This is a genomic window from Microbacterium sp. 20-116, assembly GCF_041079415.1.
Classification (GTDB): Bacteria; Actinomycetota; Actinomycetes; order Actinomycetales; family Microbacteriaceae; genus Microbacterium.
Genome location: NZ_JBFYGP010000001.1, coordinates 114,978 through 172,648, shown reverse-complemented (window position 1 = coordinate 172,648; position 57,671 = coordinate 114,978). Strand labels below are relative to the sequence as shown.

Below are 57,671 nucleotides of genomic sequence, written 5' to 3'. Positions count from 1 at the left end.
AAGACGGTCGCCGTCGTGGGCTCCGGCCCCGCCGGCCTCGCCGCCGCCCAGCAGCTCACGCGCGCCGGCCACACCGTTGCGGTGTTCGAGCGTGACGACCGCATCGGCGGTCTGCTGCGCTACGGGATCCCCGACTTCAAGATGGAGAAGCGCCACCTCGAGCTGCGCCTTCGCCAGATGCAGGCCGAGGGCACGCGCTTCCGCGCCGGCGTCGAGATCGGCAAGGACGTGTCGTGGAGCGACCTGCGGGCCCGCTACGACGCCGTCGTGGTGGCGACCGGCTCCACCGTGCCGCGCGACCTGGCGATCCCGGGCCGCGACCTCGACGGGGTGCACTACGCCATGGAATACCTCGTCGAGGGCAACAAGGCCGTCGCGGGCGATCAGGTGCCGCACCAGATCACGGCGGAGGGCAAGCACGTCGTCGTCATCGGCGGCGGCGACACCGGAGCCGACTGCATCGGCACGGCGCACCGTCAGGGCGCGTTGAGCGTGACCAACCTCGCGATCGGCAAGCAGCCCCCGTCCGAGCGCCCGGCCGAGCAGCCCTGGCCGATGATGCCGAACCTCTTCGAGATGGCATCCGCTCACGAAGAGGGCGGAGAGCGTTCCTTCCTCGCCTCGACCGTGGAGTTCCTCGGCAACGCCGCGGGAGAGGTGCGCGCCCTGCGCGTGGCCGAGACCGAGTACGTCGACGGACGACGCGTGCCCAAGAGCGGCACCGAACGCGAGATCCCGGCCGACCTGGTGCTCATCGCGATGGGCTTCACCGGCCCGGAGCGCGAGCACCTCGAGAGCCAGCTCGGCACGCAGTTCACGAACCGCGGCAACGTGGAACGCGACGCGACCTACGCCACCACCACCCCGGGAGTGTTCGTCGCCGGCGACGCCGGTCGCGGACAGTCCCTGATCGTGTGGGCCATCGCCGAAGGCCGCGCGGTCGCCGCCGAGGTCGACACGTTCCTCATGGGCGAGACGGTGCTACCCGCACCGGTGCGCCCGACCGATGTCGCCATCGGCCTCCTGCCCGCCTAAGCTGGCAAGGGCCGATCGGCCACTTCCCGAAAATTTCACGGAGCTTGAAACCGGATGAGACGCGCCAAGATCGTCGCAACACTCGGGCCCGCCACGTCGTCGTATGAGATGGTTCGCGCCATCATCGACGCCGGCGTCGATGTCGCCCGCCTGAACCTGAGCCACGGAGACTACTCCGTGCACGACGCCAACTTCGCCAACGTGCGCAAGGCGGCGGAAGACGCCGGACGCCCGGTCGCCGCCCTGGTCGACCTGCAGGGCCCGAAGATCCGTCTCGGCAAGTTCGAGAACGGCCCTCACGACCTGCTTCCCGGCGACATCTTCAAGATCACCATCGAGGACATCCTCGGCACCAAGGAGATCGTCGGCACCACGTTCAAGGGCCTGCCCCAGGACGTCCGCCCCGGCGACTTCCTGCTCATCGACGACGGCAAGGTCCGCGTCGAGGTCGTCGAGACCGACGGCACCGTCGTCACCACCAAGGTCATCGTCGGCGGCCCGGTCTCCAACAACAAGGGCATCAACCTGCCCGGCGTGGCCGTGAACGTCCCCGCCCTGAGCGAGAAGGACGAGGCGGACCTCCGCTGGGGCCTGAACGCCGGCGCCGACCTCATCGCCCTCTCGTTCGTCCGCGATGCGAAAGACATCGAGCGCGTGCACGAGATCATGGCCGAAGAGGGACGCTACGTGCCCGTCATCGCCAAGATCGAGAAGCCGCAGGCGGTCGACAACCTCGAAGAGATCATCGACGCGTTCGACGGCATCATGGTCGCCCGCGGCGACCTCGGCGTCGAGCTGCCGCTCGAGGCCGTGCCGATCGTGCAGAAGCGCGCGGTCGAGCTGGCCCGCCGCATGGCGAAGCCCGTCATCGTCGCGACGCAGATGCTCGAGTCGATGATCACCAGCCCGGTTCCCACGCGCGCCGAGACCAGCGACGTCGCCAACGCCGTCCTCGACGGCGCGGACGCGGTCATGCTCTCGGGTGAGACCAGCGTGGGCGATTACCCGGTCGTGGTCGTCGAGACCATGGCCCGCATCGTCGCCTCGACCGAGGAGCACGGCCTGGAGCGCATCGCGCCCCTGACCAACAAGCCCCGCACGCAGGGTGGCGCCATCACCCTCGCCGCCGTCGAGGTCGCCGACTTCGTCGAGGCGAAGTTCCTCTGCGTCTTCACCGAGTCGGGAGACTCGGCGCGTCGCATGTCGCGTCTGCGATCGACCATCCCGATGATCGCGTTCACGCCCGAGCCCGGCATCCGCCGTCGTCTCGCGCTGACGTGGGGTGTGCGTTCAACCCTGGTCGAGCACGTGTCGCACACCGACAAGATGTTCCTGCAGGTCGACGACTATCTCCTGAGCCACAAGCTGGCCGAGGTGGGAGACAAGGTCGTCGTGATCTCGGGTTCCCCTCCCGGAATCGCTGGCTCGACGAACGACCTGCGCGTGCACCGCGTCGGCGACGCCGTCCACGGCGCGGCCCCGGTCTACAAAGAGGTTTGACCCTCGAAGGCGCGCGCCGGGTCCGCCCGGCGCGCGTCTTCGCGTTCCCACCCCGGCGTCCACGCCGGTAAGTTGGGTACGCAACACCTGCCGGTGTGGCGGAATGGCAGACGCGGGGCACTCAAAATGCTCTGTCGAAAGACGTGTGGGTTCGAGTCCCACCACCGGTACCCGAGACAGCACCCGAGCGATCGGGCTGTGATCCGGGGCTTCACGCCCCACCAGACTTAGGATGGTTCCGTGACTGATCAAGAAGCCGTTCCGGCCAACGCTCCGGCCGCCCCCCGACGCGTCGTGGTCGCGGAAGACGAGTCGCTCATCCGCCTCGACATCGTCGAGATCCTCCGCGACAACGGCTTCGACGTCGTGGGCGAGGCCGGCGACGGCGAGACCGCCGTCCAGCTCGCCACCGAGCTTCGTCCCGATCTCGTGATCATGGACGTCAAGATGCCGCAGCTCGACGGGATCAGCGCCGCCGAGAAGCTCAGCAAGAACCACATCGCCCCCGTCGTGCTCCTCACCGCTTTCAGCCAGAAGGAGCTCGTCGAGCGCGCCAGCGAGGCCGGCGCCCTGGCGTACGTCGTGAAGCCGTTCACGCCGAACGACCTGCTCCCCGCGATCGAGATCGCCCTCGCTCGCTACGAGCAGATCATCACGCTCGAGGCCGAGGTCGCCGATATGGTCGAGCGCTTCGAGACCCGCAAGCTCGTGGACCGCGCGAAGGGCCTGCTCAACGAGAAGATGGGGCTGAGCGAGCCCGAGGCTTTCCGCTGGATCCAGAAGGCGTCGATGGACCGCCGCCTCACCATGCAGGACGTCGCCAAGGCGATCATCGAGCAGTTGGCCCCCAAGAAGGCCTAGTCAGAATTCCTCGACGAATGGATGCCGCTTCGGTGGCATCCATTTTTCGTTTCGGCGTGTACCGGGTGGGGTCAGGATCGTCGGGTCCACCGAGACATCGCGTCGGAGGAGAACCCTTCGACGAGCCCGGGGGCCTCGCGGCGTCAGGGACGCGGGGCGTCCTTGATCATGTTGGTGATGCGGATCGTCGAGCAGCGGCGGCCCTGCTCGTCGGAGACGGCGATCTCGTGCACGGTGAGCGAGCGGCCGAGGTGGACCGGTGTGCACACGCCCGTCACGATCCCCGATGTCGCCGAACGGGTGTGCGTGGCATTGATGTCGATGCCGACGGCGAGCTTGCCCGACCCGGCGTACAGGTTCGCGGCCATGGAGCCGAGCGACTCGCCCAGCACGACGTAGGCGCCGCCGTGCAGCAGGCCGACCGGCTGCGTGTTGCCCTCGACCGGCATGGTGGCGACGCTTCGCTCGACCGAGAACTCGACCCACTCGATGCCCATCTTCTCGGCCAGGGCGCCCATTCCGCGCTCCTTCGCCCAGTCGAGGCCGGAAGTCGTGTCGGGGGTCGTGGAGGTCATCATCGCCTTCGATCGGGCCGGGGCCGGGGGAGTGTCCGTGGTTCTCGTTACGCTGGAGGGGTGACGGATGCCGAAAAGCCTACTCTCCTCGTCGTCGACGGCCATTCGCTGGCGTATCGGGCGTTCTACGCCCTGCCGGTCGACAACTTCTCGACGAAGGACGGCCAGCACACCAACGGCATCTACGGCTTCCTGTCGATGTTCGTCAACCTCGTCAAGGCCGAGAAGCCCACGCACCTCGCCGTGGCGTTCGACACCTCGCGCCAGTCGTTCCGCACCCGCGAGTACGCCGAGTACAAGGCGAATCGCAGCGAGTCGCCCGCCGAGTTCAAGGGCCAGATCCCTCTCCTGCAGGACTGCCTGCGTGCGATGGGCGTGCCGGTGCTCGCGAAAGAAGACTTCGAGGCCGACGACATCCTCGCGACCCTCGCCACACAGGGTGAGGAACAGGGCTTCGAGGTGCTCGTGTGCTCGGGCGACCGCGACACGATCCAGTTGGTCACCGACGACGTGACGCTGCTCTACCCGAACGTGCAGGGAGTCTCGCAGCTCAAGCGGTACGACACTGCCGCCGTGATCGAGAAGTACGGCCTGCCGCCCGCGCAGTACCCCGAGATCGCGGCGCTGGTCGGCGAGACCAGCGACAACCTGCCGGGCGTGCCCAAGGTCGGCGAGAAGACCGCGGTCAAGTGGCTGACGCAGTGGGGCTCCCTCGACGCGCTTCTCGACAACGCCGACAAGATCACCGGTGTGGTGGGCGGCAATCTGCGAGAGCACATCGACGGCGTGCGCCGCAACCGCACCCTCAACCGTCTGCTGCGCGACGTCGAGCTGCCCGTCGGCCCGCAAGACCTCAAGATGCACCCGCTCGACGCCCAGGCGGTGCGCGACATCTTCGCGCGCCTCGAGTTCCGCACCCTGCTGCCGCGCGTGTTCGACGCGCTCGGTGGCGACGCCGGCGAGGGAGAGGAACAGCGCCCCACCGCGACCGCTCCGACCGCCGCGCGTCTCGACGCCGAGGCCCTGGCAGCCTGGGCCGCCGCGGCCGAGGGCCCGGTCGGCGTCACTGTCACGCTCGAGGGCTCGCAGCCCACCGCGATCGGTCTCGCCTCGGCCGACGCCGCGGTCGAGACCGAGTGGACGGATGCCGTGGGCGACGCGCTCGCGTCGTGGCTGGCATCCGATGCCCCCAAGGTGTTCGCCGATGCGAAGCCGCAGATCAAGGCGCTGGCCCGCCGTGGCCTGACCGTCGGCGCTCTCGCGTTCGACGTCGTGCTCGCGGGGTGGCTCGTGCGGCCGAGCTTCCCCGACAAGACCCTCGGCGACCTCGTGGAGCGCGTGCTCGACGAGAAGCTCCCCGTGGCGGATCCCACCCAGCTCGTCCCCGAGACCGAGGGGGCGACCCCCGGGCAGCTGTCGTGGTTCGCCCGCCGGGTGGCCGAGGCCCAGCGGGCCGAGCTCCCCGGCCGCGTCGCCGAGGTGCTGGACGACATCGAGCTGCCCACGCTCACGGCCCTGGCCGACATGGAGCTCGCCGGCGTCGCCGTCTCGCACGAGAAGCTGTCGAGCTTCTCGAGCGAGCTGGCCGCCCGCGCCGACGCCCTGGCGCGCGACGCCTACGCAGCGATCGGTCATGAGGTCAACCTCGGCTCGCCGAAGCAGCTGCAAGAGGTGCTGTTCGACGAACTGCAGCTGCCGAAGACCCGCAAGACGAAGAGCGGGTACACGACGGATGCCGCGGCCCTCGCCGACCTGCAAGAGAGCGCCGACCACCCCTTCCTCGACCTGCTGCTGCGCCACCGTGAGGCGACCAAGCTGAAGCAGATCATCGACGCCCTCGACGCCGCGACCGGTGCGGACGGCCGCATCCACACCACCTACGTGCAGACCGGCAGCCAGACCGGGCGTCTGTCGAGCACCGATCCGAACCTGCAGAACATCCCGATCCGCACCGAAGAGAGCCGGCGCATCCGCGCCGCGTTCGAAGTCGGCGAGGGCTACGAGACGCTGCTCACGGCCGACTACTCGCAGATCGAGATGCGCATCATGGCGCACCTCTCCGGCGACCCGGGGCTCATCGAGGCGTTCAACTCCGGTGAGGACCTCCACCGCTTCGTCGGCGCGCGCGTCTTCGGCGTCGAACCCGAGGACGTCACCCCGGCGATGCGCACCAAGGTCAAGGCGATGTCGTACGGCCTCGTCTACGGGCTCTCGGCGTTCGGTCTGTCGAAGCAGCTGCGCATCGAGCAGTCCGAAGCCAAGAAGCTCATGCTCGAGTACTTCGCCCGCTTCGGCGCGGTGCGCGATTACCTGCGGGGCTCGGTCGAGCAGGCGCGGCAGGACGGCTACACCGAGACCATCTTCGGTCGGCGTCGCCCGTTCCCTGACCTCACGAGCATGAACCGCGTCCTTCGCGAGAACGCCGAGCGCGCGGCTCTCAACGCCCCCATCCAGGGGAGTGCCGCCGACATCATGAAGGTCGCCCTGTTCCGCATCCGCGACGAGCTCGCGGCCGCGGGCCTGCGTTCGCGCGTGCTGCTGCAGATCCATGACGAGCTCGTCGTCGAGGTGGCGGCGGGGGAGTGGGATGCCGTCGAGCAGATCGTCCGCGCACGCATGGCCGACGCGGCCGATCTCTCCGTGCCGCTCGACGTGCAGATCGGCCGCGGCGGCGATTGGGACGAAGCGGGGCACTAGCGGCTCCGGCCGCCCGCGCCCGCGAACCTAGGGCCCGGCGACCCGGCTGACCGGAGGAGATCCCGAGAACGGGAGCACCCACGGTGGCCACAGGCTCCTCCGTTCCCAGATCTTCGCCCGTCAGCTCACTCCGCGCCGCTGCGCACGGGGGGGGAGGGGGGGACGTGCGGACCGGTCCCAGCTTCCCTAGGCTCGGAGGATGACTGACGCACAACGCACCCCCACGCCGATCGACACGATCGCCGACGCGTGGGTCGACACCCTGGCCGAGCGTGAACCGACTCTCGCGACCTACATCGGGCGTTTCGAGCACAACGGACGCTTCGGCGACTACAGCCCCCAGGGTGCCGAGGCCCTCATCGCCGACGCCCGCGCGACCAAAGCGGCCCTCGACGGCGCCGACGCAGTCGATGCGATCGACACCGTCACCAAGATGGACCTGGGCCGCGAGCTCGCGCTGATGATCGAGCAGCACGAGGCGAAGACGCACCTGCGCGACCTGAACGTCATCGCGTCTCCCGCGCAGGACATCCGCTCGACCTTCGACCTCATGCCGACGGCGACCGTCGACGATTGGTCGACCATCTCGGCGCGGCTCAAGGCCCTACCGGGGGCGATCGACGGCTACATCTCGACCCTTCGTCAGGGCATCAGCGAGGGCATCGTTCCCGCTCGCCGCCAGGTGACCGAGGTGGTCACGCAGATCGCCCGCTACACCTCCGACACGGGGTTCTTCGCCGAGTTCGTGGGCGAGGCTGCTCCCGACGAGGGCCAGCTGCCGGCATCCCTCGCTCGAGACCTCTCGACCCACGCCAACGCCGCACGCGTCGCGTACGACTCGCTGGCGTCGTTCCTGTCGTCGGAACTCGCTCCCGTGGCGGGCGAGACCGACGCGGTCGGGCGCGAGATGTACGCGCTGCACTCCCGGCACTTCCTGGGCGCCGAGATCGACCTCGACGAGACCTACGAGTGGGGCGTCGAGGAACTCGCGCGCATGGTCGCCGAGCAGGAGGCCATCGCGAACGAGATCCTGCCCGGCGCCAGCGTCGAAGAGGCGGTGGCCTTCCTCGAGAAGGACGAGTCGCGCAAGCTCCGCGGCACGAAGGCCCTGCAGGAATGGATGCAGCGAACGAGCGACAAGGCCGTCGAGGAGCTCGGTCGCACGCACTTCGACATCGCCGATCCCATCCGCAACCTCGAGTGCATGATCGCTCCCACGAACGAGGGCGGGATCTACTACACCGGCCCGACCGACGACTTCTCGCGACCGGGACGCATGTGGTGGTCGGTTCCCGAGGGCGTCGACACGTTCGACACCTGGCGCGAGCTGACCACGGTCTACCACGAGGGCGTTCCCGGGCACCACCTCCAGATCGCGCAGGCCGTGTACAACCGCGCACAGCTCAACTCGTGGCGGCGCCTTCTCGCGGGCACGAGCGGCCACGCCGAGGGCTGGGCGCTCTACGCCGAGCGCCTCATGGAGCAGCTGGGATACCTCGACGATCCCGCCGATCGCCTCGGCATGCTCGACGGGCAGCGCATGCGCGCCGCCCGCGTGGTGCTCGACATCGGCGTGCACCTGCAGAAGCCGCGCCTGGACGGCACCGGCGTGTGGGACCACGACTACGCTCTGGCGTTCATGCTGAAGAACGTGAACATGAGCGAGGAGTTCGTGCGCTTCGAGGTGAACCGCTACCTCGGCTGGCCCGGACAGGCGCCGTCGTACAAGGTCGGTCAGCGCATCTGGGAGCAGGTGCGCGACGAAGAGGAGCAACGCCGCGGTTCCGACTTCTCGATGAAGCAGTTCCACACGCGCGCGCTGGACATCGGCGGGGTCGGTCTCGACACGCTGCGCGCAGCGCTGGCATCCGCCTGATCTCCCCGAGGGGCGTCGCCGAGTCGGCGCCCCTCGGCGATGCGGGGGAATACCCCGTCGTCGCGTAAAGTTCATTCATCCGAATGCAAGGAGACCCCATGGACGCCCGTTCCCTCGAGCTCGGCCTCGACACCTTCGGAGACATCTCGCGCGCCCCCGACGGGTCGCTGCTGTCCGATGCGCAGACCATCCGAAACGTCGTGGATCAGGCCGTTGTGGCCGACGAGGTCGGTCTGTCGTTCTTCGGAGTGGGCGAGCACCACCGCAAGGACTTCGCGGTCACCAGCCCCGAGATCGTCCTGGCCGCGGCCGCCGCGCGGACGAAGAACATCCACCTCGGCACCGCGGTGACCGTGCTCTCGAGCGACGACCCCGTGCGCGTGTACGAGCGCTTCGCCACCCTGGATGCGATCTCAAACGGACGCGCCGAGGTCATCCTTGGGCGGGGCTCCTTCATCGAGTCGTTCCCCCTCTTCGGCTACGACCTCGCCGATTACGAGCAGCTGTTCGAAGAGAAGCTGGAGCTGTTCTCGCACCTGCTGACCGAGAAGCCCGTCACCTGGTCGGGTCGCACGCGCGCCGCGCTCCAGGATGCCGATGTGTACCCCAAGACCGAGACGGGTCTGACCGCGTGGGTCGGCGTCGGCGGCTCGCCGGAGTCGGTCGTGCGCACGGCCCGCTACGGCTACGGTCTCGTGCTCGCCATCATCGGCGGCTCGGCTGCCCGATTCCGCCCCTACGCCGACCTGTATCGCCGTTCGCTGGCAGAGCTCGGCAAACCCCAGATGCCGATCTCGGTGCACTCGCCCGGCCACGTCGCCGAGACCGACGAGCAGGCGTGGGACGAGGCTTTCGAGGGCGTCGCCGAGCTCAACAACACCATCGGCCGTGAGCGCGGCTGGCCCGAGTACAACCGCATGCGCTTCCAGCACGACGTGGGCCCCGAGGGGTCGATGTACGTCGGTTCGCCCGAGACCGTCGCCCGCAAGATCGCCGCGACCGTGCGGGCACTGGGCAACTCACGCTTCCAGATGAAGATCGCGAGCGGGTCCATCTCGCACGACCGGCTCCTGTCGAGCATCGAGTTGTACGGCACCAAGGTGCGTCCTCTCGTCGAAGAGATGCTCGCCGACACCCCCGCGTCGGCCGACGCCCCCGGCATCCGGTGACCACGACCACCGACACCATTCGGGTGTCCGAACGTCTCGACGCGCTGCCGTTCACCCGTCGTCACGGGCGGATCCTGGGCGGGTCGGGTCTGGGGTGGGCCCTGGATGCCATGGACGTGGGCCTCATCTCGTTCGTCATCGCGGCCCTCAGCGTGCAGTGGCAGCTGGCGCCGACGCAGGCGTCGTGGATCGCGTCGGCGGGCTTCGCCGGTATGGCGATCGGGGCGAGCGTCGGAGGGTTGCTGGCCGACCGGTTCGGGCGCCGGTACGTCTTCGCGCTGACCCTGCTGGTCTACGGTGTGGCGACCGGTGCCAGTGCGCTGGTGGGCGGTCTGGCAGCGCTCCTCGTGCTCCGCTTCGTCGTCGGTCTCGGGCTCGGGGCCGAGCTGCCGGTGGCCTCGACGTACGTCAGCGAGTTCGCGCCCGCGCGTATGCGGGGCCGGCTCATCGTCTTCCTCGAGGCGTTCTGGGCCGTCGGGTGGACCGCGGCGGCGCTGATCGGCTACCTCGTCGTGCCGTCGTCCGCCGACGGCTGGCGCTGGGCCTTCGCGCTCGGTGCGATCCCCGCGGTGTACGCCCTGATCGTGCGGTGGGGTCTGCCCGAGTCGCCGCGCTGGCTGGCTTCGCGCGGACGCAACGCCGAGGCGATCGTCATCGTGCGCGATCTCGAAGCCGCGGCCGGTCGCATCGCCCTCGAGGCTTCGACCGAGGGGGTCGCGCCCTCCGCTCCAGCCCCGCGCCCGCGCGTGAGCACGCTCTGGGCCCCGGCGCTGCGGGCTCGCACGGTGGCCCTGTGGGTGCTGTGGTTCTGCGTGAACTTCTCGTACTACGGGGCGTTCATCTGGATCCCCACGATCCTCGTGGCCCAGGGGTACGATCTCGTGCGCTCGTTCGGATTCACCCTCGTCATCACGCTCGCGCAGCTGCCCGGCTACGCCGTCGCCGCGTGGCTGATCGAGGTCTGGGGTCGGCGCGCGACACTAGCGGCCTTCCTCGCCGGTTCCGCGGTGGCCGCGGTGCTCTTCGGCACCGCGACCGGTGAGGTCGCGGTGATCGCCGCGGGCATGGCGCTGTCGTTCTTCAACCTCGGCGCCTGGGGCGCACTCTATGCCGCGACCCCCGAGACGTACCCCACGCCGCTGCGCGCCACCGGCTCCGGCTGGGCCGCGGGCGTCGGGCGGATCGCGTCGATTCTCGCGCCGCTCGCCGTGCCGCCGTTGCTCGGACTCGGGGGCGCCCCGCTGCTGTTCATCGTTTTCGCGGCGTTCTTCGCGGTGGCCGTGGTGGCGGCACTGTTCCTGCGCGAGCAGCGCGGGCGCGCTCTGGCCTAGATCACCCCGACCGTCGCGGAGGTGTTCGCCGCTCGAGCCTCCGGCCGCACGACGGGACGCGTCCCGGAGGGCACCCCGCTGCCTGCGACCGCATCGCGCCCGCGTAGGCTCGAGCCATGGCATCCGTCCGCTACGTCGCGATCGGCGACTCGTTCACCGAAGGCGTCGGCGACGAACTGCCCGACGGCACCGTCCGGGGCTGGGCCGATCTGGCGGCGCAGGGATGGGCGGATGCCGCGGGGGAGCCGATCGAATACGCGAACCTCGCGATCCGCGGCAGGCTCATCGAGCCGATCGTCGCTCAACAGCTCGAGCCCGCGCTGGCGCTGAAGCCGACGCACCTGTCGTTCAACGGCGGCGGCAACGACATGCTGCGTCCGCGGACGGGCATCGACCGCATCGTCGACCTCTTCGACCACGTCGTGCGCCGCTGCGATGAAGAGGGCGTGAAGCTCATTGTGCTGTCGGGCGCGAACCCCACGGCCGGGCTTCCGCTGGGTGCGCTCATCGAAGCCCGCGGCGACCGCCTCTCGCGCGCCGTCGAGAAGCGCCTCGAAGCCCGACCCGACGTGATCACGGCGTACAACTGGTTCGACCGCGAGCTCGCGGGCGGGGAGTTCTGGTCGGTCGACCGGCTGCACATGAACGCGCGCGGTCATCACCGGGTCGCCGCGCGCGTGATCGAGTCGGTCGGCCTCACCCCGCCCACGGAGTGGTGGAACCTGCGCGAGATCCCCGAGGCCCAGCGTCTGAAGGGCACCGCCTATTACCGCGAGCACGTCGGCCCCTGGGTCCGCCGGCGTCTTACGGGCACCTCGTCGGGCGACAACCGTCAGGCGAAGTTCGGCGGCGGGTGGGTGGAGCTGACGCCGGGGGATTGAGCGACGTCGTCCTCGGATCGCCGGGTCTCGGCATCCGCTGATCTCTGCGCACATGCCCTCGTCGAGATGTGCCCCCTGCGAGACTGTGCGCGGGGGGAACATATGAAGAGAACCGTTTTTGCGCTCATCGTCGCTGTCGCGACCGTCGCCACCGCCACGAGCTGCGCGGCGCATGCCGCAGGCGCATCGGGGCCGACACCGACCGAGAGCATCACTGCGTCGTACGCATGCCCCACGATGGAGGGCGTGCAGCTGCCGCCGGAGTGCGCTCCCTACGATCCGGATGCGGCGATGGCGGCGAACGAACGGTATCGCGACCGGATGAGCATCGACGACGACGCGCGCGCGGCCGCCGAGGATGTCTCGGCCGATATCGTCGCCGTGCTGCGGACGGCAGCCAAAGAGAAGGAGCTGTCGGCCGAGGAGGTCGCCACGCTGCTCGACGAGGGGGGAGCGCTGTCGCCGCAGGTGCGCGCCGAGGCGAACAGCGTGCTTTTCGCGGCGACCGGGCCGCAGGGCGGCTGCCTTTTCGGAGAGGTGTCCGGCACCTCCGTCTCGGTCGAGATCGGCGGCTACATCCTCGACGGTGGGTGCCTACCTGCGCAGTGAGCGGGAGACCGGGGCGGCGTCAGCCCCTCAGCGACCGCGGCACTCCGCGGTCAGCGAGTCCGCAGGACTCGTGCGTCAACTCGACGATCACGGGGAGATCGAAAGACGGGCTACCGGTGGGGACCGCTTCGACACGGTATGTATCGCCGTCTACATCAACCCGATAGTCCCCGGCGGCGAAGGGGTGCTCGCCGCCGCGCCGAGAGCCGCTGTCCACCTTGGTAGCCAGCAGACCGTCCGTCCGGAGGACATCCACCGTCGTGTGCCGCCACGGCGTGCTCTCGCGGACGACGTATCCCGTCGCACACCCGTTCGCGTTGAGCGGCACCACCGAGCTCTCCGAGAACAGGGCCACCAGAATCCCCGCGGGGATGATTGCGCAGAAGGCGAGGAAGCGTAGCGGGAGGAAGAGCACCAACCACCACCGCGGTGCCGGTATCGCGCAGACGAGCACGAAGAAGGCGACGGCGGACGCCATCCACGCTGCGACGACGATCTTGCCCGCATCCCATGACCCCACGAGCAACTCGGTCTTGCCGTCGCCCTGCCGGGAGAGAGCCCCCACGCCGGTGATGATCGCGATGGCTAACGCCAGCAGCGTGGCAGCGACGAGGATGACGAGCCCTCGCCACGGGCGGGCGGATTGCTGTCGAACCGGTGAGGCGAGGACGTCGGTCACCCGACCCACCCTGGCAGCATCCCCTGGACAACCCCCGCACACCGAACCCATGGGATCCGAGGCGCATGATGAGACCATGACTCTCGCACTCGTCACCGGAACCACCAGCGGCATCGGCCTGCACACCGCGATCCAGCTCGCGCAACGGGGGGTGACGGTCGTCGCCACCGTCCGCGACACCGCGCGCGCCGACGCCCTGCGCTCCGCGGCATCCGAGGCGGGTGTCGAGCTCGACATCCGGGCCCTGGATGTGACGGATGCCGAGGGCGCCCGCGCCCTGATCGAGGCCACGGGCCCCGTGGACATCCTCGTGAACAACGCCGGGCGCGGCGCCGTGGGCACCCTCGAACAGGTGAGCGACGACGAGCTGCAGGAGCAGCTCGAGACGAACTACCTCTCGGTCGCGCGTCTGACCCGTCTCGTCCTCCCCGATATGCGTGAGCGGGGGAGCGGCCGCATCGTGACGGTGACGAGCGTCGGGGGAGCGGTGGGGCAACCGTTCTCCGACGCGTACTGCGGCGCGAAGTTCGCCGTCGAGGGTCTCATGCAGTCGCTCGCCCCGGTGGTCGCCCCCTTCGGAGTCGATGTGTCGATCGTCGAACCGGCCGCCGTCGCCTCGTCGTTCGTCGACTCGGTGCACCGCGCCGCCCCCGGCCCGTACGCGGAACTGCAGCAGGCGTACCTCGACCGCGCGGCGACCTCGTTCGCATCGGCGCAGTCGGCGGAGGACGCCGCGAAGACCGTCGTCGAGGCCGCCACCACCTCGGCCCCGCGGTTCCGCTGGCAGACCTCGGATGCCGCGACCCAGTTCGCCGGCCTGTCGCTGGGCGACCTCGACGGTTCGCGCGTGCTGGGCGTGACGTCGGGGTGGGTGCGGCGCGGTTGAGGGGTGGTCGCGTTAGCGTGGGCCCATGACCCGGGTATGGCTGGATTCGATGGAGTGGGAGTGCTGCGGCGATCCGTTCGCCGTCGGAGACGACGTGGACTTCGTGATCGAGGGACGGACACTGTCCGTTGAGTTCATCCGGAACCTGGGTGCCGAGCTGGCCGCGACGGTCGACGCCTTCGAGGCGCGGCATCCGGAGGACCCCATCGACGATCGCGTGCGCGGACGGGTCACGGGCGTGCAGATCGTTCTGCAGGAGACCGTCGACCGTTTCAGCCTGCGGCGCCCCGGGCACGGTGCAACTGCGGATGCTGAGATGCCCGCCGAGGAAGAACTTCGGCCGCTCTCGGGGCGCGAACTCGAGGGCGGGTTCTTCATCGGGACGCGCCCCTCGCGATGGATACGCGCGTCGGAGCCGGTGCCGGAGGCGATCGAGCTGGTGCCCACCGACACGGTCCCGGGGGAGAGGCCGGAATCGAGCGACCCGGTCGCGGAGGACGACCTCGACGTGCCCGAGCCCGCCGAACAGCATCGACGTGTGCGCAGGGGGTGGCTCGTCGACGTCGACGAGACGAATCGTTAGGGCCCCGCGCCGGCGGGTGCCCAGCCGCACACGGCATCCACCATCTCGGTCACCGTGGAGCGGCTGTCGAGTCGCAGCACCGGCTTTCCGATCGCCGCGAGCCACCTGCCGTGCTCGACGCGGCTGCGACCATCGAAGGCGGGGTCGTCGTATCCCTCAGCCCACCTCCGAAACACCCGCCAGGCCTCGTCGTCGTGCGGCTGACCTCTGCGGCGGATGACCTCGCGCGCTTCCCGTCGACGCAGGCGTTCCGTGGGGTCCAGGGTGAGGAAGACGATCGCGTCGCACTCGGCGACGACCGACTCGCCCCACCCGAGCATCGACCCGGAGAGCACCCAGGCGGGGCGCGACACGAAGATCTCGCGCATCAGCGCGACCCTCTGCATCTCGTCCCTCTTCTGGAGGAACGGGGGAGTGGTCGGCATCCAGAAGTAGTCGTCCGCATCGGCGTGCGGAACCGCCCACCGCGCGGCCAGCGCGTGACCCAGCGTGGTCGTTCCGCTGCCGCTCGCGCCCAGGATGTGCAGGCGGGAAACATTCATCTCGCCGGGTCCCGTCAGGGCAGGATGCTGTCGACGTACCCGCCGTCGACGCGCAGAGCACCGCCGGTGGTCGCCGAGGTCGATGCCGACGCGAGCTCGATCGTCATGGTGCTGCTCATTCCGGTTTCCACCCTTCGTCGCGTTCGACGCCAGCCCGAGAGGCCTGGGGGAGGTCCGCGGAGCGGCATCGACTCATCAGACTTTAATCAAGACACCTCGCGAGCACACGCGTGCCTGCCATAGAGTTATCGGGCGATAACAACGTTCTCGAAAGCGAGGATCGCGATGACCCGCAACCAGATCTTCACCCGCCGGCGCGCGGCCAGCCGGGCAACGACCGCGCTCGCCGCCTGCCTCGTCGGCGCATCCCTTCTTGCCGGATGCACCATCGCCATCGACGACACGCACGACGCGCTCACCCCGGGCGAGGACTCATCTTCGAACGACATGGACGTCTCCGACGGCGTGGGGACCCCATCCACGACGACCCCCTTCCCACGCATCACGAGTTGCGATCAGGTCGCCGGCGCGCTTGCGTCCTTCGTGAGCGGGATGACGCTGGTCGGCGAGAGCATCGCCGATGACGGCGTGCTCTGCCAGTGGGCCGCGCCCGACGAAGGCCCCTTCGCCAGCGTGACCGTGGCTGCCGCCGATGACGTTCCGACCCGTGACGCGCTGGAGATGCAGGGCACGATGCTCCACCTCACTCCGACGCGCATCGACGACCCGCGCCTGGACGATGTCCGTGGACTCGGCGTCCGGTGGACGACGGACGGCGCGCCCGACAGCCCCGGGTACTCCAATGTGTACGTGCCCGGAGTGTCGATCGAACTGCACGATGGTCGGCACGGCGGCTCGGGCGCCGAGTCCTACGCACCCAGCGATGACACCACGGCGACCGTCGCGCTCGCACTGCTCGGCCTCTGACGCGTCAGCATCACCTGACGCCTGCCCGATCGCGCCCAGGGACATGACGGGGAGGGCTTCGTCGGTTCAAGCTGACATAATGTGCATTATCGGCGTCAACGCATCGCGCCACCGACCGTCCCGCACGGACGCATAAACGCTCTCAGCGCTCAGAAACGCGAGCACAGACCGTTTCTCGTCGCGAATCGCGTTTATGCCTGTGGATCACGCCCGGCGACGCGGCCGAACCGCAGCGGGGACCCGAAATCGACCACGACGCCGCGTCCAGCCGACGGCGCGGAGACGGCGTCCATAAACGCTTCCGACGCGCATGAACACGAGCACAGCGCGTTTCTGGGCGCAGATCGCGTTTATGCCTGCGCCGGCCAGCCCTCAACCGAGAACTTCCGCCAGGAACGCCTTCATCGCATCCCAACTCCGCCGCTCCGCGACCGCCTGGAACTGCGCGCCGTGCTCAGGCACGTTGGCATCCGGAAGCGTGAACGCGTGCATGGCACTGGCGTATGTGACCACCTGCCAGTCAACTGACGGCGCGGTGCGCAGGTCATTCTCGAATGCCAGCAGGGCTTCGTCGGGGGCGACGGGGTCGGCGGCCCCGTGGAGGACGAGCAGCTTCGCGGTGATTCGTTCCGCCTCGCCCGCCGGTCCGGTCAGCAATCCGCCGTGGAAACTCACCACCGCATCGACGGCGGCGCCCGTGCGGGCGAGCTCGAGCACGGACGAACCACCGAAGCAGTAGCCGATCGCCGCGGTGCGCTGCGAGTCGACCGAGGGTTGCGAGATCATCTGGTCGAACGCCTCGGTCATCCGCTTACGCCACAGCGGCCGGTCTTGATAGAACCCTCCGGCGACAGCCGCGGCATCTTCCGCCGACGGGCGCACGTCCGCGCCGTACACATCCGCCGCGAAGCCCGTGTAGCCGAGGCGAGCGAGCATGTCGCAGCGCATGCGCACGTAGTCGGTCACTCCGAGCCAGTCGTGGACGACGAGGACTCCCGGGTGCCGCTCCTCCCCTGCCGGTCGAGCGACGTATCCGCGGTAGTCGACCCCGTCGACGCGGTAATCGACATCAAACGATTCGATACCGGATGCCGGGGCGGGTTCGCGATCGAGGATGCCGGAGAGGGCGGCGGAGTACATGGTCATGCGGTTCTCCAGGGGGTGAGGGATCGTGTCGTTCGGAGACTAAACCCCCGACGCCGGAGACAGCCGGGTCTTGCCCCTCAGCGCCGACAGACGAAGAACAGCCGCCGCGCGTCGTCTGAAATCGGCTGATCGCGCCCACCGCTCGCCTCGACCCGTGCGAAGCCGGCGTCTGCCAGCATCGCCCGCACCTCGGACAGAGCCACGGCGTACTCGGCGATCCTGTCTTCGACGACCGTGCCCTCGCGCTCGATCCGCACGTGCCAGTCGAAGCGGTCGTCACCAACGGCGTGAATACGCATCGACACCGTTGCCCCGTCGGCCTCGGCGGTGTGCTCCTCGCCGGCATCCATCCTCAAACGACCGAGGGTGTTCATGTCGAACAGGAACACCCCGTCGTCCGCCAGGTGCACCGCGGCCGTGGCGAAGACCGAGGGCCAATCGCTGCCGGGCAGGTGATTGATCGTGTCGTAGACGCACGCAACCACGTCGAACGTGCGTCCCAGCGACAGCGACCGGATGTCGGCTGCGACGAACGCGGCATCCATTCCCTTCGTCCGGGCGATCTCGAGCATCTCGGGCGAGACGTCGACGCCCACCTTCTCCCACTCCGCGGGCAGCAGCTCGAGGACAGCTCCGGTGCCGCAGCCGAGCTCGAGCAGCGAACCCGGCACGACCCCCGAATCCCCCACCCGCCGTTCGACCCACCCGGCGAAGGCCTCGGCCGCCCCGCTCTGGACGGTGTCGTAGAAGGGTGCGAACTCGGAGTACATGGGCCTCATCCCACCACGACGTCACGGACGGGACCAAGACCCCCGCTACGCTCGAAGTGATGACTCCCCCAGCCGCCCCCGTGCCAGCCCCCGGCGCATGAGCGGCGTCTTCACCGGATTCGCCGTCGTCGGACTCGCTGTCGTCGTCGGCTACGTCATCGCCCGCATCGACCTGCTGGGCCCGCACGCGCGACACGTGCTCAGCCGCCTGACGTTCTTCGTCCTCTCGCCGTTCCTGCTGTTCACGGTGCTCGCGAAGGCCGACGTCGCGACGCTGTTCTCGGCGCTGCTTCCGGTGTCGATGATCACCGCCGCCGTCATCATCGGCGTCTACGCCCTCGTCTCGGCCCTGATCCTGCGGCGCCGTGTCGGCGAGACGGTGATCGGCGCGCTGTCGGCGGGCCAGGTCAACAGCAACAACATCGGCATCCCGATCTCGCTCTACATGCTCGGGAACGCGGCCTACTCGGCCCCGGTGATCCTGTTCCAGTTGCTGATCCTCATGCCGATCGCCCTCTCCATCCTGGATGCCGCGACCTCGGGCTCACGAAATCTCGGGCGCCTTCTGCTGCAGACGGCGAAGAACCCCATGCTCATCGGCTCGGCTCTCGGTGTGCTGGTGGCCCTGCTCGACATCGATCTGCCGCCCATCGTCTTCGACCCCCTGCACCTCATCGCGGGTGCCTGCGTGCCGGTGCTGCTGATGTCGTACGGCATGTCGCTGTACGGCCAGCGCGTGCTCACCGAGCCGGGGAGGCGTGTCGACGTCGTGATCGCCTCGGCGCTCAAACTCCTCGCGATGCCGGCGTTGGCGTGGCTCGTCGCGACGCTGTTCGCCCTGCCCGCCGACCAGGTGTTCATCGTCGTCGTGCTCGCGGCTCTCCCGACGGCGCAGAACGTCTTCAACTTCGCGCAGCGCTACGGAGTCGGCGAGATCCTGTCGCGCGACGTCGTCTTTATCTCCACCCTCGGCTGCCTTCCGGTGCTGTTCACCGTGGCGCTCCTGCTCGAGCACTCCCCCGCGTAGCACCGGTCGCACTCGTCGACCCTCGGGTCTAGGGTGAGACCTGTTCTCAGCTTTTACTCAGAAAGGCTCGTCATGTCGCCCTCCACGACCAGTCCCGCCGTCGGCGCCGTCCGCACTGCGCTCGGCGTCAGCGGAGTCCTCTCGCTCGTCATCGGTCTGCTCATCCTCATCTGGCCCGGCCGCACCGCCGAGGTCGCCGTGGGCATCATCTCGGTCTACGTGATCATCGCGGGCCTGGTGAACATCGGCATCGGACTGTTCTGGCGCTCCGGTTGGGCGCGTGTCGGCTACCTCGTGCTCGGCGTGCTCTTCATCGTCGCGGGCATCTTCTCGTTCGCGAACCTGTCTGCCACGACCGCGTGGTTCGGGGTGTTCATCGGCTCCCTGGTCGGCATCCTGTGGATCATCGAGGGCGTCGTCTCGCTCACGACCGCCGGTCACGCCTCGAAGGCGCGGGCCTGGACGATCTTCTTCGCGATCGTCAGCATCGTCGCCGGGATCGTGCTGCTGTTCTCGCCCCTGCTGGGCGCGGTGACGCTGTTCCTGCTGATCGGCATCTCGCTGGTGATCCTCGGTGTCTTCCAGATCGTTCGCGCGATCCAGTTCGGCAAGGCCGTCTGACCTTCATCGACGGGGGGCCCGGATGCCGTGGCATCCGGGCTCCTTCTCTGTCACCGCACCGGCAGGTAGCGGCTCCACCAGTCGAGAACCGCTTCGAAGCGCTGCACGCGGTGCTGCGGGCGACCGGCCCGGGTGAGCTCGTGGTCTTCGCCGGGGAAGACCAGCATCTCGGCCTCGACGCCGTTGCGCTTGAGGGCCGCGTAGTAGCGCGTGGCCTGCTCGAGCGGGCAGCGGTAGTCGAGCTCGGAGTGCAGCACGAGCGTGGGCGTCTCGACCTGTTCGACCACGGCCATGGGGCTTTGCGCGGCGACCAGAAGCGGATCGGTGCCGACGTACTCGTCGCCGAAGAACGAGCCGATGTCGCTCGACCCGGGGAAGGCCGTGGGGTCGAGGAACCCGCGCTCCACGATCGCACCGGCAAAACGGTGATCGTGCGCGATGATCCACGCGGTCATGTACCCGCCGTACGAGCCGCCCATCACCCCGACCCGTTGCGCGTCGAGCCGCGGGTCTGCCGTGACGATGCCGTCGAAGAAGTCCATGACGTCGAAGTAGTCGAGCGTGCCCATGCGGCGGCGGATCGACCGGCCGTGCGCGCGGCCGTACCCGGCACTCCCCCGCGGGTTGCTGTACACCACGGCGTAACCGGCGTCGACGAGCACCTGCGTCTCGTCGAACAGGTGCACGCCGTAGGAGGCGTACGGGCCGCCGTGGATCTGCAGGATGACGGGGAACGGTCCCTCGCCTTCGGGCACCGCGACCCAGCCGTGCACGGGGTACCCGTCTCGGCCGGCGACCTCGTGCTCGACCGGAACGACGATGCCCGCCGCCCGCGCGGCGGCGCCGAACGTCGTGAGGGCTCGCACCTCGGGCCCGTCGATGACGACGAGCTCGCCGAAGGATTCGGGAGAGGCGACGGATGCCACGATCCGGCCCTGCGCCACCGCGTGCCCCGACACCTCGAGGTCACCGCCGAGCACCTGCTCGACCCGCCCCTCGCGCGATACGCGCAACAGACGCAACCGGCCGCGCGTGCGGTCCTGCACGAGGACGTCGTGGCCGTCGAAGGAGAGGTGGCTGCCGACCTCGCCGAGGTCGATCGTCTCGGGGTCGGTGAGCAGGCGGGGGCCGTCGACGTCGAGCACGAAGAGCGCGACACCGGGCGCGACGAAGTCGGTGCCCTCGTCGCCCACGTCGTTCGCGAGCGCGAAGACGGCGCCGTCGGGTGCGACATCGACCGTCGCCACGGAGAGGTTCTCGGTCGACCCCAGCACCTCGCGCTGCTCGCCGCTGTCGGCGGAGATCGCCACGATCCGGTCGCGCAGGTCGCGGCGAGCGGTCTCGATCACGTCGGGCACGCTCAGCAGTTCGGCGCCGTCGATGGTCCAGACCACGCCGCTCCAACTCGTCTCACCGTGGGTGAGCTGCACGGCGGGCTCGGGCACGACATGCTTCTGCGAGGCCTCCAGACCGGGGGCCGGCTCATAGAACGGCTCCGCATCGGTGGCGGGTGCGTCCACGACGAACACCTGGGCGGGCCGATCGAGGTAGCCGAGACCGTTCGCGTGCCAGCGGATACCGGTGATCCGGCGGGGCGGTTCGGCTGCGGCATCCCGACCCTCGACGGTGCCGTACCGCCCGGGTTCGAGAACGCGCGCGGTGAAGCCGAGACGCGAGCCGTCGGGCGACCAGGCCAGGTCGAGCACTCCCCCGGGCTGGTCGGTGACCTGCACGGGTTCGCCGCCGTGTCCGGCGACGACGAAGACCTGGGCGCGGCCCCTGTCATCGGGGCGAAGGAACGCGATGGTGCTGTCGTCCGGCGACAGACGAGGACTGCGGTCCGCTACCCCGCGCGTGATGCGGCGCGGCGAGCCGTCGGGCAGGTCGACCCGCCACAGCTGGCCCACCGCGCGGTCGGCCTCGAGGTCGGGGCGCGAGGTCGCGAAGACCGCGAACGCACCCGTGGCGGCGATCGCGGGCCGACCGACCCCGATCAGCGTCTGGATGTCGGTCGGCCGCACGGTCATTCGCCTCCGAACGAACCCGTGTCTCCGACGAGTCGGGTGTTGTCGGCGGGAACCGGGTCGACGGCTGCGCGGGCGACCTCGGCGGCGAACTCCGAGACGTTGTAGAGCTTGCCCGCGTCCTCGCGGCGGGCAGAGATCGCGCCGGGGTTGGCGCGCTCGAGCAGGGTCGCCGTGATGGTGCCCTCGATCATGTCGCCCGAGACGACCGTGAAGCCGATGCCGCGCTCCTGCAGGGCGGGGATCTTCTCGCGCAGGGCGTCTTCGCCGGCGCGCTTGGACAGGGCGACCGGCTCGTACTCGGGCATGGTCGGGGTGGTGCGGATGAAGTGCGCCTGGTGGCTGGTGACGAAGACCACGCGGGCGTCGTCCTTCAGCAGGGGCAGGGCCGTCTCGAGCACGTTGACCTGGGCATCACGGTTGAGCAGCAGAGCGTAGTCCTCGGCCATACCCGACTCCATGCCGCCCGAGGCGTTGAGAACCAGGATGTCGAGACCGCCGAAGGTGCGCTCGACCTCGTCGAACATCGCCCTGACCGACTCGGGATCGGTCAGATCCGCACCGACCACCAGGGCCTGACCGCCGAGCTCGCGCAGCTGCGTGGCGAGCTTCTCAGCGCGCGGCGCCTTGTTGCGGAAGTTGATGACGACGTTCGCGCCGGCCTCGGCGAAGTAGCGGACGGTGTCGGCGCCGATGCCGCGCGACGAGCCGGTGACGAGGGCGGTCTTGCCGCTCAGCGAGCCGGACGGGAGGGTCTGGGACACGGGAGTTCTCCTGACGATTCGGAATCAGCCACCAGCCTATCGACCGGGATGCCGTGCCCCGGCGGCGTCGACTCCTATGGGGACGTCGAGAACCGGCCCGGGTGTCGGCAGCCGGTGCTACGTTCAGGCGAGGAGGCACGAAATGGACGTTCTCTCCACCCTCGAGACCTGGGCCTGGATCGGCTGGATCCTGCTCATCCTCGTCTTGCTCGTGTGCGAGATGCTCACGGGCGAGCTCACGTTCCTCATGGTGTCGGCGGGAAGCCTCGTCGGGCTCGTCTCCGATCTGTGGGGTGCACCGCTCTGGCTGCAGATCATCGCGGCCGCCGTGGCTTCCGTCGCGCTGCTGCTGTTCGTACGACCACCGTTGGTGCAACGGCTGCACCGCGGCTCCGACCCCCGACCGTCGAATGTCGAGGCGTTGCTGGGACTCGAGGGACTCGTCCTCTCGCGGATGTCCGCGTCGGTTCCGGGGCAGGTCAAGCTCTCCAACGGCGACGTGTGGACCGCACGCGCCGACACCGACACACGGATCGACCCCGCCACGCGCATCGAGGTCGTCCGCATCGACGGCGCCACCGCCGTCGTCCGCGCGCGCAGCCAGGAGGCGACGTCATGAACGAACTGATTCCCCTCATCGTCGGTTGGGTCCTCGCGGCGGTGGTGACCATCTTCGTCGTCGTCGTGCTGTTCCGCGCGATCCGCATCATCCCGCAGGCGCGCGCCGGGGTGGTCGAGAGGCTCGGCCGGTACCACAAGACCCTCTTGCCCGGTCTGAACCTCGTCGTGCCCCTGGTCGACCGCGTGCGACCGCTCATCGACATGCGCGAGCAGGTCGTGTCGTTTCCGCCGCAGCCGGTCATCACCGAGGACAACCTCGTGGTCTCGATCGACACCGTCGTGTACTTCCAGGTCACCGATGCGCGGGCAGCGACCTATGAGATCGCCAACTATCTCGGCGCCGTCGAGCAGCTCACCACCACGACGCTGCGCAACGTCGTGGGCGGGCTCAACCTCGAGCAGGCCCTGACCAGCCGTGACAACATCAACGGGCAGCTTCGTGTGGTCCTCGACGAGGCCACCGGCAAGTGGGGCATCCGGGTGGGTCGCGTCGAGCTGAAAGCGATCGATCCTCCCCTCTCGATCCAGGACTCGATGGAGAAGCAGATGAGGGCCGAACGCGACCGCCGCGCCGCGATCCTCACGGCCGAGGGGTCGAAGCAGTCCCAGATCCTCGAAGCCGAGGGGCGTCGCCAGGCCTCGATCCTCGAGGCCGAGGGCGACCAGCAGGCCGCGGTCCTGCGCGCCCAGGGTGAGGCCCAGGCGATCCAGTCCGTCTTCGCGGCCATCCACGAGGGCCGCCCCGACGACAAGCTCCTCGCCTACCAGTACCTGCAGATGCTCCCGAAGATCAGCGACAGCGCTTCCAGCAAGCTGTGGATCATCCCGAGCGAGTTCACCGAGGCGCTGAAAGGGATCTCCGGAGCATTCGCCCCGAAGAGCGCGGGCGAGGACTCCCCCACCCTCACGCCCGGATCGAGCGGTCCCGCACCCCGATGACACGGCATCCCTACCTCTCTCGCTCCTCGCCGCGCGTGCTCGCCCATCGCGGTCTGGTGACACCGGATGCCGCCGCCCAGGGCGTGGTCGAGAACTCCTTCGCCGCGGTGGCCGAGGCGCACGCGGCCGGGGCCGAGTACGTCGAGTCGGACTGCCACCTCACCGCCGACGGCGAGGTCGTGCTGTTCCACGACGACGACCTGAAGCGGGTCGCCGGCGATCCGCGGGCGATCGCCGATGTGCGCCTACGCGAGATCGAGGAGCTGATGGCCGAGCGGGGAGGTCTCGTCACCCTCGCTCAGGCCCTCGAGGCGTTCCCCGAGGTGCGTTTCAATCTCGATGTGAAGGCCGCGGCCGCAGCCCGAGAGGTCGGTCGGCTCGTCGCCCCTCACGTCGAGCGCGTGCTGGTCACCAGCTTCTCCGATGAGCGACGCCTCGACGCGCTCGCCGCCGCGCGCGAGGCGGGAGCTGCGACGCGCCCGGCCACCTCCCCCGGGTCCGGCACGATCGCTCGGCTCCTCGCCGCGCGCGCCCTGCGTCAGACGCGACGCGTCCGCGCCCTGCTCGAGAGCGTCGACGCCCTGCAGATCCCCGAACGGCAGGGGCCGATCCGCGTCGTCTCGCCCGGCCTGATCCGCGACGCGCACGCGGCCGGGGTCGAGGTGCACGTGTGGACCGTCAACGACGAGATCGACATGTCGCGTCTGCTCGACCTCGGCGTCGACGGCCTCGTGACCGACCGCGCTGACGCCGCCCTCGCGGTGGTGAACGAATGGGGAACGACGCCTGTCTGAGCATCCACTGTGAAACTCGTCAGGACGCGCACAGTTCGAATAAAGCGCACAGGTGCGAACGTTATACATGGGGACCGACGAGAGGACCACAAAATGGCAGACCGCAGTCTCCGCGGCATCCGACTCGGCGCCCAAAGCCTCCAGAGCGAAGACGGCGTCGTGTTCCACGACCGTGCACAACACACCTACTCCTGCAGCACCTGCGGACGCGACACCGTCCTGACCTTCGCGGCTGACGCCGAAGTGCCCGACGCCTGGGAGTGCCGCACCTGCGGTGCCGAGGCTCTCCTGCGCATCGGCGAGGGCACGGCGACCGTCGACCACAGCGCCGACAAGGCCGCCCGCACGCACTGGGACATGCTCCTGGAGCGTCGCACGATCCCCGAGCTCGAGGAGCTCCTCGAAGAGCGCCTCGCGTTCGTCCGCGCTCGTCGCGGCGCCGGGAACGAGAAGCTCAGCGCCTGACGCTGACCCGCCGATTCAGACGCCGGCCCCTTCGGGGGTCGGCGTCTTCTTCGTGGCCCGCGAGCGGATGGCCAGGACGAGCCCGGCGGCGATCAGCCCCGCGAGGCTCCCCCACCCGAGAACGATCTTCACGGCCGGCCCGATCACGACGGCCGGGGTCAGTCCGGTGCGAAGCGGCACGTCGGTGAGCATGTGTCCCGCAGTGTCCGGCGGCAGGGAGTCGAGCGTCGACCCGTCGGGCGCGATGACCTGGCTGGTGCCCACCGTCGACAGGTTCACCACCGCGCGGCCGGTCTCGATCGCGCGCATCTGCGCGAAGGCCAGCTGTTGGAGGTTCTCGTCGGTGCCGCGGAAATCGGCGTTGTTCGTCTGGAACATGTAGACCTCGGCGCCCTCGTTCGCGCCGTCCCAGACGACGTCGTCGTAGATGACGTCGAAGCAGATCGCGAGCCCGACACCGACCCCGTCGAGATCGATCAGCGGCGGGGCCGTTCCGGGAGTGTACTCACGGCCGATGAGCCCGATCAGATCGGGGGCGAAGGGTTCCCAGAACGCGCGATCGGGAACGTACTCCCCGAACGGCACGGGATGCCGCTTGTCATAGGTCGACCCCTCCTGCCCGGAAGCCGTCCACAGCAATGAGGAGTTGAACAGCTCCGAGCCGCGCTCGGTGACCGCCGAGACCAGCAGGGGCGCATCCATGCGCCGCGAGAGCTCCGCGAGCGTCGCCGCCGTCGCCGGGTTCGAGGTGGGGTCGGAGTCGACACCGCCCTCGGGCCACAGCAGCACGTCCATCTTCTGTCCGAACAGCGGAGCGGATGCCGCGAGCTGCGCATTCAGCACGGCGTTGCGCGAGCGCTGGTCGAAGTACCCCGCCGGACCATTGCCCTGCACCGCACCGACGCGGATCGAGCCCGCGTCGGTGGTGGGGAATGCCGGGAGGGCCAACAGCACCACCAGCACCAGCGCCGCGGGGAGGGCGCCGGCAACGCGGCGCACGCGCCCGCCGCGCACGAACTCGATCGCCATCGCGCAGAACAGCACGACCAGGAACGACAACCCCGACATGCCCACCCACGACGCGACCTCGGCGAAGGGGCTGTTGACCTGCGAGACGCCGATCCGCCCCCAGGGGAAGCCGCCGTAGGGCCACGAACCCACGATCTGTTCGCGCAGGGTCCAGAGGGCGGCCACCAGCGCCGGAAGCAGCAGGAGCCGTCCCACACGCCCCGGTGCGACACGGGGCAGCCAGCGATACGCCAGCGCGATCGGTGCCGCCAGAACGGCCGTCAGCAACGCCTCGAGTACGAACAGGGCCGCCCACGGGATGGGCCCGAGGTAGCGGGCGGTGAAGAGCAGGTTCACCGAGAAGAACGCCACCCCGAAGAGGAATCCGATCAGAACGGCCGACCAGAACCGGCGACCGATGAGGGTGACGAGCGCGAGCGCGACGGCGGGGAACGCCATCGGCCACCAGGCGAGGGCGGGGAAGGCGGTGACCAGCAACAATCCCGCCACCACGGCGAGGGGCGCGGCGAACGCGAGGCGCAGCGGTGGCGCGGGGGCTGCGGCCGGCGCTGCATCGACGGCCACGGACGAACGGCTCATGCCGAGGTGTAGGCCACGATGCCGCGTCGAACGGAATCGAGAGCGGTGCGAGCGGTCTTGGCGAGCTTGGGCTCGGCGACGAGCGAGATCTGGTCGAGCAGGTCGATGGTCTGCTTCGCCCAGCGGACGAAATCGCCTGCGGCCATGTCCGCGAGCGTCAGCACGCTATCGAGCGGCAGACCTTTCGCCCACGCGTGCATGGCCGGGGCAAGCCCGGAAGCGGGCGGCTCGGAGCCGGGCAGACGGTGGTCGCGCTCGAGGTCGTCGAGTTGCTGCCACAGGGTCTGCGTGGTGTCCAGAGCCTCGCGGAAGGCACCGCGCGGCAGCCCCCGCTCACCCGGGCCCGCCTCGTCTCGACGCGGTTCGTAGACCAGGCAGCACGCGAGCGCTGCCAGAGAGGGGGCGTCGAGTCCCTGCCACAGGCCCTGCCGCAGCGACTCGGCCACCAGCAGGTCCCGCTCGCCGTAGATGCGCCGCATCGTGCGGCCGGCCGGTGTGAGCACGGTTGCGCCGTCTTCCTCGATCGCCACGTACTCGAGGGTCGCGAGCACCTCGACCACACGGTCGAAGACGCGCGCGACGGTGCCCGTGCGCTGGTCGATCTGATGGCGGGTCTTGTCGGTGGTGCGCTTGAGCTTCCAGTACCGCTCCGCCCAGCGCGCGTGCGACTCGCGATCGGGGCACGAGTTGCAGGGATGCCGCTGCATCCGCTTGCGCAGCGACTGGATCTGCTGCTGTCGCTCGTCGCGCAGACGGCGGGGCGCCGTGGCATCGCGTCTATTGATCTTCTCGAGGTCGCTGAGCTCGCGGCGGATCGTGGAGTACTCGCGGAAGTCGCCGCGATCGCACGTCATGGCCTTCTCGTAGCCGTCGAGCGACTCCTCGGCCTCTTTCACCTGACGGGCGAGGCCGACGACCGAGCGATCGGCCTGGAACTGCGCGAACGACGACTCGAGGATCTCGCGGGCGCGGGCGCGACCGAACTGATCGATGAGGTTGACGGCCATGTTGTACGTGGGCCGGAAACTCGAGTTGAGCGGATACGTGCGCCGCGAGGCGAGGGCGGCGACCGATTGCGGGTCGAGCCCCTCGGTGAACTGCACGACAGCGTGACCCTCGACGTCGATCCCGCGGCGACCGGCGCGACCGGTCAACTGGGTGTACTCGCCCGAGGTGATGGCGACGCGCGCCTCACCGTTGAACTTCTCGAGCTTCTCGAGCACGACCGTGCGCGCGGGCATGTTGATGCCCAGGGCGAGGGTCTCGGTTGCGAAGACCACCTTGACGAGCTTGCGGCGGAACAGTTCTTCGACGACCTCTTTGAACGCCGGGAGCAACCCCGCGTGATGCGAGGCCATACCCCGCTCGAGGTTGTCGCGCCACTCCCAGAAGTGCAGCACGGCGAGGTCTTCGTCTTTGAGCGTGAATGTCAGTTCGTCGACGATCTGGCGGATCTCGACGCGCTCCTCGGCCGAGGTCAGACGCACGTTCGCCCGGCGCAACTGCTGCACGGCGGCATCGCACCCGGCGCGGCTGAAGATGAAGAAGATCGCGGGGAGCAGATGATTCCGCTGCAGCAGCTCGACGACCTCGGGGCGGTCGATGCGCTCGATGCGCGGCCCCTGCTGCGCGCGCAGCGGCTTGTGTCCGCCGCGACGCTGGTGAGCGTGCCGCGGGCCGCCCGCATGCCGCTGGGAGCGGTACTCCTGCGCGCGACGGTTGTTCTCGTACCCGCCGGCGTTTCCGCCGCGGATGCGCAACAGCTCCTGGTTCACCTGCGCCGTGGCGACCCCCGCACGATCGTCGAACAGGGGCAGCAGATCGCCCCGGACCAGGACATGCTGTTCCAGGGGCACCGGCCGGGTCTCGGACACGATCACCTCGGTGTCGCCGCGCACGGTGTCGAGCCAGTCGCCGAACTCCTCGGCGTTCGACACCGTCGCCGACAGCGACACGAGCTTGACCGACGGAGGGAGGTGGATGATGACCTCTTCCCACACCGCCCCGCGGAAGCGGTCGGCGAGGTAGTGCACCTCGTCCATCACGACGAAGCGCAGGCCGCGGAGGGCCGGCGAGTCGGCGTAGAGCATGTTGCGCAGCACCTCGGTCGTCATCACGACGATGCGCGCCGAGGCGTTGATGTTCGTGTCGCCCGTGAGCAGGCCGACCTCGTCGTCGCCGTAGACCTCTTGCAGCTCGTGGAACTTCTGGTTCGACAGCGCCTTGATCGGGGTCGTGTAGAACGCCTTGTCACCGGGCTCGAGCATCGCGAGATGGATCGCGAACTCTCCGACGATCGTCTTTCCTGCGCCCGTGGGGGCGGCCACCAGGACGCTGCGGCCGTCCTCGAGGGCATGGCATCCGGCGATCTGGAAGTCGTCGAGCTCGAAACGCTGCATCTCGGCGAAGTCCGCCGTGTGCGGGTGCGTGGAACGGGCGGCGGCGCGAGCGAATCGCTCGGCCGGACTGGGCGAGCTCACGCGATGGGCCCCGACGGCATCTCGGACGCCGCGAGTCGGCGGGCCTTGCGCCGGTCGAACAGCATCGACACCCCGGCCGCCGCGAAGAACAGCACGGTCAGGATGCCGGCCAGCATCAGCATGCTGATGATGTCGGCCGCAGGGGTCGCGAGAGCCGAGAACAGGGTCGCGATGAGGATCGCCACGCGCCACCCCTTGAGGATCGCCTTGCCGCTCATGATGCCCGCGACGTTCAGGGCGACCAGGAACACCGGCAGCACGAACGCGACGCCCACCACGATCATCAGCTTGAAGACGAAATCGTAGTAATCGGTGGCGTTGTAGAAGTTGACGCCGCCCTCGGGGGTGAAGCCCCACATCAGCTCGATCACGTGCGGGACGATCAGCAGGCCGACCCAGCAGCCGACGAAGAAGAGCGGCACGGCGGATGCCACGAACCCGACCGTGTACCGGATCTCTTTGCGCGTGAGCCCGGGCATGATGAACGCCCAGATCTGCCACAACCACACCGGCGCCGACAGGAAGATGCCGATCGAGAAGGCGATGCGCATGCGCAGATCGAAAGCCGAAGTCACCGAGGTGAAGTTCAGCGCCGAGAAGTCGTCACCGCGGCGCTCGGCGATCACGCGGATCGGCTCGGTGATGAGGTGGATGATCGGATCGGTGATGATGAAGGCCACCACCATGCCGACAACGAGCGCGAGCGCCGCGATCATCAGACGCTTGCGCAGCTCGACCAGGTGCGCCCCGATCGACATGCGCTTGTCGCGCCGCGGCCCTTCGGGCACGTCGATCCGCGGCGGTCCTGCCATCGCCACGGGTTAGACGGTGGGGTCGGTCGACCTGCGCGGCTCGGGAGCGACGGTCGGCGTAGTGCCGGCGTCGGTGGCGCGCGGGGCTTCGGATGCGGCAGCGACCTCGTCGTCGCGCTTCATCTCCTTCATCTCACTCTTGAACACTCGTGCCGACTGACCCATGCTCTTCGCGAGAGCGGGGAGCTTGGCGGCACCGAACAGAAGAAGGATGACAGCGAGAACGATCAACAGGTGCCATCCGGTCAAACCCTGGAACATGGGGACTCCTCGTCTCGTTCGGGCGGTGCTTCAGTCTAACCCGGGCGCTGGGAGCGTGCTCCGCCGCGCGGGAACCCGGCGGAATCGGTCAGGATTCGGGCGTGTACTGCGCGAGTCCGGCAGCCGCCCAGGCAGCGGCCGCGCGCCGCGCCCCGGCGGGCTCCAGCAACTCGACCTCTCCCCCACGACGCGCCGCGAGCCGCTTGAGGCTCTGCTCATCCGCCAGCCGGAGGGAGGCGACGGCCAGAGCATCGTCTGCTCCCTCGATCTCGGCGCGCTCGAGGTAGTCGGACAACAGGGGCGCCACCGCTCGGGGGAAGCGGAAGCGTGCGACGACCTCGTCATCGGTGGGTGCGAAGAGCTCGGGCACCGGGTCGGCGCCGTGCACGGCCGCGATGTCGGTGACGCACGCATCGCTGACGCGGTCGAGATGGAAGGTGCGTACGGCCTGTCGCAGGTGATCCCAGCCCTGCAGGTACCACTGCCCGTTCGCGATGTGCACCTTGATCGGGTCGACCGTTCGGGTGATGGGGTCGGCACCGGGGGCGTGATAAGTGAAGGTCACGGCGACGCGCGAGCGCAGGGCCTCGTCGACCACGTCGCGCACGCCGTCGACGGGACCCGGGGCGACGATGACGGCGGCCGGAGCGGTCGCGGCGCCCCGCGCGAGCTTCGACAGGAGCTCGGTGACGAGCTCGCTATCCCCGAAGCCCGGCAGACTCCGCGCCAGCTGAAGGCCTGCCAGCAGCGCCGCCGCCTCGCGTGCGGTCAGGCGCGGAGATCGCTCCAGACCCACCGTGTTCGTGATGGCGATCACATCGTCGCGATCCAGCAGATCCCAGTCGATGTCGAACAGGTCGTGGGGAAGCTGCCAGTACCCCCGCTCGCCGGGCAGACCGATCACGGTCAGACGCTCGACCATCGCGCGCATCTGGTCGGGAGCGACCTCGAACTCCGCCGCGGCCTCGGCGACCGAAACCTCGCCCTTGCCCAGGAGGTAGGGGACGAGCTGCAGCAGGAGCGCGGCGCGGTCGAGAGCGGCGACGGGACGGTCGGTGCTCACGCGGCACCCCCGTGAAGAGCGAGCGTCGCCTCGAGCCGGCGGATGACCTCGGAGCGCAGGTCCGCGGGCTCGACGACGCGCACCTCGGGGCCGTACGAGGCGAGCTCGTCGGCGAAGACGTGCAGGTCCACGTACGGGACGTAGATGCCCTGGGGCGCCGCTTGGGCGCGGCGGTCGAGCCGCAGCGCCGCCTCGGTGCCGGGGTGCACTTCCAGCAGAGCGCGTTGACGGGCGGCGACGGCGCGCAGGCCGTCGAGCGCGCGCTCCCCCGCGCCCTCGCGCTGTTCGGCGGGGAAGCTCTTGCGCGTGGCCGCCACCTCGCCGACGATCCGCGAGAGAAGGAAGGTGCGATCCGCGTCGACGTTGAGGTCGTAGCCGTAGACATGCCACCGTGCCTCGTACTCGACGAGCGCGAGGGGCTGCACGCGTCGCTCTCGCGGCCGTGCTTCTCCGGGTCGAAGGTAGGCGAAGGTCACGACACGGCATTGCTCGATCGCCCGCTGGAGGGCGGCGAACGAGGCGTCGCGCACGCGGATGCGCGGGGCATAGCCGATGATCGGCTCGTCGACGGGGATGCCGAGGGCCCGGATCTTGCGCAGTCCGCTGCGCGCGTCGGCGGACAGCGACTCGCTCCCCCAGACGCCACCCGCGATGTTCAGCAATGCGACCTCGGCGGGGCTGAACGTGATGTCCTCGGGAAGCGCGTACTCGGCGGTCGGCACGCGGTAGCGCGCTTCGCGAAGGTCGTCGGGGTCCGCGCGATTGCCGATCGTCTCGATCGGCACGCCCAGGCCGCGCAGGCTCTCTTTGTCGCGCTCGAACATCTTCTCGAGTGCGTCTTTCGACGCGCCCGCTTCGAGCTGTTCGCGGTAGCCGGCCACCGACGACAAGATGGTGTCCTTCGTCAGCCCCTGCTCGGTCGCCATGAGGGCGACGACGAGGTTCACCAGACGCTCCTCGGGAGCGCTGCGGGACACGGTGGCGGGCACCCGCCCATCCTAGGCGTCGAGCGCGGAGCGGGTGCAGAGCAGTGCGTTCCGCGACCGCCCGAGAGAACTCCGGGTCAGCGGATGCCGATCAGCTGACGGTCCCGATTACGTCGATGACATAGACGAGAGCCGCATTGGCGGGAGCCTTGAGGATCTGCTGATCCTGCGCGGTCTGATCGGCCGGGACGACGACGAGCACCTGCGAACCGACGGTCTGTCCCTCGAGTGCCGAGGCGAGGGCCGGCGGCAGCTGCGACACGGTCGCCTGCCCGGGCGCGCCGTTCTTCCACGTCGAGGCGAAGGTGGTGGTCGCGCCCCACGCGACGCCCTGGACGTGGATGACGACCGACGAGTCGGCGGCCAGCACGTCGCCGTCGCCTTTCTTGATGGTCTGCGAACGCACCTGCGTGGGCGCGTCACCGGCAGGCATGACCACACCGGGAGTGCCGTCGGGAGCCCGCACGACCGAGGGCATGCCCGAGTCGGCGTTGTACTGGTCGGCGCCGTCGGCCGCGGGGAGGAAGACCTTGCGCACATCGAAGACGAAGACCGCGCCGTCGCCCTCGTTGACGCCGAGAGCCTGAGCACCCTGGGTACCCAGCTCGGAGCCGGGGATGGCGACGGCGACGCGCGACCCCTCGGCGACGCAGTGCAGCAACGGCGCGATCGCGGGGATCGCCTGCGTCAGGCGCGGCAGGGGCGTCGCCGACTTCACGTCGGCGGCGTAGGTCGTCGCGACCAGCTGCGAGCCGGTGGCGGCGTCGAACACCGTCACGTCGACGAGCGAGAGCTGGTCGTCGCTCGTGATGCGCTGCCCGTCGCCCTGGATGAGCGTCTGCGTACCGGCGGTCTCGGGGATGAAGGGCGAGCGCACCGACACGGTGGGCGCGGTGCCGAAGTCGCCGCTGGCCTCGACCACCGAGGCGATCGCACTGTCGGTGGGCGTCGGGCACGACGAAGAGGCGGATGCCGAGCACCCGACGAGGCCGAATCCGGCCAGGGCGGTCACGGCCACGAGAGCGGGGAGTCTACGCACCGGAACAGTTTAGGCGGTCGAGCCGGGCTCCTCCGACGAGGCGCCCGCGACGGACTGCCGGACCCCCTCGGCGGACTTCTGCGCCTCGCGCACACGCTTGCGGAGATTCTTGTCGGTGATCTGACGATCCCCCACGGCCCCGGGGGTCCACAGCTCCACGTCTTCGTCGCCGTAGCTCGACTTCGACGCTCGGCGCTTGACCTCGGGAGGAATCGCGCCGGGCGCCAGGCGGCGCGCGGTGATGAGGAAGCCCGTGTGCGCCACCATACGGTGGTCGGGGCGGACCGCGAGGCCCTCGACGTGCCACCCGCGGACCATGGTCTCGCTGGCATCCGGCTCGGTGAACAGCCCGGTCGCGCGGATGTACTCGGCCACGCGGCTGAGCTGGGTGGCGGTGGCGATGTAGCAGAGCACGACACCGCCCGGGGTCAGGGCGTCGGCCGCGGCGTCGATGCACTCCCACGGCGCGAGCATGTCGAGCACGATGCGGTCGACGGAGGCGGGGGCCACGGCATCCGGGAGGCTCTCGACCAGATCGCCGACGACGACCTCCCAGGTCGCGGGCAGCTCGCCGTGGAACGTCTCGACGTTGGCGCGGGCGACCTCGGCGAACTCCTCACGGCGCTCGAACGAGAGCAGCCGACCCGCCGGGCCGATCGCGCGCAGCAGCCACAGCGACAACGCACCCGACCCGACGCCGGCTTCGACGACGGTGGCGCCGGGGAAGATGTCGGCCTGCGCGAGGATCTGCGCGGCGTCCTTCGGGTAGACGATCGCGGCGCCGCGCGGCATGGACATGACGAAGTCGCGCAGCAGGGGGCGGACGGCCAGGTACTCGTGGCCGGAGCTGTTGGTCACCACGCTGCCGTCGGGCTGGCCGACGAGGAGCTCGTGCTTGAGCACGCCGTTGTGGGTGTGCAGCTCGCCTGCCTCGCGCAGGGTGATCGTGTGCATCCGCCCCTTGGGGCCGGTCAGCTGCACCCGGTCGCCGACCCGGAAGGGGCCGCTCAGGTGGGGGGTCTCGCTCATCGGGTGGCTCGTGTCTCTTCGGCGTGGGTCGGGGTGTGTGCGGCGTGGAGCGCCCGCAGGTGGGAGGTCGTGCGCCCCTCGAGGCTCGGCCACAGCGCGTGGGCGCCGACCCCCTCGAGCGGCACCATCAGCGGCACGCCGAGGGCGACGGCTCCGCTGGCGATCGCGGAGCGCAGTCCGTTCGGGGAGTCCTCGATCGCGACGGTGTCACCGATGTGGACGCCGAGGGCCGCGGCGGCCTGGAGATAGGGGTCGGGGTAGGGCTTGGGACGCTCGACGTCGTCGCCGGCCACCACGAGGTCGAATGCCGGGAAGTCGATGAGGTCGACCACCGACAGCGCCATGCGACGCATCGACATCGTCACCAGCGCCGTCTTGACGCCCTCGGAACGCAGGTCGGCGAGCAGCTCGCGAGCGCCCGGGCGGAACGGCACGCCGGTCACGGCGAGCTGTCGCTGCACCTCGTCGGTGAGGTACGAGATGATCTCGTCGACGCCCCAGGGCACGCCCGCGTTCTGCAGCAGCCGGGCGGAGTCCTCGAGGGCCAGGCCGACCATCCCGAGCGCCTGCTCGTGCGACCAGGTCCCCCCGAAGCGCTCCACGAGCGGGGTCTCCGCGGCCATCCAGTACGGCTCGGTGTCAACGAGCGTGCCGTCCATGTCCCAGAGGACGGCGGCGGGAGCGGGGGAAGTCATCGTTCCATCCTATTGAGAGCGCGACTCCCGCCCGTCCGGCCCGCTGGGCCCGGCGTGGGCGGGACCGGCTCGGTCCGTGCGGGTGCGCCTATCCTGGAAGCCAGCCCCGACGGGGCAGAGGAGGTTGCGTGGACGCACTGGGTCGCCGGATCATCGTCGCCGCGTTCGACGGGTGGAACGATGCCGGAGAAGCCGCGTCGGCGGCAGCGGCGATGCTGCGAGCCGACGTCGAGTACGAGGTCGTCCACACGGTCGACCCCGAACTGTACTTCGACTACCAGTACACGCGCCCGCAGGTCGGATTGGACGCCGAGGGGCGTCGCACCCTGAGCTGGCCCGAGGCCACGCTGCTGCGTCCCGTCGAACGCTCCGACGACGCCGAGATCTGGCTCCTCGTGGGCGTCGAGCCCGCCCGCGCCTGGCAGGCGTTCGCCGCCGAGTTCATCGACGTCGCCCTGCGCGAGGACGTCTCGGGCTTCGTCGCGCTCGGCTCGATGATGTCCGATGTACCCCACACGCGCCCCATCTCGGTGTTCGCCGGCAGCGACAACGAGGCCGTGCGCCAGTCGCTGTCGCTCGAGCGGAGCCTGTACGAGGGGCCGGTCGGCATCCTGAGCGCCATCGGTCACGTCTCGGAGACCGTGGGCATCCCGACCGCGAGCCTGTGGGCGAGCGTGCCGCACTACGTCGCCGGGCACACGCCCTCGCCCAAGGCCACCCTGGCCCTGCTCGAGAAGCTCGAGTCGATCACGGGCATCGCCGTTCCGCGGGGAGACCTCGAAAACGAGTCGCGCCTGTGGGAGGCGTCGATCGATGCGGCAGCGGCCGACGACGAGGAGATGAGCGAGTACATCCGCCAGCTCGAGCAGACGCGTGACACGTGGGACTCCCCCGAGGCGTCCGGAGACGCCATCGCCCAGGAGTTCGAGCGCTACCTGCGCCGCGGCGGCGAAGGCCCCACCAAGCCCGGCCGCGACGACCCGCCCCGCCGCTGAGTACGAGTCGGTCGCCGATCGCGCGACGCACTCTCGCCCTCATCCGACATGACGAAGGCGCCGTCCCCGAGCGGGACGGCGCCTTCGCGGCATCCGGGACTCAGCCGGTGATGACGGAGTACGCCGGCAGCACACCGAGCGTCAGCAGCACCATGATCAGCACGCCGAGAGCGACGCGATAGATCACGAACGGCAGGAAGCTGCCGCGCTTGAGGTACTGCATGAGGAAGGCGATCACGAGGTAGCCGACGACGAACGCGATGACGGTCGCCAGCGCGGTCTCACCCAGGGTGTACGGGCCGGTGCCCTCGTCGAAGCTCTTGTACAACTCGAAGAACCCGCTGGCGAAGACCGCCGGCACCGCGAGGAGGAACGAGTACTCCGCGGCGGCGGTGCGCTTGTAGCCGAGGGCACGACCGAGGGTCGTGGTCGCTCCCGAACGCGAGACCCCGGGAACGAGGGCGAGGGCCTGGGCGACGCCGAAGGCGACACCGTGCGGGTAGGTCAGGTCGTCGAGCTCGCGACGACGCTTTCCGTAGTGGTCGGCGAGACCGAGCAGGATGCCGAAGACGATGAGCACCACCGCGGTGATCCACAGACTCCGGAAGTTGTCGCGGATGAGGCTCTGCAGCAGCACGCCGAGCAACGCGATCGGCAGTGTGCCGATGATGACCAGCCAGCCCATGCGGGCGTCGGGGTCGGTGCGGGGCACCTTGCCGGTGAGCGAGCCGAACCATCGTGAGATGACCCGGACGATCTTCTTGCGGAAGTAGATCAGCACCGCGAGCTCGGTGCCGATCTGGGTGATGGCGGTGAACGTCGCGCCGGGGTCCGTCTTCGACGGGAGGAACTCCCCCACGATGCGCAGGTGGGCGCTCGAGGAGATGGGGAGGAACTCGGTGAGGCCCTGGACGAGCCCGAGGACGATGACCTCGAAGATATGCATGCGGCCCTTCAGTACGTGCGGATGAGGTCGGCGAGGACTCGCTGACCGAACTGGAGCGCGTCGACGGGGACGCGCTCGTCGACCCCGTGGAACATCCCGGTGAAGTCGAGGTCGGCGGGAAGGCGCAGCGGCGCGAATCCGTAACCGGCGATGCCGAGGCCAGCGAGGGCCTTGTTGTCGGTGCCGCCGCCCATGAGGTACGGCACGACGGGCACACCGGGATCGTGCCGACCGAGCTGCGCGATCATCGCGTCGACGAGGTCCCCCGAGAAGGGCACCTCGAGGCCGATGTCCTGATGGACGATCTCGATCTCGATGTCGGGACCGACGATCCGGCGGATGTCGGCGAGAGCCGCGTCTTCGGTGCCGGGGAGCACGCGCACGTCGATGAGCGCCTCGGCACGGTCGGGGATGACGTTGTGCTTGTAGCCGGCGGTGAGGCCGGTCGGATTCGTCGTCGTGCGCAGGGTGGAGCGGATGAAGCTGGATGCCGCGCCGGTGCGCAGGGCGAGAGCGTCGGGGTCGCCCGCGTCGTCGCCGGTGATCTCGGCCAGCCCCTGGAGCAACTGCGAGGTCGTGTCGGTGAGGCGGATCGGCCACTCGGTGCGACCGAGGGCGGCGACGGCCTCGGCGAGCTTCGTCACGGCGTTGTCGGCGTGCAGGCCGCTGCCGTGGCCCGCGCGGCCGCGGGCGACGAGCTTGATCCAGACGAGGGCCTTCTCGCCGACCTGGAGCAGGTACGCGCGGCGGTCGCCCACCGCGATCGAGTATCCGCCCACCTCGCTGATGGCCTCGGTCGCGCCGGCGAACCACTCGGGACGGTTCTTCACCACGAGTGCCGAGCCTTCGACGCCACCGTTCTCCTCGTCGGCGAAGAAGGTCACGATGATGTCGCGTTCGGGCTGCTCCCCCGCGCGCAGCACGTCGGCGACGGCGGTGAGGATCATGGCATCCATGTCCTTCATGTCGACGGCACCGCGCCCCCAGAGCACGCCGTCGCGGATCTCGCCCGCGAAGGGGTCGACGCTCCAGTCGGCGGCGACCGCCGGCACCACGTCGAGGTGGCCGTGCAGGATCAGGGCGGGCTTGTGGGGGTTGCGTCCGGGAATGCGGGCGCAGACGTTCGTGCGACGCGCGATGGGCTCGTAGTACTCGACCGGGAGGCCGAGGGCCTCGAGGTATGCGCCGACGTGCTCGGCCGCTTCGCGCTCGCCCTCGGCACGGCCTCCGCCGTAGTTCGAGGTATCGAACCGGATCAGGTCGCGCGCGACGCGGGCGACCTCGGGGACGTCGGTTTCGAGCTCGGGCATGCGCACTACGGTACCGGGGGCGAGCATGCTCCCCCGCCCCCGCGTCGCCGTGAGACGCGCCCGGGGGGCGGCATCGATTCGAGGCGGCGTCGGGAGCGTGGTAATGTCGTTCTTCGTTGCGAAAGCAGCAAATCACCCAGATGCGCGGGTGGCGGAATAGGTAGACGCGCTAGCTTGAGGTGCTAGTGCCCTTTAACGGGCGTGGGGGTTCAAGTCCCCCCTCGCGCACAGAACGAAGAAGGCCCCGGATTCATCCGGGGCCTTCTTCGTCGTCTATCGGAGGCTCTGTCACGGGTGGCCCGAGAGCGTGCGCGCTCGGCGCCGCGGGAGGGCGCGCGCCGGCGGTTCCCGGCGCAGCCGCACGTTCTGTCCGCGTCGCCCTCGCCGAGAGTCTTTCCCGCGCCCGCCGTGACTCCGCAGAAACACCCGCGTGACATCGGCCGCTTAGCGTCGAGGCATGCCCGCTTTCACCATCCCGACGATCGACATCTCCGCCTGGGTCGCCCCGGGCTCCCCCGATGCGCGAGCGGCGGTGGTCGCCGCCGTCGACCACGCGTGTCGCACCGTGGGGTTCATGCAGGTGGTGGGTCACGGCATCCCGGATGCCGTGATCTCGGAGCTGACCGAGGGAATCGACGAGTTCTTCGCCCTGCCGCTGGAGGCGAAGAAGGCGTACGTGCGGCCCGCGGCGGAGAATCGCGGGTACAGCCCGCCGAAGAGCGAGTCGCTCAGCTACAGCCTGGGCGTCGACCCGGTGACGCGGATGAACGACTTCTTCGAGGCGTTCAACGTGGGAACCTCCGCCGCGGAGTACCCCGGCAGCACCGCGACCGGAGCGGACTACGCCGAGAACACCTGGCCGGCCGAGACGCAGCTGTTTGAGCCCGCGGTGCACGCCTATTACGGCGAAGCGCGCCGGGTCGCGCACACTCTCACGCGGATCTTCGCTTCGGCGCTTCGGGTGCCCGAAGACTTCTTCGACGGCGTCACCGACCATTCGATCGATGTGCTGCGCATGAACAACTACGCCCTCCCGCCCGGCGAGATCGAGCTCGGCGCCGAGCTCACCGGCATGGGCGAGCACACCGACTTCGGCCTCGTGACGGTGCTGTGGGCGGATCAGGTCGCGGGCCTGCAGGTGCTCGGCCAGGACGGCTCGTGGAACGACGTCTCCCCCGCGCGCGGCGCGCTGCTCGTCAATCTCGGTGACGTCGCCGCCCGCCTGACCAACGACCGCTGGATGTCGACGCTGCACCGGGTGAAGCCACCCGTCGTCGACGGGACGATCGAACGCCGCCGATCCGCCGCCTTCTTCCACGACGGCAATGCCGACGCCGTCATCGCCCCGCTGCCGCACTTCGTCTCGGACGAGGCTCCGGCCCTGTACGAACCGGTGACGATCCGCGAGCACATCGCGGCGAAGCTCGCAGGGTCGCGCGCGGGGCGCAAGAACACCGGTGCACAGCGCGAGGCGGCGCGGGTGACGGCAGCGAGCAGAGGCTGAGCCGAGCCGCGGGTGACGGGCGGGGCTTGCGCTCGCACGGGGTGACGGCGGACGCGGCTCGCACCCACACGCGGGCGACGGCGGACGCGGCTCGCACCCACACGCGGGCGACGGCAGGCGCGGCTCGCACCCACAGGCGGGCGACGGCGGACGCGGCGCGCCCACACGCAGGTGACGGCGGACGCGGCTCGCACCCACACGCGGGCGACGGCGGACGCGGCTCGCACCCACACGCGGGCGACGGCGGACGCGGCTCGCACCCACACGCATAAACGCGATCAGCGACCAGAAACACGCGCTCCTCGCGTTTCTGCGCGCCAATCGCGTTTACGCGCGACACGACGGCCGAACCCGGCACCAGACCAACACCGGGCCGGACCAACACCGAGCCGGACGCGCATCGCGGGGGCGAGCGCGGTCAAACGGCCTCATGCCCACACGCATAAACGCGATCAGCGACCAGAAACACGCGCTCCCCGCGTTTTCGCGCGCCAATCGCGTTTATGCGCGACACAACGGCCCAGCCTCGCATCAGACCGACACCGGGCCGGAACAAAACCGGCACGAGACCAACACCGAGCCGGACGCGCATCGCGGGTGGCCGGCGCCGGCGAATGACCTCACGCCCACACGCATAAACGCGATCAGCGACCAAAAACACGCGCTCCCCGCGTTTCCGCGCGTAGAGCGCGTTTAAGTGCACCGGGGACGCGATCGCCGCGGGGCCGAATCAGGCCGCCGACACCCCGAACAGCAGCCCCAGCAGGTAGGTCACGGCAGCGGCACCGAAGCCGATCGCGAGCTGACGCAGACCGCGCTTGAGCGGCGAAGCACCCGAGAGCAGACCGACCATCGCACCGGTGCCCATCAGCGCGACGCCGACCAGGCCGAGGGCGAGGGCCACGGCCGCGAAGCCCGACATCCCGAAGATCCACGGCAGCACCGGGATGATCGCCCCCGAGGCGAAGAACAGGAAGCTCGACAGGGCCGCACCCCACGCGCTGCCGACGACGTCGTGCGAGGACTCGCCAGGGGCAGCCGCGGCGGGTGCGGTACCGGCCTGGGCCGCGGTGACGACCTCGCGAGCCTTTTCGAGGGCCTCATCGGGGTGCATCCCGCGGGTGCGGTAGACCAGCGCGAGCTCGTTGGCATCCAGGTCGAGGTGAGGAAGAGCAGAGTCGGCGAAGTCGCTCTCTTCGGTGGCCTCGAGCAACTCGCGCTGCGAACGCACCGACACGAACTCACCGGCGCCCATCGAGAGGGCTCCCGCGAGCAGGCCCGCGATGCCGCTGAACAGCACGAAACTCGGGGCGACACCAGTCGCGCCGACACCCATCACGAGCGCGAGGTTCGACACAAGACCGTCGTTGGCGCCGAAGACGGCGGCGCGGAAGGTCCCCGAGAGGCGTCGACGGCCGCGGGCGGCGAGGCCCCGCACGACCTCGTGGTGCACGCGCTCGTCGGCGGCCATCGCGGGGGTGGCGTAGGGCTCGTCGGCGTAGGGCGAGCGGGCCTCGGCGTTCTGGGCCAGGGCCAGCACGAAGATCGAGCCGAAACGGCGGGCCATCCACGCCAGGAGACGCGTGCCGATGCCGGGCTGTGGAAGGCGCGGCGGCTGCTCGCCGAGCAGGTCGATCCAGTGCTGCTCGTGGCGCCCCTCGGCCTCGGCGAGGGCGAGGAGGATGTCGCGTTCTTCGCCGGTGCGGCGCGACGCGAGCTCTCGGTAGACGCGCGCCTCGGCGCGTTCGTCGACGAGATAGCGAGCCCAGCGGCGGCGATCGCGGGCGGTGGGTGTGGCGGGGGTCGTCACGGGGGCTCCTTCGGGTCGTCCCCCACCGTAGTGAGAGGGATTCGCCCTCTCGGGCGCGTCGGCTCACACTGACAGCATTTCGGGCCTCCGAAGAGCGTGATCCCGCGGATGCCGGGGCTTCGGTGCCAGCATTTCGGGACCGCGAAAGCGGGTCGGCGGCGGCGTCACAGGGGCCGGCGCATCGCACCGCGCGCGGCGGCGTCACCGGGGGCCGGCGCATCACCGGCGCGCGGCGCTGCCAGCGTCACGAGACGGTGCGCCGCAACGACGCCATAGACGGCCGCGGCGTACGCAATTCCTGAGTTCCGGGCGCGGCGCCCGCGGCGGCGAGGCCCGGGGTCCGATTGTCAGGGGCTACGGGTATCACCGGCTGGCGGGCTGAGCCGCAGCGGCGCGAGTCTCGGGAGTTAGGTACGCTCGCGGCGGCTCCCCGCGGCCGATGCGCCGCCCGGGTCGCCACTGCGGCCGGCCCACCGCGCAGGGTCGCCACCGCGGCCGCCCCGACGCGGGGCCGGGCGACGCGGGGCCGGCCGGCGCGGGGCCGGGGCTTGCACGCGCCTCAGGAATGCACGCGCTTGCGCAGGACGTTGATGCGCGCCTGCAGTTGGGCGACCGTCGCGTGCGACACGGCGGGGCCGCCGCAGATGCGCCGGAGCTCGGCGTGCACCAGGCCGTGAGGCTCGCCGCTCTGGCGGGCGTAGAGACCGACCATCGTGTTGAGCAGCTGGCGCTGCTCTTTGAGGGTGCGGTGGAGGGGCGCCGGGAGCCCGCCGTCGTCGACCGAGGGCGGCTCGACGCCGCTCTCCTTCTCGGTCGCCTCGCGACTCGAGCGGTGGCGCGACTGCCGCGTCGCGCGCGACATGAGCACCTCGTGCACCTGTTCGGGTTCGAGAAGACCCGGGATGCCGAGGAACTCCTCCTCTTCGATGGTTCCGGGAACCGCGAGCTGACCGAACTCCTGCCCGTCGAACATCACGCGATCGAAGTGCGCGAGGGATCCGAGCGCCTGGTACTCGAATTCCTGCTCGAGCGCGTCGGAGGCTTTGTCCTCGCGCTCGGCGGCATCCATCATGTCTTCTTCGGCGTTCCATTGGTCTTCCGCGTCGCTGTCGCGATCGAGGGCGTGCTCGCGCTGCGCCTCCATCTCGCCGGCGAGAGCGAGCAGCTGCGGGACGTTGGGAAGGAACACGCTCGCGGTCTCACCGCGACGGCGCGCACGGACGAAACGCCCGATGGCCTGGGCGAAGAACAGCGGAGTCGAAGCGCTCGTGGCGTACACGCCGACGGCGAGGCGCGGGACGTCGACACCCTCGGACACCATGCGGACGGCGACCATCCAGCGGCTCGTGCCCTTCGAGAACGTCTCGATCCGCCCCGAGGCCTCGGCTTCGTCCGAGAGGACGATGGTGACCTTCTCGCCGCTGATGTCTTCGAGGATGGCGGCGTAGGCGCGTGCGGCGGTCTGATCCGTCGCGATGACCAGGCCCCCGGCATCCGGAACCGTCTCTCGCACCTCGGTGAGGCGGCGATCGGCGGAGCGCAGGACCGCGGGGATCCAGTCGCCGTTCGGGTCGAGCGCCGTGCGCCAGGCCTGCGAGGTGATGTCTTTGGTGTTGTCCTGGCCGAGCTGGGCCTCCATCTCCTCCCCGGCCTTGGTGCGCCAGCGCATCTGCCCGGCGTAGACGAGGAAGAAGACGGGCCGGACGACGCCGTCCTCGAGAGCGCGCTTGTAGCCGTAGGCGTAGTCGGTGCGCGAGAGGCGGATGCCCTTGGAGTTGGGGTGGTACTCCACGAAGGGGATGGGCGCGGTGTCGCTGCGGAACGGCGTTCCCGACAGCAGCAGGCGGCGAGTCGCGCGGTTGTAGGCCTCGCGCAGGGCGTCGCCCCAGCTCAGCGCATCTCCACCGTGATGCACCTCGTCGAGGATGACGAGGGTTCTGGCATCCATCGTCAGACGCTGATGCACCTCGGCCTTCACCGCGACCTGCGCATACGTCACCGCGACGCCGTGGTACTGCCGGGAGGGGGTGGCGTGCCGATTGGAGAAGAAGGGATCGAGACGGATGCCGACCCGCGCGGCCGCCTCGGCCCACTGGGTCTTGAGGTGCTCGGTGGGGGCCACCACGACGATGCGGTCGACGACGCGACGACGCATCAGCTCGGAGGCGAGGCGGAGGGCGAAGGTCGTCTTGCCGGCGCCGGGGGTGGCCGCGGCGAGGAAATCGCGCGGGCCCTTGCCCTCGCCGTCGGGCCCGTCGAGGCCGAAGTAGAGGTCGAGCGCCTCGGCCTGCCAGGCGCGCAGGCGCTGCGCCGTTCCCCAGGGGGCGCGCTGCGGGAACGAGGGCGACAGGTGCTCGGCGGCGAACGAGCCGAAGTGGGGTTCGACGCCGTCGGCCGTCGCGGCGTCGAGAGGCAACGGCGCCTCGCCGGGGAGGGGGTGGTCGGCGACGGGCGCGGTGGCGTGGGTGGGGGCGGCGGGGGCGTCCGCGGAGGCGGGCGCGGCGGAGCTGACCGCCGCGGGGCCGGGGCTGGCGACCGGGCGGGGACCGGCCGCGGCGTCCGGACTGGCAATGGGACCCGGGGACGCCACGGGGCCGGGACTCGCGATCGGACCCTGAGACGCCACGGGCCCAGGAGCCGCGACGGACCCAGGACTCGCGATCGGACCCGGGGACGCCACGGGGCCGGGGCTGGCGATGCGTGTCGAGGGCACGGCATCCGGGTCTGCGGGGGTGTGCGGGAGGTTCGGGGTGCGGGCTTCTTCTTCCAGCATCGAACCTCCGTCCCGTGTGTGCGCGAACATCCACGATAGGCGAAGCGGATCGGTCGTGGCGGCGGCCGGTGAGTCGTTCCGCCGTCTCACCGTCGATAAACGCTCTCCGCACGCAGAAACGCTCTCTCCGCGCGTTTTCGCGCGGACATCGCGTTTATGCGTCGAGGAGACGGCACGTCGGGCGTGTCTGCCGTCGGGGCGTCTCGACGAGTGGCGGGGCAGGCCGCACCGGAGCCTGGAGCGATGTCGGAGGCCGGGGTTAGCCTGGGGGTCGGAGGTTTCGATGACACTCGATCCGCACTCGCCCCGCACCTCGCCCTCGCCCGACAACCCCGGTCCGCACCCCTGGCGCCGGTACGTCGCCCTGGGCGATTCGTTCACCGAAGGCATCGGCGACCCGCTGCCAGACGGCGGCCATCGGGGGTGGGCCGACCGCGTCGCCGAGGTCCTCGCCTCGGCGGTCGACGACTTCGCCTACGCCAACCTCGCCGTGCGCGGCAAGCTCATCGGGCAGATCGTGGCCGACCAGATCGAGCCCGCGCTCGCGCTCAAGCCCGACCTCATCACGTTCTCGGCGGGCGGCAACGACGTCATCCGTCCCGGGACCGATCCGGATGCCGTGGCCCAGCAGTTCGAAGATGCCGTCATCCGCCTGCGTCGCGACAACGCCACCGTCGTCGTGTTCACCGGCATCGATACCGAGTTCACGCCCGTGTTCCGCGGCATTCGCGGCAAGGTCGCGATCTACAACGAGAACATCCGCGCGATCGCCGACGCCCACGACTGCGTCGTCGCCGACCAGTGGGGACTGAAAGAGGTGCAGGACATGCGCTTCTTCGACGACGACCGGCTTCACTACAACGCTCTCGGCCACCACGAGGTGGCGCGCATGGTGCTGCGGGCGTTGAACGTGCCCAACGACCTGCAGCCGATGCAGCCCGAGGCCCTGAACGCCACCACGTGGCGTGCCGCGCGCGAGAAAGACCTCGTGTGGGCGCGGTCGTACCTCGTTCCGTGGGTGCTGCGGCGTCTGCGGCATCAGTCGTCGGGCGACCACATCCAGGCCAAGCGTCCCGAGCCGCTGCCCGTCATCACGCTGGCGCCGGGGCGGGATGCCACGGCCTCGGGCGAGACGCGGGTCTGACCGCCGTGTCGGTCGAGGCCCTCGTCCCCGGAGTCCGCGCGCGCGGATGAGCCGCCCCGCGACCCACCCCCGCCGCCCGCTCACGCGAACGCCGGGGCACCCTCCACCGCCCCCGCGAGCTCTGCGAGCGTGCGGTGACTCAGCACGTCGGCGATCGTCACGGAGACCCCGCGCGCGGCGAGGGCGTGGGTGAACGAGACGAGGTCGATGCTGTCCATTCCGGCGTCGAGGAGGTCGTCGTCGCGGTCGACCGGGTGACCGAGCACGGCTTCGGCGGCCTCAGCGAGAACGGCCTCCGCGAGAGCCACCTCCGCGAGATCGGCTCGCGCAGAGGTGGTCTCAGCGAGAACGCCCCCCGCAGAGACGGCCACGGCGGGCTCCAGCGCCTGCAGCGCGCGCGCGTCGAGCTTGCCGTTCGGCGTCAGCGGCAGCGCCTCGACCAGTACCGCGTCGGCGGGAACCATGTACCCCGGCAGCACCGCGGCGAGCTGCGTGCGGAAGGAGGCGGCATCCATGAATCGGGGGAAGGGACCCGGCTCGTCGGTGACGAGGAAGGCCCGCAGCACCGTCCCGCGCCCGCGGGGCCGCGGGAGCACCGCGGCCTCGCGCACCCCGCCGAGGCTGCGCACTGCCGTCGCGACCTCGCCGAGTTCGATGCGGTGCCCGCGGATCTTGACCTGGTCGTCGGAGCGGCCGAGGTACGCGAGTCGTCCGTCGGGTCGCACGCGGACCAGGTCGGCGGTGCGGTACATGCGTCCGCCGTGCCGGAAGGGGTCGGCGACGAAGCGCTCGGCGGTGAGGGCTGCGCGCGCCGCGTACCCGCGCGCGAGCTGCGGGCCGGCGAGGTAGAGCTCGCCGACGGCTCCCACGGGTGTGGGCCGCAGCCGCCGGTCGAGGACGTACGCGCGCATCCCGGCGACCGGTCGACCCAGCACGACCTCGTCGGTCTCGCTCATCACCGCCGACACGGCGTCGACGGTCGTCTCGGTGGGTCCGTAGAAGTTCATCGCGCGCACCGGCGAATCCCCCAGCGTGCGCCACGCCTCGACACCGACCGCCTCTCCCCCGAGTCCCAGCACGCGCAAGCGCTCGTGCACCGGGCTGTCGGCCGGCAGGCACCCGAAAAGCGTGGGCGACAGCTCGATCATCGTGATGCCGCGGCCCAGGATCTCGGCCTCGAGGCTGACCGGATCGCGCATCGTGTCGGCGTCGAGCAGCTCCACCCGGTGTCCCGAGAACAGGGCCAGCAACGGCTGCCACGACGCGTCGAACCCGAACGACCACGCGTGCCCGACGGTAAGCGACCCCGGTGCGGCGCCGGAGTACGCACGCTCGGCGTGGTCGGCGTGGAGGGCCACGATGCCGCGGTGCGTGGCGACGACGCCCTTGGGCTCCCCCGTCGACCCGGAGGTGAAGATCATGTATAGCGCGTCGTCGGGGTGCACTTCGACGACGGGCGGGGCGGCGTCCGCGGGCTCGACCTTCGGCACGTCGTGCCACGGCGAGACGCCGATCACCGCTCGAGGGTCGGACAGGCGGCGGATCGCGTCGAGGCGACCGGCGGGTAGCGTCGGGTCGAGGTACACCGCGCACGCACCGGCCCGGGCGATGCCGAACAGCGCCTCGACCACCTCGATCGAGCGCGGCAGGGCGATGCCGACCACGTCTCCCCCGCCGATCCCCGCGGCGGCGAGTCCGGCGGCGAGGCGGGCCGTGCGATCGTCGAGCTCGCGGTAGGTCCAGGCGCGGGTGCCGTCGGCGAGGGCGATGGCGTCGGGGCCGGATGCTACGGCCCCGGCGAACAGGTCGGGAACGGTGCGGCGGTCTTCGAGCGGGGCGCCCCGGTCGTTCGCCGCGCTCGGGTCGCGGCGAGAGACGGCGGCATCCATCCCCGCGGTGAGATTGCTGTCGCGCCCGACTGCACACGCGTCACCGGCCAGCCGCGCCCACGCCGCGCGGTCCACGTGCCGTTCGGCCCGGATGCCGTCGACCGGCGCGGCGGGTCGGGCGATGATCTCGTCCAGCGCGGCCTGCCACAGATCGGCGAGCCCCGACGCGGAGTGCCCGACGAGCTGCTCAGCGCGCACCTCGACATCGACGACGAACCGACCCTCGATCACCGCGGGGGCGACGACGAGCGGGTAGTGCGTGAGGCTGTGCGCTTCGGCGTGGCGGACAGCGGCATCCGGAGCGAAACCGGTGCCGTCGTGACGCGAGACGGGCGCGTTCTGGAAGACGAGCAGGGTGTCGAAGAGCGACCCGGCGCCGGCGGTGCGGGCGATCGCGCGCAGCCCGGGGTGGGCGTGTGCGACGTCGAGGGCAAAGTCGTGCTGCAGCCGCTCGAGCACGGCGGCCACGGGAGCGTCGTCGAGGCCGATACGCACCGGCACGGTCGTGATGAACAGCCCCACCATGCTCTCGCTGCCGACGAGCTCGGGGTCGCGGCCCGACACGGTGGTGCCGAAGACGACGTCGTCGCGGTCGGTCAGGCGCGACAGCATCACGGCGGTGGCGAGCTGGGCGAGCGTGTTCAGGGTCACGTCGTGGCTGCGGGCGAACGACAGGAGGCGATCGGTGTCGGATGCCGACCACCCCCGCCGCTCGATCGTGGCGGCGCCGAAGCGGCCGTCGCCGGGCTCGGTCGCACGGTCGGCCAGCTGCAACGGGACGAAGCCGTCGCCGAGACGCGCGCGCCAGTGGTCGAGCGCTGCGGTCATATCTTTCTGCTGCAGGTGGAGCACCTGATCGCGGAAGGGGCGCACCGCGGGGAGCGCGGCGTCTGCGTAGGCACGCTGGATCTCGTCGATCACGATGCCGAACGACCACCCGTCGAGTGCGATGTGGTGCCCGGTGAGCACGACCTCGTCGCCCGCGTCGGCATGGACGAGGGTCACGCGCAGCAGCGGACCGGTGCGCACGTCGAACCCGCGCCCGCGTTCCTCGTCGGCGATCGTCACGCCGTCGCCGGAGCGTTCTTCGACGGGGATCGTCCCCCGCGCGGGAATGACGTGGACCGGGTGCGGCAGTCCCTCGTCGACGAAGCGCCCGAGCACGACCGGGTGACGCGCAGCGACCGTGTCGACGGCGGAGCGCAAGCGAGTGGCATCCACTCGCCCGTCGAGTTCGAGACGCACCTGGATGACGTACGCGTCGTCGGTCTCGGCGGCCAGGGCCAGCAGTCCGCGCTGCAGCGGGGTGGCCTGAAGGACGTCGGCGATCATCGGCAATCTCCTGTCGAGGCGGGACGCGGGGCACGCGGGGTCACGACGCCCGCGATCATCGGGGGTCCCCCACCAGAGCGGCGAGGAGTTCGGGGCTGAGCCCGGAGGCCGAAAGCGGGGTGCTTTCGGTCGCGGTCGCGGCGGTCTCGGCGGGCCGGAGCGCACGCGCGAGCTCGACGAGCACCGGGTGCGCGAACACCTGGCGCGGGGCGGCGGCGAGACCGCGCTCCCGGAGGCGCGCGACGAACGCGATCGATGAGATGCTGTCGCCGCCGAGGGCGAAGAACGACGCCTCGGGCGAGGGATCGGGGATGCCGAGCGCCTCGGCCGCGCACGCGAGGACCGCGTTCAGGGTGTCGATGTCGGGATCGTTTCCCGCGCCCGCGGCGGTGGGAACGGAACCCGCCGCAGCCCCCGCCCCGGAACTGCGGACGGGCTCGGCATCCGGAGCACTCGACTCGGTCGGCCGCGCCTCGCCGCGCGGGATCGGGAGGTCGGCGAGGGTCGCGGTCTCGTCGGAGTCGGCCAGCGCGCCGATGACGGCCAGCAGCCGTTCGGCGAGACGGGCGACCGTGCGCGAGTCGAACAGGGCGGTGCGGAACGCGATTCCGCCGCGCAAGCCCTCGGCGTCGTCGATGAACTCGAACGACAACTCGAACTTCGCGTGCGTGCGCTCGGGCTCGGCGATCTCGTAGGCGATCTCGCCGCCCGGGTGCGGGAGCGTGCCGCGCAGCTCTCCCCCGCTGTGCAGCTGCACCATCGTCGTGGCGAGGGGGCTCAGGCCGGTCGAGCGGTCGGGACCGACCGCAAGCACGACGTTCTCGAACGGCACCGTCTCGTGCTCGAGCGCGTCGACGAGGGTCTCGCGCGCCGAGACCACGAGGGCGTCGAGCGACGTGTCGGCCGGAACCCGATGCCGCAGCACGACCGTGTTGGCGAGCATGCCCACCATTTCGGACGTGCGCTCGTCGCGGCCCGCCACCGGAACGGCGACGAGGACGTCGTCGCTCTCGCCGAGGCGGGCGAGCGTGGCGACGACCGCGGCCTCGAGCACCACGAACAGGCTCGAGCGGGTGCGCCGGGCGACGCCGCGCAAGCCCGCGGCGGCTCCGGCGGCGATCGTGAACGTGTGCCACCCGCCGTCGGCCGGGGCGAGGGGATCGGGCGCGCGATCGGCGGCGAGGGGCAGCCCCGCGGGCGCGTCGGCGAGCCGCGCGCGCCAGAACGCCAGGGACGCGTCTGTATCGGCGCGTTCCGTGACCAGGTCGAGCGGCGAGGGCGCGGGGGTCGGCCATGCCGGCGCGCGTCCGGCGGCACGCGCGTCGTAGGCGGTGGCGAGATCGCGCAACAGGATGCCGGTGGACCACTCGTCGGCGACCAGATGGTGCAGCAACAGACCCAGCGACCGGCCGTCGTCGGTGTGCACCGCGCGCACCCCGATCTCACGGTCGAGGTCGAAGCCGCGACGGAGGTCCTCGGCATCCGTCGACCACCAGGCGAGGTCGTCGAGCCGGTGCGTCGGCACCACGCGCTGCCGGGGGATGCCGTCGACGACATCCACCAGGACGCGCAGGCCCTCGTGGCGCACGAGCACGTCGCGGACGGCTGCGCGGAGCGCGGCGGCATCGGGAGCACTGGTGAAGCGCAGCACGTACGGGATGGCGTAGCCGAGACCGCCGTCGTCGAAGCGGTCGAGGAACCAGATGCCGCGCTGCTGCGGGAGCAGCGCAACCGCGTCGGCGCGCGTGGCCGCACCGGACTCCTCCGTTTCGGCGGAACGCGGCGTACCGGGGGGTGCGGGAGCGTCGGCGCGCGTGGCCGCACCGGACTCCTCCGTTTCGACGGAACGCGGCGTACCGGGGGGTGCGGGAGCGTCGGCGCGGGCGGCCCCCGATCTCGCCGTCACGGGCTCACCCGCCACCGCACCGAGCGCCCGCGCGGTGGGGTGGGCGAAGAAGTCGCCGATGCGCAGGCCGTCGATACCGCGCGCGCGAAGAGTCGCGATGACGCGGGTGGCCAGCAAGGAGTGTCCGCCGGCGTCGAAGAAGTCGTCGTCGGGCCCCAGGTCGAAAGCTTCCAGGGCGCCGCGGAACGCCTCGAGCACGGCATCCGCCCGCTCGGTGAGCTCGGTGTCTGCAGACACCGTCGCGGTGCGTACCGGAGCCGAGGCGTCGACGACCCCCGTCGCGACAGATGCCGGTCGCAGCAGCAGGACGTCGCGCAGCAGCCGCCCGGCGGGCTCGTCGCCCTCCGCGGTCGCGAGGGCCTCGACGGCCGTGCACAGCGCGTCGAGCACCGTGCGCGCCGCCGTCTCGGAGACGTCGGACGACCACGTCACCTCCAGCGCGGGCGTCGCACCTTCGCGGAGGGCGATGGTGATCCCCGGCTCGGTCGCCAGCGGCGGCAGCTCGATCTCGCGGGCCGCGGCGCCGCCGATGCGGGCGGAGCCGAGCACGTCGCCGACGCCGACGAGCAAGAACCCGGCGCGCTCGCGCAGCGCGGGCTGGGTGCGGCGGATCAGCTCGATGGGAACGACGCCCCCGGCCGTCGCCGCGCGCACCGCCTCGACGGTGCGGGCGGTCAACGACGCCACCGTGTCGTCGCCGCGCACCCCGAGCCGCAGCGGCACGAGATTGCCTCGCGCGCCCACGGCGTGCGCTCCCATGCCCTCGACGTCGAGGACGGGCAGGTCGATGACGCCATCGGTGCGCCCCGTGGCCGCCGTCAGCACCGCCGCCGCGGCCACCGCGAGCGTGTGCAGTCCACCGGCTCCGGTGCGGGCGCCCGCCTCGGCGAGCCGCGGCAGCTCGGCGCGCAGGCGCCGGATGCCGTGCGCCTCGGCCCCGACCGGTGTCGGCTCCGCCATAGAGCGACGCCAGGCCGCGGGGAGCGTCAGCGGCACCGCGCCGTCGAGCACCGCACGCCACCGCTCGAGCACGGGTGCACTGCCCGTCCCCCGCAGCCAGCGCACCTTCTCGGCGGCGAAGCGCCGGTAGGCGCCCCGATCGATGGCGGGGGCGTCGCCGTCGTAATGAGCGCTCAGCCGGGCGAAGAACGGATGCCAGGAGGCATCGTCGAGGGCGATGTGGTGCCCCACGATCCCGAGCACGAGTCCGGGTCGATGCGCGTCGTCCGCGCCGGTGTGGGCCTCCCCGGAGGTTCCTGCTCCAGTGGCGCCCGCAGCAGTGCCCCGACCGCGGGTGTCCCCGGAGCCGGTGTCGATGAGCGAGACACGCAGCGGAGCCTCGGTGGCGAGGTCGAAGGCCACGCGCGCGCGGCCCACGACGTACGCGCGCACCTCGTCGGGGGCGAGCGCGATCCGCTCGACGTGGACCGCGTCGGCGGACAGCTCCCGCGGGCGTACGCCGCCCTCCACGGCATCCCAGACGGTGCGCAGTGCCGGGAAGTCCTCGATCGTGCGGCGCAGCGCCGTGGCGAGCCGATCGGCGTCGACGTCGCCGTCGAACCGCACGGCGAGGGCGACGGCGCCCGTCGCCGCGTACGGGTCGAGTTCGTGCAGGAGCCACATGCGCTCCTCTGAGGGCGAGGCGACCACTTCGTCGACCGATGCCGGAGCGGCAGCGGTGGCGATCCCCCGCGCTTTCAGCAGGGCGTCCATGCGGGCGCGCTTCGCGCCGCTCAAGAGCGACGACGCGCGCGCGGCGGGCCGCGGACGACCCACTGCGTCGAGACGCCGGGACACGGCATCCAGGATCTCGTCCGCCGTCTCGAGCGCGAGGGCGTCGATAGCGACGTCGGCGGTGAGCACGAGGGCACCGTCGCTCTCACCGAGTCGGATGTCGAGCACGACCTGGGGCGTCGCCGTCCATGAGGCGACCGGGGCGGGGGTAGCGGGCCAGGCGAGGCCGTTGGTGACGACGACCGGGCAGGCGACCGCCGTGCGGTCGCGTCGGGCCAGAGCGGTGGCGACCGCGGGGCCGTCGGGTCCGTCGAGGCGACCGAACAGCTCGGCCTGCAGCACCCGGGCGCTGCTGACGGCGTCGGCCGGATCGGCTCCGGCGCCCACGACGACGAAGCCGGCGAACGGCCCCACCGGCGCATCTTCGCCGCCCCCCGCGGTCGGCACCGACAGCCGCACCGGGCCACCGGATCGCGCGGCGAGCTCGTCGCCGATCGCACCCGCGGCGACGGAGTGCGCCGACAGGCCCGCCGCTCCGCCTGCGAGCACCGCTCGCCGCCAGATCGCCGCGTCGACGACCCGAGAGGTCCGCTCGGTGCGGATCGGTCCCAGGCCGTCGAGGGCCGCGCGCCAGGGCAGACGGGGAGCCGCGGGCAGGTCGTCGGCCGCGCGCTGCGCCCGGTCGGCGTCGGCGCCCGCAGGGAACGCGCGCAGAGCGTCGAGCAGCCCCGTCGGTGCGGGCGGCAGGGAGAGCGTCGGGTCGGCCAGCAGACGCCGAGCCTCGGAGATCACGCGTGCGAGGCCCTGCCCGTCGAGGGCGAGCGCGTCGGAGCACAGCACCACCGCGTCGCGGTCGTCACGGCGTACGTGCACGACCTCGACCAGCGCGTCGAGGGGCCGAGGTGCGGTGCGCAGCCCCGCGAGCAGATCGATGAAGGCGTCGTCGCCGCGTCCGTGCAGGTCGACCACCCGCAGCACGTCCGCCTCGGGCGCGACGCTCTGCGTTCCCGCCGCCGCGTCGATCCGCAGTCGCAGCGCCTCGTGACGGGCGACCAGGGATGCCACGACCTCGCGTAGCCGATCGGCGTCGACGTCGCTCTCCCAGACGCGCACGTCGAGCATCCCGGTCGCCCCGAGGGGAGCCGCGCCGTCGCGCGCGGCGAGGTACGCCCGCTGCAGCGGGGTGAGCGGTGCGGAGTTTCCGTGCTCAGACATCGGCGCCCTCCGTCACGAGCTCGACGAGCAGTTCGGCGACGACGTGCACGTCGTCGCCGCCGCGATCGGCGAGCACGGCGGCGATCCGGCGAGGCGTGCGCGCCTCGAACAGCTCGGCGACCGTGAGGTCGCTCACCCGCAGCTCGTCGCGCAGGGCTGCAACGCACGCGACGGCGCGCACCGAGTCACCGCCGATGCGGAAGAAGTCGTCGTCGGCGCTCAGGTCGGCCGTTCCGACCACCTCGGCCATGACCAGGGCCACGGCGCGCTCGAGCGGCGTCTCGTCGGACGCGGCCGCCGTGGGCATCGCCGCGCGCGCGGCCGCCTCGGCCAGAGCGGCGCGGTCGATCTTGCCGTTGACGGTCAGCGGCAGGCGATCCACGAGCACGATGACCTCGGGCAGCATGTACGCCGGCAGGCGTTCGGCGAAAGCGGCGCGGATGCCCCGCTCGTCGACGACCGCGCCGGCTCGGCGCGCCACGGTGACCGCGAGCACCCCCGACCGCACGGGCAGCAGCGACGCGATCGCGCGATCGACGCCGGGCACGCCGTCGAGAGCGCGCTCGATCTCGCCCAGCTCGATGCGGTACCCGCGCAGCTGGATCTGGTGGTCGCGGCGCCCGTGGAACTCGATCACCCCGTCGGGGCGGTAGCTCGCCAGATCGCCGGTGCGATACCACCGCACCCCCTCGTGCACGACGAAGCGGTCGCTGGTGCGCTCGGGGTCGCCGCGGTAGCCGCGCGCCACGCCCGCTCCCCCGATCCACAGCTCGCCGACGACGTGGTCGGGGCAGTCCTCGCCGCGCTCGTTGACGACGCGGCAGCGGACGCCCGCCATCGGAACGCCGTACGGGACGACGGCCTCGGGGTGGTCGGCATCCGGTTCGTGAACGGTCGAGTGGATCGCCGTCTCGGTCGTGCCGCCGAGTCCCGCGAAGCGCACGCCGGGGATGCGCGCTGCGAAGGCCGCGGCTGTCGAGCCGGGCACCCAGTCGCCCCCGGTGATCACGGTGCGAACGCTCGCGAGCTGATCGTCGGATGCCGCGTCCAGCAGCATCCGCAGCAGGGCGGGCGCCGCGTTGACCACGGTGACACCGTGCCGCTCGATGAGCTCGGCCCAGGCGAACGCGTCGCCCGTGTCGGCGGCCTCGGGCATGACGACCGAGCCGTCGAGGGCGAGCGGGGCGAACAGGTCGTACACCGACAGGTCGAACTGCAGCGACGACAGCGCGATCGTGCGCTCGTCTCCGGTGAGGCCGAAGTGCGCGGCGATCGCGTCGATCGTCGCCGCCGCCGCGGAGTGCGGCACCTCGACGCCCTTCGGCTCGCCCGTCGACCCCGAGGTGAACAGGACGTAGGCGATCGCCGACGGCTCGACCGGCACGGGGGCGGCGAGGGGGACGGAATCCCCCGCAACCGCGAGCACCGGCACGTCGACGCCCTCGGCCGCGCCCACGAGCGCCTGGGCGCCGGAGCGCGCGAGGATGCGGTCGCGGCGGGCGGCGGGATCGTCGACGTTGATCGGCACGTAGGCCGCCCCCGCCGCGAGCACACCGAGCACCGCGATCGCCTGGTCGACGCCCTTGGGCAGGCGCACCGCGACCGTGTCGCCCGCGCCGACGCCGATCGCGGCGAGACGCGCCGCGAGGGTGAGGGCCTTCTCGGCGAGCTCACCGGCGGTGAGGGTGCCGCGCGCGGAGCGGACGACGATGCCGTCGGGGTGCGAGCGGGCGCGGGTGAAGAACGCGTCGTGCAGGGTGCGGGCGGCGGGTGCGGGCACGTCGTGCGCGGTGCGCCGCTCGAGCTGCCCTGCCGGGAGGGGAACGGCGCCGTCGCCGTGGTCGATCACGGCGTCGACGAGGTCGATGAACGCGCGGAACATGTCGGCGATCACTCCGGGCGGGAAGGCGTCGCGGCGCACGTCCCAGTTGACGAGCATCCCCTCGGCGACGTCCACCACCTGCGCGTCGAGCTCGACCTGCGGTCCCTGCGAGATGATCCACGACGGCGTGCCGAACACGCCGAGCACCCGCTCCGAGAACAGCCGGCCGAGGTTGAGGCCTGAGGTGAACACGATCGGGGCGAGCACGGGTTCGCCGGCTGCACGGCCGAGGTCGCGCAGCACGTCGAGCCCGCCGTACGCGGCGTGGTCGACGGCCGCGTGCAACTGGCTCTGCAGCCGCCGGGCGCGCTCGGCGAACGACTCCGGAGCGGCGTGGTCGACGGCCAGGAGCACCGAGTTGGTGAAGTCGCCGACGAGGTCGTCGACGTCGGGCACGACGGGCGCGCGCGTGAAGAGCGGCACGTTCAGGAGGAACCGCTGCTGGGTCGACCAGCGCGCCACGACCTCGGCGAAGGCGGTGGCGAGCACGACCGACGGCGTCACCCCGAGGCTCCGGGCGCGCGCGGCGAGGGCGTCGGCGCGGTCGTGGTCGAAGGTCTCGGCGAGGCGGACGCTCGCGTGCGGGTCGGGCCGGTCGCCCTCCGCCCGCGCCGGGAGCGCCGGGGCACCGGGGAACGTCGGCACCCGCTCGGCCCACCAGGCCCGGTCGCGCTCGCGGGCCGCGGGGTCGCCCTCGACAGCGAGGTATTCGCGGTAGCCGGGGTGGGCGGGAACGCCGAGCGCGTCATCGTCGTCGTAGGCGCGAGCGAGGTCTTCGAGGATGCGACGGTAGCTCTGCGCGTCGGCGGCGAGCATGTCGACGTCGACGTGCAGGCGAGTGCGCCCGGCGGGCAAGAGGGTCAGGGCCACCTGGACGACCTGGCCGTCGACCACGTCGAGCATCTGGTGGGATCGTTCTTCGCGCAGACGCTCCAGCTCGCGAGCGACCCCGGCGTCGTCGAGGTCGCGCAGGTCGTCGACCCGCACCGTCGACGACACCGCTCCCGCGGGAACGATCCACTGCATCGCGTCGTCGGTGAAGGCCGCGCGCAGCATCGGGTGGCGTGTGACGAGCGCCGTCACCGCGCGCGAGAGACGGCCGGGGTCGATGCCGTGGCCGTCGAATTCGACGTAGAGGTGCGCGGCGACCCCGCCCAGCCGATGCTGCGTCTGCCGGCCGCTCCAGTAGGCGTGCTGCATGGGCGCGAGCGCGAAGCGGGGGTCGTCGTGCACGGCGGCGCGTGCCACCTCGCGCGAGACGGGTGCGCCGGCCCCGGCGAGAAGGCGCTCCCACGCGGCGACGGTCGGGGTGGCGGCCAGCGCGCCGAAGCCCACCTCGGCGCCTTCGGCCCGCCATCGCTCGGCGAGGCGGATGATGGCGAGCGAGTGCAGGCCGTGCATGAGCAGGTCGTCGTCGGGCTCGATCTCGTGCGCGGCGATGCCCACCTGGGCGGCGATCTCGGCAGTGATGCGGGTGCGGTCGAACACGGTTCTCCTCAGACTCCAACGGGAACGGAAAGACGGATGCCGACGCCCTCGGCGCCGACGTTCGCGGGGGCGCCCGCGAAAGGGGCAAGACGGATGCCGACGCCCTCGGCGCCGGGAACGAGATCACCGGCGTCGACGACCTCGGAAAAGAACGGGGGCATGCCGACGCCCGCGGGGACCGCCGCGTGGCGCCCGGTGTGGGCGCGCACCGCCCGGGCGCCGCGCGGGGCCTCGTCGCGCACGGCGAGGGCGCCCGGCAGTCCCCCGACATCGAGGTCGACGAGCTGCAGCCGGGCCGCGGGGTCGAGAGCACACGTCACGACGGCCGGCGGCGCGTCGGCGGGGGCGAGGGTGAGGGCCTCGGGCTCGGCGACGAGGCCGGTGCCGAGGCACTTCACGACCGCTTCGCGGCGCACCCACGCCCGCGCGAGCAACGCTGCGTCCCAGC

Annotated in this window: 45 protein-coding genes and 2 tRNA genes (2 of these 47 cut by a window edge); 23 read left to right on the top strand and 24 right to left on the bottom strand. The window is 70.8% G+C overall.

Going from position 1 to position 57,671, the window contains the following annotated elements; translation table 11 throughout:
• From AB6V29_RS00750 to AB6V29_RS00735, 4 genes are all read left to right on the top strand, one after another.
• Positions 1–1,035, top strand: partial view of a glutamate synthase subunit beta gene (locus tag AB6V29_RS00750; protein WP_369356492.1) — the 3' portion only. The gene continues 432 nt to the left of window position 1, outside the view; 1,035 of the gene's 1,467 nt are visible here — the last part of the coding sequence; its start codon lies beyond the left edge, outside the window; it ends in the stop codon at positions 1,033–1,035.
• A gap of 54 nt (positions 1,036–1,089) precedes the next feature.
• Positions 1,090–2,535, top strand: coding sequence for a pyruvate kinase (gene pyk, locus AB6V29_RS00745; protein WP_210075209.1), 1,446 nt, complete (start codon positions 1,090–1,092; stop codon positions 2,533–2,535).
• 89 nt (positions 2,536–2,624) lie between these two features.
• Positions 2,625–2,705 (top strand) — tRNA-Leu (locus AB6V29_RS00740).
• 70 nt (positions 2,706–2,775) lie between these two features.
• Entirely contained in the window at positions 2,776–3,396 is a 621-nt protein-coding gene (locus AB6V29_RS00735) for an ANTAR domain-containing response regulator (protein ID WP_115918621.1), read from the top strand.
• A 143-nt stretch (positions 3,397–3,539) separates the two neighbouring features.
• Here AB6V29_RS00735 and AB6V29_RS00730 read toward each other — a convergent pair whose 3' ends face one another.
• The gene (locus AB6V29_RS00730; RefSeq protein ID WP_210075211.1) at positions 3,540–3,971 is read right to left on the bottom strand and encodes a hotdog fold thioesterase; all 432 of its coding nucleotides are present in this window, start codon (positions 3,969–3,971) and stop codon (positions 3,540–3,542) included.
• Between the two features lie 60 nt (positions 3,972–4,031).
• Here AB6V29_RS00730 and polA point away from each other — a divergent pair, with 60 nt between their 5' ends.
• From polA to AB6V29_RS00700, 6 genes are all read left to right on the top strand, one after another.
• On the top strand, positions 4,032–6,668 hold the full coding sequence (gene polA / locus AB6V29_RS00725) for a DNA polymerase I (RefSeq protein ID WP_369356490.1): 2,637 nt from the start codon (positions 4,032–4,034) through the stop codon (positions 6,666–6,668).
• A gap of 199 nt (positions 6,669–6,867) precedes the next feature.
• Complete coding sequence (locus tag AB6V29_RS00720) at positions 6,868–8,544, top strand: DUF885 domain-containing protein (RefSeq protein WP_369356488.1); 1,677 nt, start codon at positions 6,868–6,870, stop codon at positions 8,542–8,544.
• 98 nt (positions 8,545–8,642) lie between these two features.
• Positions 8,643–9,713: an LLM class flavin-dependent oxidoreductase gene (locus AB6V29_RS00715; RefSeq protein WP_369356486.1), complete on the top strand. Its 1,071-nt coding sequence runs from the start codon at positions 8,643–8,645 to the stop codon at positions 9,711–9,713.
• A 23-nt stretch (positions 9,714–9,736) separates the two neighbouring features.
• Positions 9,737–11,044 (top strand): MFS transporter, encoded by a 1,308-nt coding sequence (locus AB6V29_RS00710; protein WP_369356484.1) that lies wholly within the window; start codon positions 9,737–9,739, stop codon positions 11,042–11,044.
• A 116-nt stretch (positions 11,045–11,160) separates the two neighbouring features.
• Positions 11,161–11,925 (top strand): SGNH/GDSL hydrolase family protein, encoded by a 765-nt coding sequence (locus AB6V29_RS00705; protein WP_369356482.1) that lies wholly within the window; start codon positions 11,161–11,163, stop codon positions 11,923–11,925.
• 237 nt (positions 11,926–12,162) lie between these two features.
• Positions 12,163–12,534, top strand: a complete 372-nt coding sequence (locus AB6V29_RS00700) for a hypothetical protein (RefSeq protein ID WP_267787378.1) — start codon at positions 12,163–12,165, stop codon at positions 12,532–12,534.
• 19 nt (positions 12,535–12,553) lie between these two features.
• Here the strand turns inward: AB6V29_RS00700 and AB6V29_RS00695 are convergent, their stop codons facing one another.
• The gene (locus tag AB6V29_RS00695; protein ID WP_369356480.1) at positions 12,554–13,213 is read right to left on the bottom strand and encodes a hypothetical protein; all 660 of its coding nucleotides are present in this window, start codon (positions 13,211–13,213) and stop codon (positions 12,554–12,556) included.
• Between the two features lie 76 nt (positions 13,214–13,289).
• Here AB6V29_RS00695 and AB6V29_RS00690 point away from each other — a divergent pair, with 76 nt between their 5' ends.
• On the top strand, positions 13,290–14,099 hold the full coding sequence (locus AB6V29_RS00690) for an SDR family oxidoreductase (RefSeq protein WP_369356478.1): 810 nt from the start codon (positions 13,290–13,292) through the stop codon (positions 14,097–14,099).
• Positions 14,100–14,124: 25 nt separating this feature from the next.
• Positions 14,125–14,682, top strand: coding sequence for a DUF6578 domain-containing protein (locus AB6V29_RS00685; RefSeq protein WP_369356476.1), 558 nt, complete (start codon positions 14,125–14,127; stop codon positions 14,680–14,682).
• Here AB6V29_RS00685 and AB6V29_RS00680 read toward each other — a convergent pair.
• Complete coding sequence (locus tag AB6V29_RS00680; RefSeq protein WP_369356474.1) at positions 14,679–15,224, bottom strand: hypothetical protein; 546 nt, start codon at positions 15,222–15,224, stop codon at positions 14,679–14,681. The two genes, AB6V29_RS00685 and AB6V29_RS00680, sit on opposite strands and share 4 nt — an antisense overlap.
• Before the next feature lie 285 nt (positions 15,225–15,509).
• Between AB6V29_RS00680 and AB6V29_RS00675 the strand changes: the two genes are divergently transcribed.
• Positions 15,510–16,151, top strand: a complete 642-nt coding sequence (locus AB6V29_RS00675; RefSeq protein ID WP_369356473.1) for a hypothetical protein — start codon at positions 15,510–15,512, stop codon at positions 16,149–16,151.
• A gap of 372 nt (positions 16,152–16,523) precedes the next feature.
• On the opposite strand, the gene AB6V29_RS00670 is transcribed toward AB6V29_RS00675, so the two are convergent.
• Both AB6V29_RS00670 and AB6V29_RS00665 read right to left on the bottom strand, forming a co-directional pair.
• The gene (locus AB6V29_RS00670; protein ID WP_369356471.1) at positions 16,524–17,297 is read right to left on the bottom strand and encodes a dienelactone hydrolase family protein; all 774 of its coding nucleotides are present in this window, start codon (positions 17,295–17,297) and stop codon (positions 16,524–16,526) included.
• Positions 17,298–17,374: 77 nt separating this feature from the next.
• On the bottom strand, positions 17,375–18,067 hold the full coding sequence (locus AB6V29_RS00665; protein WP_369356470.1) for a class I SAM-dependent methyltransferase: 693 nt from the start codon (positions 18,065–18,067) through the stop codon (positions 17,375–17,377).
• A gap of 97 nt (positions 18,068–18,164) precedes the next feature.
• On the opposite strand from AB6V29_RS00665, the gene AB6V29_RS00660 reads away from it, so the two are divergent.
• Both AB6V29_RS00660 and AB6V29_RS00655 read left to right on the top strand, forming a co-directional pair.
• Complete coding sequence (locus tag AB6V29_RS00660) at positions 18,165–19,094, top strand: AEC family transporter (RefSeq protein ID WP_369356469.1); 930 nt, start codon at positions 18,165–18,167, stop codon at positions 19,092–19,094.
• A gap of 72 nt (positions 19,095–19,166) precedes the next feature.
• Positions 19,167–19,715: an HdeD family acid-resistance protein gene (locus AB6V29_RS00655; RefSeq protein WP_369356467.1), complete on the top strand. Its 549-nt coding sequence runs from the start codon at positions 19,167–19,169 to the stop codon at positions 19,713–19,715.
• Between the two features lie 50 nt (positions 19,716–19,765).
• On the opposite strand, the gene AB6V29_RS00650 is transcribed toward AB6V29_RS00655, so the two are convergent.
• Together AB6V29_RS00650 and AB6V29_RS00645 are read right to left on the bottom strand one after the other, a co-directional pair.
• Entirely contained in the window at positions 19,766–21,736 is a 1,971-nt protein-coding gene (locus AB6V29_RS00650; RefSeq protein WP_369357148.1) for a prolyl oligopeptidase family serine peptidase, read from the bottom strand.
• 2 nt (positions 21,737–21,738) lie between these two features.
• Positions 21,739–22,503 (bottom strand): SDR family oxidoreductase, encoded by a 765-nt coding sequence (locus tag AB6V29_RS00645; RefSeq protein ID WP_369356465.1) that lies wholly within the window; start codon positions 22,501–22,503, stop codon positions 21,739–21,741.
• A 142-nt stretch (positions 22,504–22,645) separates the two neighbouring features.
• On the opposite strand from AB6V29_RS00645, the gene AB6V29_RS00640 reads away from it, so the two are divergent.
• The 4 genes from AB6V29_RS00640 to AB6V29_RS00625 all read left to right on the top strand — a co-directional run bounded on the left by AB6V29_RS00640 (position 22,646) and on the right by AB6V29_RS00625 (position 25,322).
• Complete coding sequence (locus tag AB6V29_RS00640) at positions 22,646–23,122, top strand: NfeD family protein (protein WP_210075244.1); 477 nt, start codon at positions 22,646–22,648, stop codon at positions 23,120–23,122.
• A complete protein-coding gene (locus AB6V29_RS00635) occupies positions 23,119–24,063 on the top strand; it encodes an SPFH domain-containing protein (RefSeq protein WP_369356462.1) in 945 nt (314 codons plus the stop codon). The genes AB6V29_RS00640 and AB6V29_RS00635 overlap by 4 nt, the downstream gene beginning before the upstream one ends.
• On the top strand, positions 24,060–24,857 hold the full coding sequence (locus AB6V29_RS00630) for a glycerophosphodiester phosphodiesterase family protein (protein WP_369356460.1): 798 nt from the start codon (positions 24,060–24,062) through the stop codon (positions 24,855–24,857). The genes AB6V29_RS00635 and AB6V29_RS00630 overlap by 4 nt, the downstream gene beginning before the upstream one ends.
• Positions 24,858–24,950: 93 nt before the next feature.
• Entirely contained in the window at positions 24,951–25,322 is a 372-nt protein-coding gene (locus tag AB6V29_RS00625) for an RNA polymerase-binding protein RbpA (RefSeq protein ID WP_150956331.1), read from the top strand.
• A 15-nt stretch (positions 25,323–25,337) separates the two neighbouring features.
• Here AB6V29_RS00625 and lnt read toward each other — a convergent pair whose 3' ends face one another.
• The 9 genes from lnt to AB6V29_RS00580 all read right to left on the bottom strand — a co-directional run bounded on the left by lnt (position 25,338) and on the right by AB6V29_RS00580 (position 35,295).
• Positions 25,338–26,930: an apolipoprotein N-acyltransferase gene (gene lnt / locus AB6V29_RS00620; protein WP_307316635.1), complete on the bottom strand. Its 1,593-nt coding sequence runs from the start codon at positions 26,928–26,930 to the stop codon at positions 25,338–25,340.
• Positions 26,927–29,410, bottom strand: a complete 2,484-nt coding sequence (locus tag AB6V29_RS00615; RefSeq protein ID WP_210075253.1) for a DEAD/DEAH box helicase — start codon at positions 29,408–29,410, stop codon at positions 26,927–26,929. The genes lnt and AB6V29_RS00615 overlap by 4 nt, the downstream gene beginning before the upstream one ends.
• On the bottom strand, positions 29,407–30,168 hold the full coding sequence (tatC, locus tag AB6V29_RS00610) for a twin-arginine translocase subunit TatC (protein WP_210075391.1): 762 nt from the start codon (positions 30,166–30,168) through the stop codon (positions 29,407–29,409). The genes AB6V29_RS00615 and tatC overlap by 4 nt, the downstream gene beginning before the upstream one ends.
• 63 nt (positions 30,169–30,231) lie before the next feature.
• Positions 30,232–30,483 carry a Sec-independent protein translocase subunit TatA gene (gene tatA, locus AB6V29_RS00605; protein ID WP_210075255.1) on the bottom strand — a complete coding sequence of 84 codons (252 nt, stop codon included), beginning with the start codon at positions 30,481–30,483 and terminating at the stop codon, positions 30,232–30,234.
• Between the two features lie 88 nt (positions 30,484–30,571).
• Entirely contained in the window at positions 30,572–31,546 is a 975-nt protein-coding gene (locus tag AB6V29_RS00600; RefSeq protein ID WP_267787393.1) for a WYL domain-containing protein, read from the bottom strand.
• Complete coding sequence (locus AB6V29_RS00595; protein ID WP_267787394.1) at positions 31,543–32,535, bottom strand: YafY family protein; 993 nt, start codon at positions 32,533–32,535, stop codon at positions 31,543–31,545. The genes AB6V29_RS00600 and AB6V29_RS00595 overlap by 4 nt, the downstream gene beginning before the upstream one ends.
• Positions 32,536–32,623: 88 nt before the next feature.
• Entirely contained in the window at positions 32,624–33,571 is a 948-nt protein-coding gene (locus AB6V29_RS00590) for an FKBP-type peptidyl-prolyl cis-trans isomerase (RefSeq protein ID WP_369356456.1), read from the bottom strand.
• A gap of 9 nt (positions 33,572–33,580) precedes the next feature.
• A complete protein-coding gene (locus tag AB6V29_RS00585) occupies positions 33,581–34,600 on the bottom strand; it encodes a tRNA (adenine-N1)-methyltransferase (RefSeq protein ID WP_267787396.1) in 1,020 nt (339 codons plus the stop codon).
• Entirely contained in the window at positions 34,597–35,295 is a 699-nt protein-coding gene (locus AB6V29_RS00580; RefSeq protein WP_210075265.1) for an HAD family phosphatase, read from the bottom strand. The genes AB6V29_RS00585 and AB6V29_RS00580 overlap by 4 nt, the downstream gene beginning before the upstream one ends.
• Positions 35,296–35,423: 128 nt before the next feature.
• On the opposite strand from AB6V29_RS00580, the gene AB6V29_RS00575 reads away from it, so the two are divergent.
• Positions 35,424–36,290: a PAC2 family protein gene (locus AB6V29_RS00575; RefSeq protein WP_210075267.1), complete on the top strand. Its 867-nt coding sequence runs from the start codon at positions 35,424–35,426 to the stop codon at positions 36,288–36,290.
• Positions 36,291–36,390: 100 nt separating this feature from the next.
• Here the strand turns inward: AB6V29_RS00575 and AB6V29_RS00570 are convergent, their stop codons facing one another.
• Positions 36,391–37,236: an undecaprenyl-diphosphate phosphatase gene (locus AB6V29_RS00570; protein ID WP_369356453.1), complete on the bottom strand. Its 846-nt coding sequence runs from the start codon at positions 37,234–37,236 to the stop codon at positions 36,391–36,393.
• A gap of 8 nt (positions 37,237–37,244) precedes the next feature.
• Positions 37,245–38,546, bottom strand: a complete 1,302-nt coding sequence (locus tag AB6V29_RS00565) for a M20/M25/M40 family metallo-hydrolase (protein WP_369356451.1) — start codon at positions 38,544–38,546, stop codon at positions 37,245–37,247.
• A gap of 142 nt (positions 38,547–38,688) precedes the next feature.
• On the opposite strand from AB6V29_RS00565, the gene AB6V29_RS00560 reads away from it, so the two are divergent.
• Positions 38,689–38,774: transfer RNA gene (locus AB6V29_RS00560), tRNA-Leu, on the top strand.
• 229 nt (positions 38,775–39,003) lie between these two features.
• Positions 39,004–40,050 carry an isopenicillin N synthase family dioxygenase gene (locus AB6V29_RS00555; RefSeq protein WP_369356449.1) on the top strand — a complete coding sequence of 349 codons (1,047 nt, stop codon included), beginning with the start codon at positions 39,004–39,006 and terminating at the stop codon, positions 40,048–40,050.
• A 730-nt stretch (positions 40,051–40,780) separates the two neighbouring features.
• Here the strand turns inward: AB6V29_RS00555 and AB6V29_RS00550 are convergent.
• Together AB6V29_RS00550 and AB6V29_RS00545 are read right to left on the bottom strand one after the other, a co-directional pair.
• Positions 40,781–41,860 carry a VIT1/CCC1 family protein gene (locus tag AB6V29_RS00550; protein WP_210075284.1) on the bottom strand — a complete coding sequence of 360 codons (1,080 nt, stop codon included), beginning with the start codon at positions 41,858–41,860 and terminating at the stop codon, positions 40,781–40,783.
• Positions 41,861–42,419: 559 nt separating this feature from the next.
• Complete coding sequence (locus AB6V29_RS00545; RefSeq protein ID WP_369356447.1) at positions 42,420–44,633, bottom strand: DEAD/DEAH box helicase family protein; 2,214 nt, start codon at positions 44,631–44,633, stop codon at positions 42,420–42,422.
• A gap of 283 nt (positions 44,634–44,916) precedes the next feature.
• Between AB6V29_RS00545 and AB6V29_RS00540 the strand changes: the two genes are divergently transcribed.
• Complete coding sequence (locus tag AB6V29_RS00540; RefSeq protein ID WP_307316607.1) at positions 44,917–45,777, top strand: SGNH/GDSL hydrolase family protein; 861 nt, start codon at positions 44,917–44,919, stop codon at positions 45,775–45,777.
• Between the two features lie 80 nt (positions 45,778–45,857).
• On the opposite strand, the gene AB6V29_RS00535 is transcribed toward AB6V29_RS00540, so the two are convergent.
• The 4 genes in view from AB6V29_RS00535 to AB6V29_RS00520 are tightly spaced (at most 55 nt apart) and all read right to left on the bottom strand, a layout consistent with a single transcriptional unit that may run on beyond the window.
• Positions 45,858–48,998 (bottom strand): amino acid adenylation domain-containing protein, encoded by a 3,141-nt coding sequence (locus AB6V29_RS00535; RefSeq protein WP_369356444.1) that lies wholly within the window; start codon positions 48,996–48,998, stop codon positions 45,858–45,860.
• 55 nt (positions 48,999–49,053) lie between these two features.
• A complete protein-coding gene (locus tag AB6V29_RS00530; RefSeq protein ID WP_369356442.1) occupies positions 49,054–53,853 on the bottom strand; it encodes a condensation domain-containing protein in 4,800 nt (1,599 codons plus the stop codon).
• Positions 53,846–57,223 (bottom strand): amino acid adenylation domain-containing protein, encoded by a 3,378-nt coding sequence (locus AB6V29_RS00525; RefSeq protein ID WP_369356440.1) that lies wholly within the window; start codon positions 57,221–57,223, stop codon positions 53,846–53,848. Before AB6V29_RS00525 ends, AB6V29_RS00530 begins: the two co-directional genes overlap by 8 nt.
• Positions 57,224–57,231: 8 nt before the next feature.
• Positions 57,232–57,671, bottom strand: the 3' portion of a protein-coding gene (locus AB6V29_RS00520; protein WP_369356438.1) for a 4'-phosphopantetheinyl transferase superfamily protein. The gene runs 379 nt beyond the window's last position; the window shows 440 of its 819 coding nt (coding positions 380–819); the start codon falls outside the window, past its right edge — the gene reads right to left on this strand; the stop codon is at positions 57,232–57,234.

What these genes read in the sequence shown, in the direction of transcription:
- AB6V29_RS00635 (WP_369356462.1), top strand. Translation starts at nt 23,119, where the DNA reads ATGAACGAACTGATTCCCCTCATCGTCGGTTGGGTCCTCGCGGCGGTG.
- AB6V29_RS00685 (WP_369356476.1), top strand. Translation starts at nt 14,125, where the DNA reads ATGACCCGGGTATGGCTGGATTCGATGGAGTGGGAGTGCTGCGGCGAT.
- AB6V29_RS00640 (WP_210075244.1), top strand. Translation starts at nt 22,646, where the DNA reads ATGGACGTTCTCTCCACCCTCGAGACCTGGGCCTGGATCGGCTGGATC.
- AB6V29_RS00630 (WP_369356460.1), top strand. Translation starts at nt 24,060, where the DNA reads ATGACACGGCATCCCTACCTCTCTCGCTCCTCGCCGCGCGTGCTCGCC.
- AB6V29_RS00570 (WP_369356453.1), bottom strand. Translation starts at nt 37,236, where the DNA reads ATGCATATCTTCGAGGTCATCGTCCTCGGGCTCGTCCAGGGCCTCACC.
- tatC (WP_210075391.1), bottom strand. Translation starts at nt 30,168, where the DNA reads ATGTCGATCGGGGCGCACCTGGTCGAGCTGCGCAAGCGTCTGATGATC.
- AB6V29_RS00690 (WP_369356478.1), top strand. Translation starts at nt 13,290, where the DNA reads ATGACTCTCGCACTCGTCACCGGAACCACCAGCGGCATCGGCCTGCAC.
- AB6V29_RS00720 (WP_369356488.1), top strand. Translation starts at nt 6,868, where the DNA reads ATGACTGACGCACAACGCACCCCCACGCCGATCGACACGATCGCCGAC.
- AB6V29_RS00540 (WP_307316607.1), top strand. Translation starts at nt 44,917, where the DNA reads ATGACACTCGATCCGCACTCGCCCCGCACCTCGCCCTCGCCCGACAAC.
- AB6V29_RS00580 (WP_210075265.1), bottom strand. Translation starts at nt 35,295, where the DNA reads ATGACTTCCCCCGCTCCCGCCGCCGTCCTCTGGGACATGGACGGCACG.
- AB6V29_RS00660 (WP_369356469.1), top strand. Translation starts at nt 18,165, where the DNA reads ATGAGCGGCGTCTTCACCGGATTCGCCGTCGTCGGACTCGCTGTCGTC.
- AB6V29_RS00730 (WP_210075211.1), bottom strand. Translation starts at nt 3,971, where the DNA reads ATGACCTCCACGACCCCCGACACGACTTCCGGCCTCGACTGGGCGAAG.
- AB6V29_RS00585 (WP_267787396.1), bottom strand. Translation starts at nt 34,600, where the DNA reads ATGAGCGAGACCCCCCACCTGAGCGGCCCCTTCCGGGTCGGCGACCGG.
- AB6V29_RS00655 (WP_369356467.1), top strand. Translation starts at nt 19,167, where the DNA reads ATGTCGCCCTCCACGACCAGTCCCGCCGTCGGCGCCGTCCGCACTGCG.
- AB6V29_RS00545 (WP_369356447.1), bottom strand. Translation starts at nt 44,633, where the DNA reads ATGCTGGAAGAAGAAGCCCGCACCCCGAACCTCCCGCACACCCCCGCA.
- tatA (WP_210075255.1), bottom strand. Translation starts at nt 30,483, where the DNA reads ATGTTCCAGGGTTTGACCGGATGGCACCTGTTGATCGTTCTCGCTGTC.
- AB6V29_RS00670 (WP_369356471.1), bottom strand. Translation starts at nt 17,297, where the DNA reads ATGACCATGTACTCCGCCGCCCTCTCCGGCATCCTCGATCGCGAACCC.
- lnt (WP_307316635.1), bottom strand. Translation starts at nt 26,930, where the DNA reads ATGAGCCGTTCGTCCGTGGCCGTCGATGCAGCGCCGGCCGCAGCCCCC.
- AB6V29_RS00705 (WP_369356482.1), top strand. Translation starts at nt 11,161, where the DNA reads ATGGCATCCGTCCGCTACGTCGCGATCGGCGACTCGTTCACCGAAGGC.
- AB6V29_RS00675 (WP_369356473.1), top strand. Translation starts at nt 15,510, where the DNA reads ATGACCCGCAACCAGATCTTCACCCGCCGGCGCGCGGCCAGCCGGGCA.
- AB6V29_RS00535 (WP_369356444.1), bottom strand. Translation starts at nt 48,998, where the DNA reads ATGATCGCCGACGTCCTTCAGGCCACCCCGCTGCAGCGCGGACTGCTG.
- AB6V29_RS00715 (WP_369356486.1), top strand. Translation starts at nt 8,643, where the DNA reads ATGGACGCCCGTTCCCTCGAGCTCGGCCTCGACACCTTCGGAGACATC.
- AB6V29_RS00700 (WP_267787378.1), top strand. Translation starts at nt 12,163, where the DNA reads ATGGAGGGCGTGCAGCTGCCGCCGGAGTGCGCTCCCTACGATCCGGAT.
- AB6V29_RS00625 (WP_150956331.1), top strand. Translation starts at nt 24,951, where the DNA reads ATGGCAGACCGCAGTCTCCGCGGCATCCGACTCGGCGCCCAAAGCCTC.
- AB6V29_RS00530 (WP_369356442.1), bottom strand. Translation starts at nt 53,853, where the DNA reads ATGTCTGAGCACGGAAACTCCGCACCGCTCACCCCGCTGCAGCGGGCG.
- pyk (WP_210075209.1), top strand. Translation starts at nt 1,090, where the DNA reads ATGAGACGCGCCAAGATCGTCGCAACACTCGGGCCCGCCACGTCGTCG.
- AB6V29_RS00665 (WP_369356470.1), bottom strand. Translation starts at nt 18,067, where the DNA reads ATGTACTCCGAGTTCGCACCCTTCTACGACACCGTCCAGAGCGGGGCG.
- AB6V29_RS00565 (WP_369356451.1), bottom strand. Translation starts at nt 38,546, where the DNA reads ATGCCCGAGCTCGAAACCGACGTCCCCGAGGTCGCCCGCGTCGCGCGC.
- AB6V29_RS00555 (WP_369356449.1), top strand. Translation starts at nt 39,004, where the DNA reads ATGCCCGCTTTCACCATCCCGACGATCGACATCTCCGCCTGGGTCGCC.
- AB6V29_RS00680 (WP_369356474.1), bottom strand. Translation starts at nt 15,224, where the DNA reads ATGAATGTTTCCCGCCTGCACATCCTGGGCGCGAGCGGCAGCGGAACG.